General features: G+C 70.8%; 54 protein-coding genes (1 of these 54 only partly in view). 20 read left to right on the forward strand and 34 right to left on the reverse strand.

The genetic code is table 11. The features are described from left to right. Nucleotides 1–155: 155 nt before the first annotated feature. The 3 genes from AB0H62_RS47005 to AB0H62_RS47015 all read right to left on the reverse strand — a co-directional run bounded on the left by AB0H62_RS47005 (nt 156) and on the right by AB0H62_RS47015 (nt 3,082). Complete coding sequence (locus AB0H62_RS47005) at nt 156–608, reverse strand: YbjQ family protein (RefSeq protein WP_220238158.1); 453 nt, start codon at nt 606–608, stop codon at nt 156–158. Nucleotides 609–649: 41 nt separating this feature from the next. Next, on the reverse strand, nt 650–1,771 hold the full coding sequence (locus tag AB0H62_RS47010; protein WP_220238157.1) for an FAD-dependent monooxygenase: 1,122 nt from the start codon (nt 1,769–1,771) through the stop codon (nt 650–652). A 66-nt stretch (nt 1,772–1,837) separates the two neighbouring features. Further along, complete coding sequence (locus AB0H62_RS47015; RefSeq protein ID WP_360592606.1) at nt 1,838–3,082, reverse strand: aminotransferase class I/II-fold pyridoxal phosphate-dependent enzyme; 1,245 nt, start codon at nt 3,080–3,082, stop codon at nt 1,838–1,840. A gap of 71 nt (nt 3,083–3,153) precedes the next feature. Here AB0H62_RS47015 and AB0H62_RS47020 point away from each other — a divergent pair, with 71 nt between their 5' ends. The 4 genes from AB0H62_RS47020 (at nt 3,154) to AB0H62_RS47035 (ending at nt 7,239) form a co-directional block, all read left to right on the forward strand. Further along, complete coding sequence (locus AB0H62_RS47020) at nt 3,154–3,636, forward strand: hypothetical protein (protein ID WP_220238155.1); 483 nt, start codon at nt 3,154–3,156, stop codon at nt 3,634–3,636. Nucleotides 3,637–3,711: 75 nt separating this feature from the next. Next, a complete protein-coding gene (locus tag AB0H62_RS47025) occupies nt 3,712–5,214 on the forward strand; it encodes an AAA family ATPase (protein WP_360592607.1) in 1,503 nt (500 codons plus the stop codon). Between the two features lie 4 nt (nt 5,215–5,218). Further along, complete coding sequence (locus AB0H62_RS47030) at nt 5,219–6,064, forward strand: hypothetical protein (RefSeq protein ID WP_360592608.1); 846 nt, start codon at nt 5,219–5,221, stop codon at nt 6,062–6,064. 50 nt (nt 6,065–6,114) lie between these two features. After that, nucleotides 6,115–7,239, forward strand: coding sequence for a GDSL-type esterase/lipase family protein (locus tag AB0H62_RS47035; RefSeq protein WP_360592609.1), 1,125 nt, complete (start codon nt 6,115–6,117; stop codon nt 7,237–7,239). A gap of 72 nt (nt 7,240–7,311) precedes the next feature. On the opposite strand, the gene AB0H62_RS47040 is transcribed toward AB0H62_RS47035, so the two are convergent. The 15 genes from AB0H62_RS47040 to AB0H62_RS47110 all read right to left on the reverse strand — a co-directional run bounded on the left by AB0H62_RS47040 (nt 7,312) and on the right by AB0H62_RS47110 (nt 22,194). Continuing rightward, nucleotides 7,312–7,860: a hypothetical protein gene (locus AB0H62_RS47040; RefSeq protein WP_266118356.1), complete on the reverse strand. Its 549-nt coding sequence runs from the start codon at nt 7,858–7,860 to the stop codon at nt 7,312–7,314. A gap of 238 nt (nt 7,861–8,098) precedes the next feature. Next, on the reverse strand, nt 8,099–8,581 hold the full coding sequence (locus AB0H62_RS47045; protein ID WP_220238150.1) for a hypothetical protein: 483 nt from the start codon (nt 8,579–8,581) through the stop codon (nt 8,099–8,101). Next, nucleotides 8,578–9,066: a hypothetical protein gene (locus AB0H62_RS47050; protein WP_220238149.1), complete on the reverse strand. Its 489-nt coding sequence runs from the start codon at nt 9,064–9,066 to the stop codon at nt 8,578–8,580. Before AB0H62_RS47050 ends, AB0H62_RS47045 begins: the two co-directional genes overlap by 4 nt. Then, nucleotides 9,066–10,304: an MCE family protein gene (locus AB0H62_RS47055; RefSeq protein ID WP_220238148.1), complete on the reverse strand. Its 1,239-nt coding sequence runs from the start codon at nt 10,302–10,304 to the stop codon at nt 9,066–9,068. The genes AB0H62_RS47050 and AB0H62_RS47055 overlap by 1 nt, the downstream gene beginning before the upstream one ends. Continuing rightward, nucleotides 10,301–11,479, reverse strand: coding sequence for an MCE family protein (locus tag AB0H62_RS47060; protein ID WP_360592610.1), 1,179 nt, complete (start codon nt 11,477–11,479; stop codon nt 10,301–10,303). The genes AB0H62_RS47055 and AB0H62_RS47060 overlap by 4 nt, the downstream gene beginning before the upstream one ends. Beyond that, on the reverse strand, nt 11,476–12,672 hold the full coding sequence (locus AB0H62_RS47065) for an MCE family protein (protein WP_360592611.1): 1,197 nt from the start codon (nt 12,670–12,672) through the stop codon (nt 11,476–11,478). Before AB0H62_RS47065 ends, AB0H62_RS47060 begins: the two co-directional genes overlap by 4 nt. Before the next feature lie 34 nt (nt 12,673–12,706). Beyond that, the gene (locus tag AB0H62_RS47070) at nt 12,707–13,738 is read right to left on the reverse strand and encodes an MCE family protein (RefSeq protein ID WP_360592612.1); all 1,032 of its coding nucleotides are present in this window, start codon (nt 13,736–13,738) and stop codon (nt 12,707–12,709) included. Then, nucleotides 13,735–14,772 (reverse strand): MlaD family protein, encoded by a 1,038-nt coding sequence (locus AB0H62_RS47075; RefSeq protein ID WP_360592613.1) that lies wholly within the window; start codon nt 14,770–14,772, stop codon nt 13,735–13,737. The genes AB0H62_RS47070 and AB0H62_RS47075 overlap by 4 nt, the downstream gene beginning before the upstream one ends. Further along, nucleotides 14,769–16,154, reverse strand: a complete 1,386-nt coding sequence (locus tag AB0H62_RS47080; RefSeq protein WP_360592614.1) for an MCE family protein — start codon at nt 16,152–16,154, stop codon at nt 14,769–14,771. Before AB0H62_RS47080 ends, AB0H62_RS47075 begins: the two co-directional genes overlap by 4 nt. Continuing rightward, nucleotides 16,151–17,011 (reverse strand): ABC transporter permease, encoded by an 861-nt coding sequence (locus AB0H62_RS47085; protein ID WP_220238142.1) that lies wholly within the window; start codon nt 17,009–17,011, stop codon nt 16,151–16,153. The genes AB0H62_RS47080 and AB0H62_RS47085 overlap by 4 nt, the downstream gene beginning before the upstream one ends. 1 nt (nt 17,012) lies before the next feature. Next, nucleotides 17,013–17,807, reverse strand: a complete 795-nt coding sequence (locus AB0H62_RS47090) for an ABC transporter permease (RefSeq protein ID WP_360592615.1) — start codon at nt 17,805–17,807, stop codon at nt 17,013–17,015. 143 nt (nt 17,808–17,950) lie between these two features. Continuing rightward, nucleotides 17,951–18,709 (reverse strand): glucose 1-dehydrogenase, encoded by a 759-nt coding sequence (locus AB0H62_RS47095; RefSeq protein WP_360592616.1) that lies wholly within the window; start codon nt 18,707–18,709, stop codon nt 17,951–17,953. Beyond that, nucleotides 18,709–20,211: an aldehyde dehydrogenase family protein gene (locus tag AB0H62_RS47100; RefSeq protein ID WP_360592617.1), complete on the reverse strand. Its 1,503-nt coding sequence runs from the start codon at nt 20,209–20,211 to the stop codon at nt 18,709–18,711. The genes AB0H62_RS47095 and AB0H62_RS47100 overlap by 1 nt, the downstream gene beginning before the upstream one ends. 16 nt (nt 20,212–20,227) lie before the next feature. After that, entirely contained in the window at nt 20,228–21,109 is an 882-nt protein-coding gene (locus tag AB0H62_RS47105; RefSeq protein WP_220238138.1) for a 3-oxoacyl-ACP reductase, read from the reverse strand. Beyond that, the gene (locus tag AB0H62_RS47110; protein ID WP_220238137.1) at nt 21,106–22,194 is read right to left on the reverse strand and encodes a zinc-binding dehydrogenase; all 1,089 of its coding nucleotides are present in this window, start codon (nt 22,192–22,194) and stop codon (nt 21,106–21,108) included. Before AB0H62_RS47110 ends, AB0H62_RS47105 begins: the two co-directional genes overlap by 4 nt. 145 nt (nt 22,195–22,339) lie before the next feature. Here AB0H62_RS47110 and AB0H62_RS47115 point away from each other — a divergent pair, with 145 nt between their 5' ends. Both AB0H62_RS47115 and AB0H62_RS47120 read left to right on the forward strand, forming a co-directional pair. After that, nucleotides 22,340–23,521 carry an acyl-CoA dehydrogenase family protein gene (locus AB0H62_RS47115; protein ID WP_220238136.1) on the forward strand — a complete coding sequence of 394 codons (1,182 nt, stop codon included), beginning with the start codon at nt 22,340–22,342 and terminating at the stop codon, nt 23,519–23,521. A 10-nt stretch (nt 23,522–23,531) separates the two neighbouring features. Beyond that, complete coding sequence (locus AB0H62_RS47120) at nt 23,532–24,557, forward strand: acyl-CoA dehydrogenase family protein (protein ID WP_220238135.1); 1,026 nt, start codon at nt 23,532–23,534, stop codon at nt 24,555–24,557. Here AB0H62_RS47120 and AB0H62_RS47125 read toward each other — a convergent pair. Then, nucleotides 24,547–25,380, reverse strand: a complete 834-nt coding sequence (locus tag AB0H62_RS47125; protein ID WP_360592618.1) for a sigma-70 family RNA polymerase sigma factor — start codon at nt 25,378–25,380, stop codon at nt 24,547–24,549. The two genes, AB0H62_RS47120 and AB0H62_RS47125, sit on opposite strands and share 11 nt — an antisense overlap. A gap of 84 nt (nt 25,381–25,464) precedes the next feature. Here AB0H62_RS47125 and AB0H62_RS47130 point away from each other — a divergent pair, with 84 nt between their 5' ends. Beyond that, nucleotides 25,465–25,914: a carboxymuconolactone decarboxylase family protein gene (locus tag AB0H62_RS47130; RefSeq protein WP_220238133.1), complete on the forward strand. Its 450-nt coding sequence runs from the start codon at nt 25,465–25,467 to the stop codon at nt 25,912–25,914. Nucleotides 25,915–25,918: 4 nt separating this feature from the next. Here AB0H62_RS47130 and AB0H62_RS47135 read toward each other — a convergent pair whose 3' ends face one another. The 3 genes from AB0H62_RS47135 to AB0H62_RS47145 form a co-directional block, all read right to left on the reverse strand. Next, complete coding sequence (locus tag AB0H62_RS47135; protein WP_360592619.1) at nt 25,919–28,624, reverse strand: GNAT family N-acetyltransferase; 2,706 nt, start codon at nt 28,622–28,624, stop codon at nt 25,919–25,921. Nucleotides 28,625–28,626: 2 nt separating this feature from the next. Next, complete coding sequence (locus tag AB0H62_RS47140; protein WP_220238131.1) at nt 28,627–29,799, reverse strand: acetoin utilization protein AcuC; 1,173 nt, start codon at nt 29,797–29,799, stop codon at nt 28,627–28,629. A 76-nt stretch (nt 29,800–29,875) separates the two neighbouring features. Then, nucleotides 29,876–30,715 carry a sulfurtransferase gene (locus tag AB0H62_RS47145; RefSeq protein WP_360592620.1) on the reverse strand — a complete coding sequence of 280 codons (840 nt, stop codon included), beginning with the start codon at nt 30,713–30,715 and terminating at the stop codon, nt 29,876–29,878. Between the two features lie 110 nt (nt 30,716–30,825). Here AB0H62_RS47145 and AB0H62_RS47150 point away from each other — a divergent pair, with 110 nt between their 5' ends. The 3 genes from AB0H62_RS47150 (at nt 30,826) to galE (ending at nt 33,919) form a co-directional block, all read left to right on the forward strand. After that, nucleotides 30,826–31,548, forward strand: a complete 723-nt coding sequence (locus AB0H62_RS47150) for a metal-dependent transcriptional regulator (RefSeq protein WP_304504291.1) — start codon at nt 30,826–30,828, stop codon at nt 31,546–31,548. Beyond that, complete coding sequence (gene galK / locus AB0H62_RS47155) at nt 31,545–32,729, forward strand: galactokinase (RefSeq protein ID WP_360592621.1); 1,185 nt, start codon at nt 31,545–31,547, stop codon at nt 32,727–32,729. Before AB0H62_RS47150 ends, galK begins: the two co-directional genes overlap by 4 nt. 209 nt (nt 32,730–32,938) lie before the next feature. Next, nucleotides 32,939–33,919: a UDP-glucose 4-epimerase GalE gene (gene galE, locus AB0H62_RS47160; protein WP_220238127.1), complete on the forward strand. Its 981-nt coding sequence runs from the start codon at nt 32,939–32,941 to the stop codon at nt 33,917–33,919. A 69-nt stretch (nt 33,920–33,988) separates the two neighbouring features. Here the strand turns inward: galE and AB0H62_RS47165 are convergent, their stop codons facing one another. Beyond that, nucleotides 33,989–35,053, reverse strand: a complete 1,065-nt coding sequence (locus AB0H62_RS47165; protein ID WP_360592622.1) for a DUF4192 domain-containing protein — start codon at nt 35,051–35,053, stop codon at nt 33,989–33,991. 135 nt (nt 35,054–35,188) lie between these two features. Beyond that, on the reverse strand, nt 35,189–36,040 hold the full coding sequence (locus AB0H62_RS47170; protein WP_360592623.1) for a M23 family metallopeptidase: 852 nt from the start codon (nt 36,038–36,040) through the stop codon (nt 35,189–35,191). Nucleotides 36,041–36,363: 323 nt separating this feature from the next. Here AB0H62_RS47170 and AB0H62_RS47175 point away from each other — a divergent pair, with 323 nt between their 5' ends. The 6 genes from AB0H62_RS47175 (at nt 36,364) to AB0H62_RS47200 (ending at nt 42,012) form a co-directional block, all read left to right on the forward strand. Beyond that, nucleotides 36,364–36,684, forward strand: a complete 321-nt coding sequence (locus AB0H62_RS47175) for a type VII secretion target (RefSeq protein WP_360592624.1) — start codon at nt 36,364–36,366, stop codon at nt 36,682–36,684. Next, nucleotides 36,684–38,378, forward strand: a complete 1,695-nt coding sequence (locus AB0H62_RS47180; protein WP_360592625.1) for an alpha/beta hydrolase — start codon at nt 36,684–36,686, stop codon at nt 38,376–38,378. The genes AB0H62_RS47175 and AB0H62_RS47180 overlap by 1 nt, the downstream gene beginning before the upstream one ends. Nucleotides 38,379–38,404: 26 nt before the next feature. Then, the gene (locus AB0H62_RS47185; RefSeq protein ID WP_360592626.1) at nt 38,405–38,974 is read left to right on the forward strand and encodes an LppA family lipoprotein; all 570 of its coding nucleotides are present in this window, start codon (nt 38,405–38,407) and stop codon (nt 38,972–38,974) included. A 377-nt stretch (nt 38,975–39,351) separates the two neighbouring features. Further along, nucleotides 39,352–39,825 (forward strand): hypothetical protein, encoded by a 474-nt coding sequence (locus AB0H62_RS47190; protein WP_360592627.1) that lies wholly within the window; start codon nt 39,352–39,354, stop codon nt 39,823–39,825. Nucleotides 39,826–40,243: 418 nt separating this feature from the next. After that, nucleotides 40,244–41,374: a sensor histidine kinase gene (locus AB0H62_RS47195; RefSeq protein ID WP_360592628.1), complete on the forward strand. Its 1,131-nt coding sequence runs from the start codon at nt 40,244–40,246 to the stop codon at nt 41,372–41,374. Further along, complete coding sequence (locus AB0H62_RS47200; protein ID WP_220247489.1) at nt 41,371–42,012, forward strand: response regulator transcription factor; 642 nt, start codon at nt 41,371–41,373, stop codon at nt 42,010–42,012. The genes AB0H62_RS47195 and AB0H62_RS47200 overlap by 4 nt, the downstream gene beginning before the upstream one ends. Here the strand turns inward: AB0H62_RS47200 and AB0H62_RS47205 are convergent. Together AB0H62_RS47205 and AB0H62_RS47210 are read right to left on the reverse strand one after the other, a co-directional pair. Beyond that, nucleotides 42,009–42,146 (reverse strand): hypothetical protein, encoded by a 138-nt coding sequence (locus AB0H62_RS47205; RefSeq protein ID WP_220238123.1) that lies wholly within the window; start codon nt 42,144–42,146, stop codon nt 42,009–42,011. The two genes, AB0H62_RS47200 and AB0H62_RS47205, sit on opposite strands and share 4 nt — an antisense overlap. 158 nt (nt 42,147–42,304) lie before the next feature. Next, nucleotides 42,305–44,089 carry a Xaa-Pro dipeptidyl-peptidase gene (locus AB0H62_RS47210; RefSeq protein WP_360592629.1) on the reverse strand — a complete coding sequence of 595 codons (1,785 nt, stop codon included), beginning with the start codon at nt 44,087–44,089 and terminating at the stop codon, nt 42,305–42,307. An 86-nt stretch (nt 44,090–44,175) separates the two neighbouring features. On the opposite strand from AB0H62_RS47210, the gene AB0H62_RS47215 reads away from it, so the two are divergent. Continuing rightward, nucleotides 44,176–45,717: a DUF4139 domain-containing protein gene (locus tag AB0H62_RS47215; RefSeq protein WP_360592630.1), complete on the forward strand. Its 1,542-nt coding sequence runs from the start codon at nt 44,176–44,178 to the stop codon at nt 45,715–45,717. 20 nt (nt 45,718–45,737) lie between these two features. Here the strand turns inward: AB0H62_RS47215 and AB0H62_RS47220 are convergent, their stop codons facing one another. From AB0H62_RS47220 to AB0H62_RS47230, 3 genes are all read right to left on the reverse strand, one after another. Then, nucleotides 45,738–46,169 (reverse strand): CBS domain-containing protein, encoded by a 432-nt coding sequence (locus AB0H62_RS47220; RefSeq protein WP_220238120.1) that lies wholly within the window; start codon nt 46,167–46,169, stop codon nt 45,738–45,740. Between the two features lie 100 nt (nt 46,170–46,269). Continuing rightward, the gene (locus AB0H62_RS47225) at nt 46,270–46,716 is read right to left on the reverse strand and encodes a hypothetical protein (RefSeq protein ID WP_360592631.1); all 447 of its coding nucleotides are present in this window, start codon (nt 46,714–46,716) and stop codon (nt 46,270–46,272) included. Next, entirely contained in the window at nt 46,713–48,137 is a 1,425-nt protein-coding gene (locus tag AB0H62_RS47230; protein WP_360592632.1) for a PLP-dependent aminotransferase family protein, read from the reverse strand. Before AB0H62_RS47230 ends, AB0H62_RS47225 begins: the two co-directional genes overlap by 4 nt. Nucleotides 48,138–48,218: 81 nt before the next feature. On the opposite strand from AB0H62_RS47230, the gene AB0H62_RS47235 reads away from it, so the two are divergent. Beyond that, nucleotides 48,219–48,797, forward strand: coding sequence for a TIGR03086 family metal-binding protein (locus AB0H62_RS47235; RefSeq protein WP_220238117.1), 579 nt, complete (start codon nt 48,219–48,221; stop codon nt 48,795–48,797). Here the strand turns inward: AB0H62_RS47235 and AB0H62_RS47240 are convergent. Continuing rightward, a complete protein-coding gene (locus tag AB0H62_RS47240) occupies nt 48,790–49,779 on the reverse strand; it encodes a neutral zinc metallopeptidase (RefSeq protein ID WP_360592633.1) in 990 nt (329 codons plus the stop codon). The genes AB0H62_RS47235 and AB0H62_RS47240 overlap by 8 nt on opposite strands. 122 nt (nt 49,780–49,901) lie before the next feature. Here AB0H62_RS47240 and AB0H62_RS47245 point away from each other — a divergent pair, with 122 nt between their 5' ends. Further along, nucleotides 49,902–51,911 carry a prolyl oligopeptidase family serine peptidase gene (locus AB0H62_RS47245; RefSeq protein WP_266118355.1) on the forward strand — a complete coding sequence of 670 codons (2,010 nt, stop codon included), beginning with the start codon at nt 49,902–49,904 and terminating at the stop codon, nt 51,909–51,911. A gap of 32 nt (nt 51,912–51,943) precedes the next feature. Here AB0H62_RS47245 and AB0H62_RS47250 read toward each other — a convergent pair whose 3' ends face one another. Together AB0H62_RS47250 and AB0H62_RS47255 are read right to left on the reverse strand one after the other, a co-directional pair. Continuing rightward, nucleotides 51,944–52,069: a hypothetical protein gene (locus AB0H62_RS47250; RefSeq protein WP_255637678.1), complete on the reverse strand. Its 126-nt coding sequence runs from the start codon at nt 52,067–52,069 to the stop codon at nt 51,944–51,946. Further along, nucleotides 52,066–52,293, reverse strand: a complete 228-nt coding sequence (locus AB0H62_RS47255; protein ID WP_220238115.1) for a hypothetical protein — start codon at nt 52,291–52,293, stop codon at nt 52,066–52,068. Before AB0H62_RS47255 ends, AB0H62_RS47250 begins: the two co-directional genes overlap by 4 nt. Nucleotides 52,294–52,363: 70 nt before the next feature. On the opposite strand from AB0H62_RS47255, the gene AB0H62_RS47260 reads away from it, so the two are divergent. Continuing rightward, complete coding sequence (locus tag AB0H62_RS47260; protein ID WP_220238114.1) at nt 52,364–52,996, forward strand: TetR family transcriptional regulator C-terminal domain-containing protein; 633 nt, start codon at nt 52,364–52,366, stop codon at nt 52,994–52,996. On the opposite strand, the gene AB0H62_RS47265 is transcribed toward AB0H62_RS47260, so the two are convergent. Both AB0H62_RS47265 and AB0H62_RS47270 read right to left on the reverse strand, forming a co-directional pair. Continuing rightward, nucleotides 52,962–53,696, reverse strand: coding sequence for a ferritin-like domain-containing protein (locus AB0H62_RS47265; RefSeq protein ID WP_360592644.1), 735 nt, complete (start codon nt 53,694–53,696; stop codon nt 52,962–52,964). The two genes, AB0H62_RS47260 and AB0H62_RS47265, sit on opposite strands and share 35 nt — an antisense overlap. Before the next feature lie 123 nt (nt 53,697–53,819). After that, nucleotides 53,820–56,322, reverse strand: the 3' portion of a protein-coding gene (locus AB0H62_RS47270) for a vitamin B12-dependent ribonucleotide reductase (RefSeq protein ID WP_220238113.1). Its footprint extends 314 nt past the window's final position; only the last 2,503 of its 2,817 coding nucleotides appear in the window; its start codon lies off the right edge, out of view; it ends in the stop codon at nt 53,820–53,822.

Consider the following 56,322-nt stretch of genomic DNA (forward strand, 5'->3'; position numbering starts at 1 on the left):
GGACCGGGGCGCCGGAGTGGGCGTTCGGAGGGGGCGGGGGCCGATCGCACCGCACAATCCGGAAGCCGGCGCGATCTCGCTGGTGGGGCTTGGTCAGTGGTCGAGACCGTCGCGGTGCGTTGAAGCAACCAACGCCGCAGTGGGGTGCTCGGGGGTCAGCTCTGCGGGAAACCCTGCTGCTGCTGGTACTGGGGCTGGCCCTGCGGCTGCTGCGGAGCGTGCTGGGCCTGCTGCTGGCCGGGCTGCTGCGGCGCGCCGTCGGGCACCACGTACACGGCCGTGCCGTAGGCGGCGATCTCGCTGGCGGTCTGGGCGATCTCGTTGCAGTCGAAGCGCAGCGCGAGCACGGCGTTGGCCCCGTGCGCCATGGCTTCCTGCGAAAGGCGGCCCAGCGCCTCGTAGCGGGAGTCGGACAGCAGCTTCGACAGGCCCTTGAGCTCACCGCCCGCCATGGATTTGAAGCCGGCGCCGATGTTGGAGAACATGTTGCGGCTGCGCACAGTGAGGCCGAAAACCTCGCCGAACACGCGAACCACGCGGTAACCGGGCAGATCGTTCATCGTGGACAGCATGATCGGGAACTGCATGGGAGGTGCGGGTTGGGTCATGCGCCGGATCGTATCGACCGGCGGCGCCGCGCACTCGCGAATCAGCCTGTGATTCGCTCGTTCCAGTCGATGTGGTGGTGGTACAGCCACCCGCGTTCCTCGCCGACGTCCTGGCCCGCGCTGGCCGCCACGAGTTTCTCCACGCGGGTGCGCCGCAGCTTCTCGTAGGCGGCGAACGCGGAAGGCGCGTCCGGCAGGTCGCGCAGGCACAGCGCGAGCACCACGCTGTCCTCGAGCGCCATCGACGCGCCCTGCCCGGCGGCCGGCGAAGCCGCGTGGGCCGCGTCGCCGACGAGCACCATGGAGCCGGTGGACCAGACACGGGTGGTGGGCACGTCGTAGGAGTGGCCGCCGAAGACCTCGTCGCCGGTCGCGGCCACGATGCCGGCGCACGGCAGCGGGTCGCCGTCGAAGGCCGCGTGGGCGAACTCGCGCCAGCCGGCCGGCGCGACGGCGACGATCTCGTCGCGCGGGCGTTCGGTGTCGGGGATGCGGGCGAACCAGAAGGTGGCGCCGTCGGGCGCGGTGGTGAAGCCGAAGGCCGCGCGGCTGCCGCGGATCATGCGGTAGATGCCGGGTGCGGCAGGCAGGCCCTCGGCGCGGGTGTAGCCGTAGACCACGGTGAGACCGGTGAAGCGGGGGCGGTCGGCGTCCGGGTCGATGAGGGTGCGGGCCTCGGAGCGCACGCCGTCGGCGCCCACGAGCACGTCGCCGGTCGCGGTGGACCCGTCGGCGAACGTGGCGACCACGCCGGACGCACCGGTTTCGGCGGAGACTGGTTCAGCGGAGACGAGGCGGCGGCCGTGCTCCACGGTGATCCCGCGGCGGCCGGCTTCTTCCTGCAGCGCGCGGTAGAACGCGGCGCGGGTGAGCGTGCGCGGCCCGGCGAGCTCACCGGTGTCGAACTCGCGCGTGCCCAACGTCGTGCCGTCCGGCCCGACCAATTCGACGCCGAGCGTGGCGAACGACGCTTCGTTCACAGGGCCGTCGGCGTCGATCGCCTTCAGCGCGTCCATGCCGTTGTGCATCACCGTGAGGAACGCACCGGCGTCGGCTCCGCCGGAGGGATATGCCTCGAAGACCACGGGCTCGTGACCGGCGCGCTGCAGCGCCATCGCCGTGACCGTGCCCGCGACGCCACCGCCGGCGATGAGAACGCGCATCGAAATCCCCCTCGAGCCGTGTCCGTGCCACCGCCGACCGTACCGGCCGGCGGTGGCACGGGTGGCTCACGCGGTCTGGGCGACAGCGAGGCGCAAGCACACGACGAGCGCGCGCACGGCCTCTTCGACCTCTTCGAGCACCGGGAAGGTCGGCGCGATGCGGATCGTCGCGTCCTTCGGGTCGTCGCCGTACGGGTGCGTAGCCCCGGCCGGGGTCAGCGCGACGCCGGCCTCCTTGGCCAGGCGCACGATCTCCTTGGCGGTGCCCTCGGGCACGGTCAGCGAGATGAAGTACCCGCCGGTCGGCTTGGTCCAGGTGCCCAACCCCGAGTCACCGAGCTCCTCGGTGAGGATGCGGTCGACGGCCGCGAACTTCGGAGCGATGATCTCCGCGTGCTTGCGCATGTGGGCGCGCACGCCCTCGGCGTCCTTGAGGAACATCGCGTGGCGCAGCTGGTTGACCTTGTCCGGGCCGATCGTGCGCTTGGCGAGCACACCGGACCACCATGCGATGTTGGCCGGCGACGAGCCGAAGAACCCGACGCCGGCGCCGGCGAGCGTGATCTTCGAGGTGGAGCCGAACACGAACGCGCGGTCGGCGTTGCCGGCCTCGGCGCACAGCGCCAGGACGTCGGCGACCTCGACCTCGTTGTCCGTGAGGTGGTGCACGGCGTAGGCGTTGTCCCAGAAGATGCGGAAGTCCGGCGCGGCCGTGGGCATCGCGGCCAGGCGGCGGGCGACCTCGTCGGAGAAGGTGACGCCGGTCGGGTTCGAGTACTTGGGCACGCACCAGATGCCCTTGATGCCGGCGTCCTCGGCCACGAGGCGCTCGACCACGTCCATGTCCGGGCCGTCGTCGGTCATCGGGACCTGGATCAGCTCGATGCCGAAGCGCTCGGCGAGCGCGAAGTGGCGGTCGTAGCCGGGCACCGGGCACAGCATCGCGATGCGCGGCTCGTCGGCCCAGCGGCGCTCACCGCCCGGCAGGGTGCTCAGCAGCGCCTGCACCACGGTGTCGTGCATGAGCTCGAGGCTCGAGTTGCCGGCCGCGAGCAGCTGGTCGACAGGGACCTGCAGGGCGCCGGCGAAGATCCGGCGCAGCTCGGTCAGGCCCTTGAGGCCGCCGTAGTTGCGCGTGTCGGTGCCGTCTTCGGCCTTGTACTCGCCGTTGGGCAGCGTGAGCAGGTCCGCGGAGAGGTCGAGCTGCCGGGGGGACGGCTTGCCGCGGGTGATGTCCAGGGAGAGGCCGCGCTCGACGAGCGCCGCGTAGTCGCGACGGGCGGTGTCGACGTCGACGGGAGCAGTGGTCATGGGCTCAACGCTAAACCGCGCGTCGCTACCATTTCGGGTGACCCCCTGTCCAGGGTCTACCGTGGGGTCTCGTGCGTCTCGTGGTCCATGCCGATCAGCGTCAGTTCTCGTTGCGGGACAACACCGCCTGGGTCCCCGGCGACGGTGGGTGGTCCGACGAGGCGGTGAACTCGCACCGGATCGCGGTGGAGCCGTCGTCGCTCGCGGTCGCGACCGCGCGCTCCGACCTGGTCGAGGTGGACGTCGCCGTGCACCCCGGCCCGCCGGCTGTGCTCGCCGACGCCGAGCACGTGGTCGAGGCCGACCTCGCCGTGGCGGGCGGGAACGTGACGCTCGCCGGTCCGGCCGACTACCCGGGTCAGGAGCGCGTGCTGGAGCTCGCGCCCGGCCGCTACCGCGTGCGAGTGTCCTATGTGGAGAGTGGCCCGCCGGCCGTGACGTGGAACGAGCACGAGTACGGCGAGCACTTCCGCTACGTCGTGGACCTGTGGCCGGTTCACACCGCGGCGCCGGTCACCGTGGTGCGCCAGGGCGCCGCGGTCTGGGACGGCTGAACGGCCGTCCGGGACCCCTCCCGCCGCAGGGCTCTTACCGTCTTCGCAGAGCAACGCGGAAAGCGGGGAGAGGCAGTGCGGGACAGCCAGAAAGCCGAGATCGCCCAGATCTCCGAGGCCGTGGCGCGGTCGATGTTCACCCAGGCCGCGATGTACTGGGGCATCGACCGCGAGGTGCACGCGCGTCTGCCCGAGACGATCCGCCGTCACGCCGAGGGACTGCTGCCGCCGCTCGCGCGGGCCGCGGTCGCCGACGCGACGCCGGACCTGGCCGAGGCCCAGGCGTCGGTGGAGCTCGCGCTGCGGGACACGCTGCGCGCATCGGCGGCCGAAGCGGTGGAGACCACGTCGGCGCGGCTGCTCCCGGAGCTGGCCGAGCGCGCGGTGCAGGCAGCGACGCCCGACGTCGAGTCCATCCGCGCGAAGCTGGTGTCCGCAGCCACACCGGAGGTAGCCGAAGCCCTGCGCGAGCAGACCGCCCACACCGTGGGCGAAGCCGTGGCGCAGGCCACCGCCGAGCTGCGGACCACGCTCGCCGATCAGCTCCGGCGCACGGTGCTGCCGGACCTCGCCCGCGAGGCCATCGCGAAAGCCACGCCCGATCTCGGCGAGGCCCGCGAGCACCTGCTGCACGAAGCGACGGCCGCGCTGTCCGGCACGATCGAGAAGGCCGTGGCCGAGGTGGCGCGGCAGGCCAAACCCGACCTCGTCGAGCGCGTGTCGGCCGTGGCCCTTGCCCGCGTCCGCTCGGCCGTGCAGGCGGCGGCCGAGAAGGAGCTCGCCCGGTATTCGCCGACCGTGGTGTCGGTGGTGCTGCCCCAGGGCAAGCCGATCGAGCTGGCCGAGGACACCCACTCCGTGCTGCCGGAGGTGCTGGTCGCGCTGCACGCACGCTGCCACGTGCTGCTCGTCGGTCCCGCGGGCACCGGCAAGTCCATGCTGGCCAAGCACGCGGCGCAGGCGCTGGGCCTGCAGTTCCAGGCGCTTTCGCTGGGCCCGACCACCCCGATGAGCAAGGTGTTCGGCTATTACGACGCCAACGGCCACTACCACGACACACCGTTCCGCCGTGCGTTCGAGCACGGTGGCGTGATGCTGCTCGACGAGCTCGACAACGGCCACCCCGGCCTGCTGGCCGAGCTCAACCAGGCGCTCGCGCTGGGCGTGTGCGCCTTCGCCGACCGCATGGTCACCGCGCACGCCGACTTCCGGCTCGTGGCCACCGGCAACACCTACGGCACCGGCGGCGACCGCCAGTACGTCGGCCGCCAGACGCTCGATTCGGCCACGCTGGACCGGTTCGTGGTCCTCGACGTGCCCATCGACGAAGGGCTGGAGGAACGGATCGCGCTGCGGCACGCGCCTTCGCACCCGGACGAGGTGGAGGAGCTGGTGGCGTCGATCCGCGAGCTGCGCGCGACCGCGCTGGCCAAGAAGCTCCCGGTGATCCTCTCGCCGCGCGCCAGCATCGACGGCGCGAAGCTGCTGGAAGCCGGCGCCACCGTGGAACAGGTCATGCAGTGGCGCGTGATCCGTGGGCTGTCCGACGCCCACCGCGCGGCGCTCGGGCTGGACTGACGCCGTGCTGCCGAGCCACCTGCCCCCGATGCTGTCGTGGCACGAGTTCGTCGAGAGCGCGACCGCACCGCCCACGATCGACGCGCCGGGCAGCCGGGAGACCGGCACCGACTGGCCGGGCGCGACGTGGGAGGAGGCTCTGCGGCTGGCCGTCGACGGCTGGCCGGTCGCCCTGGAGGAAGCCGGCATCACCGTCGACGAGCTCCGTGCCGGCGCGGGCCTCGGCCACCAGGTGACCGAGCTGCAACCGTCGTGGGACGTCACCGGCAGCGAGGTCGACATCGGCGCCTACCTCTCCGGGGTGCCCGAGTGCATGGTCGACGCCGTCCCCCGCCAGACCTCCCGCCGCGGCAAGGTCGTCACCTTCCTCATCCCGGCCGCCTACTCCAACCGCATCGCCCACGACGTGATCATCAACCGCGGCCTGGCGCTGGTGACCCTGTGCGCGGCGATCATCGACGCGGGCCACAGTGTCGAGGTCTGGTCCGGTTTCACCGGAATGTTCACCATTGCCCGCGAGAAGCTGCGCACGCACGCGGTCGCCCGGGTGATCTCGGCCGGAGAACCTCTCGACGTCGGCCGCCTGATCTTCGGCGTCGCCCACCCCGCGATGCTGCGCCGCCTCTGGCTCGGCGTCTGGGACGCGCAACCGGCGGCGGTCGCGCAGACCGTCAACGACCACAACTTCGGCATCGCCTGCGACTGCCGGCCGGACGACCTGCCGGCCGAGGTGACGGATCCGTACGTGTTCCCGTACCTCACCGAGCAGGACCGCCAGTGGGACGACCTGCCGACGGCACTGGACTGGGCGAAAGGGCTGTTCGGGGAGCTGGGGTTGATCCAGCACTGAAAAACACCGTGCGCACCGCGGCCGCGGCGGTCAGACTGAGGCTCGTGCACATGATCGACTTGCCCGATGTCGTCCGCGGCGCCCTGGAACTCGAGCGCACCGAGCGTGGCCTCGTGCCGCACCGGTTGCCCGCGTGGGCCAGGGCACGCGGCGACGCGCAGCTGGCCATGGTGGAGGCGCAGCCCTCCGGGGTGCGGCTGGTGTTCCGGACCGCGGCGACCGTCTTGGAGCTGGACGCGGTGCGCACCAAGGTGTCCTACGTCGGCGCGGCAGCGCGGCCCGACGGGGTGTACGAGCTGTTCGTGGACGGCGCTCCCGCCGGCGCGGGGACGGTGGGCGGCGGGGACGAGCTCCTCGTCGACATGACGACCGGCGGCACCGAGGTGCGGCGCGGCGAGCCGGGCACGGTGCGGTTCGCCGGCCTGCCCGCGCGGACCAAGGACGTCGAGATCTGGTTGCCGCACAACGAGCTCACCACGCTCGTCGAGCTGCGGACGGATGCGCCGGCCAGCGCGGCGAACCCCGACGGCCGGCTGCGGTGGCTGCACCACGGCAGCTCGATCAGCCAGGGGTCGGGCGCGGCGAGCCCCACCACGACGTGGCCGGCGGTGGCCGCGAGGCACGCGGGCGTGGAGCTGACCAACCTGGGCTTCGGCGGCAGCGCGCTGCTGGATCCGTTCACCGCGCAGGTCATGCGCGACACCCCGGCCGACGTCGTGAGCGTGAAGCTCGGCATCAACGTCGTCAACGCCGACCTCATGCGGCTGCGCGCGTTCGGCCCCGCCGTGCACGGGTTCCTCGACACGATCCGCGCCGGCCACCCCACCACACCGCTGCTGGTCGTCTCACCGCTGCTGTGCCCGATCCACGAGGACACCCCCGGCCCCGGCGCCCCCGTCTTCGAGGCCGACGGCGTGGTCCGCTTCCGCGCGACCGGCGAACCCGGCCCGGGCAAGCTGACGCTGAAGGTCATCCGGGAAGAACTCGCGCGGGTCGTCGCGCAGCGCGGCGACGACCCGAACCTGCACCTGCTCGACGGCCTGGCCCTCTACGGCGAGCAGGACTTCGCGGAGCTGCCCCTGCCCGACGCCCTGCACCCGGACTCCGAGACCCACCGGCGCGTCGGCGAACGCTTCGCGCACCTGGTGTTCGGCTCAGGCGGCCCGTTCGCTTAGAGCGGGCCGGAGCGGGGACCCGCCTGGCTCGGCACGACGCACGCCGGGCCGAGCCAGGCCCCCGGTGAGCGATCAGTAGCCGGATACCCCGCCGGCCGTGCCCGTGCCGTTCGACGTGGTCGCCGGCGCGGCCCCGCCCGGGGTGACCACGAGCGCGTGCCAGGTGCCCAGCACGCCGTCACCCTTCGTCTGCCCGGGGGCGCTGTCCTGGGCGTAGGTATAGACCGGCTTCCCGTTGAAGGTCTCCTGCTGGATACCGTCGGAGCGGGTGAACGTGGCGAGCTGCCCGGGCAGGCTCACGCCGTTCGCGGGCTGCGCCGGGCCGGTGATCGGCGGCCAGAGCGACTTGCACCCACTGTCGGTGCACGCGGACATGCCGGGCTTGTCTTCGTCGAACGTGTAGAGCGTGAACCCCTTGGCGTTCGTGAGAACCGTCCCGAGTGAGGTGTTCGCCTCGCCCACGGTCGCGGGCGCGGCCGCCGAGGAGGCTGGCGCTTGAGCGCCGGCCGGCGGGGGCGCCGAGGCGGCCATGCTGCCGCTCCCGCACGCGGCCAGTCCGGCCATCGCCGCCGCCGCGGTGCCCGCGATCGCTAGAATCCTGAGGTTTTTCACGGTTTCCACCCTTCTCCTTCGCGACTCCCCCACCCGGAACCACGTAGCGCCCCGGTTCCCGGTTCGACCGGAACCCCTTGCAGCGGCACACATCACATCAAGTCGTCCACTGTGGACATACCAGGGGTGAATCGGGTCACTGCGGTGAACGAAGACGACTCGGCTTTCGTGTGACTGGTGCGGTGCACGGTCAGCCGGTCGGAACATTCCCGGCGAACGCGCCGAATTCGCCCGCGGACGAAGGGACTTACAGCGGGTCGAGGCCGGTGATCTTCCACGACCCGTCGACGCGGTGCGCGGTCACGGCCAGCTGCGCGACCGAAGACTGCGGCGCTCCCCCGCCGGGCAGGATCGTCTGCTGGTCCAGGAAAAGCAGCAGGGTCGCGTCGTCGCCGTGGAGGGTGCGGACGCCCGCCGAGCGGACGGCGGTGGTGCGGATCAGCTTGCCGTCGGTCGCGCGTTTGCTCGCGGTGGCGAACTGCGCGTGGTACTGGCCGACGGCCGGGCCGGTGAGCAGTTCGGCGGCGGCCCGCGAGGTACGGTCGAGGTTGGCGTAGTCGTAGGAGAACAACGCCTTCACGCCGGCACTCACCTGGTCGCGCACCTGGGTGGTGGTGGCCTGGTCCACCAACGCGTCGTCATCGCGGGGCTGCAGCGCCGAGGCCTGCACGGCGAACCACACGGCGCACGCGAGCGCCACCACGGTCACGGCGATCGACCAGCGCTTCACGAGCCCACCGCCTGGACGCCGCCGACCTTCCACGTGTCGCCGTCGCGCGCGAAGTCCACGGTCAGCCGCGCCTGTTTCGGCACGGCCGCGCCGCCACCGGTGCTCACGCGTACGTCGAGCACGGCGATGACCCGGGCCGTCCCCGCAGCCGGGTCGAGGTCGGTTACCGCGGCCTGCAGCAGCGACGCCGTGGAGACGGTCTTGGTGCTCGTCGCGCGGTCGAGCTGCAGCTGCCGGTCGCCGGCGAGGTTCGCCCCGTACTGCCCGGTGGTCGCGCCGATCCAGCGGTCCACGTCGGCGCCGCCGGTGTGGTAGTCGATCGTGTTGAGGGCGACCAGTTCCGTGCTCGCCGCGGCGAGCACGGCGTCGCGGTCGCGGCCACGCGCCAGGGCGTCGTCGTGCGCCGCGCGCCACCACGACCAGCCGAACCACGCGGCCGCCAGCACGGCCAGCACGGGCACGACCACGAGCAGCCGCGCCTTCATCACGACCCGCCCAGCAGCGCCCCGAGGCCGCCGGCCGGCGGCGTGAGCAGGCCGAGCAGACCCGGCAACTGGTTCGCGTCCGGAGTGGCCGACGGCGCCGATTCCTTCGGCGCGGCCGGGATCGCGGGCGGCTTCCCGGCATACGGCGCGTTCTGCGCACCGCGGACCTCGACCGGGCTGCCCGGCGGCTCGGCGCAGTAGGCATTCACGTTCACCGGCGCCTCGGTGGTGTCATTGGCCGGGCGCTGTTTCGTGCCCTCGTAGCCCTTGGTGCACGACGCCGGGTCGAAGAAGTTGAACACCACGCCCAGGTGCCCGGTGCCGTCCGGTGACGTCGACGGCGAGAACGCCGAGATCACCGGGTAGGCGACCAGCAGCTCCTCGATCGCGTCGGTGCGCGCGGACGTGATCTGGGCGGTGGTCAGGGAGTTCGCGAAGATCACGCCGAGATCGGTGCCCGAGGTGGCGAGCACGTCGCTGATCTGGCGGCTCAGCTGCGGCGCCTGGTCGATCACCGTGCGCAGGTCGGGATCCGACGACTTGAGCTGCGCCGCGATCGTCTTCAGCCCGCCCGCGAAGTCGGTGATGTTCTGCGCCTGGCGCTCCTGCGTGGCGAACACCGTGCGCGAGTTGGCCAGCAGCCCGCGCGTCTGCGGGATGTACTGCGCGGCCTTGGCGGTGAGCGAACCCGTGCTGTCCAACAGCTTCTGCAGCTGCGGGCCCGTGCCGGCGAACGCGTCGTAGGTCTCGTCGACCACGGTCTTGAGCGAGTCCGGGTGCACGCTCGCCACGAGATCGTCCAAATGCGACAGCACGGAGTCGGGCGACGCGGGCAGCGACGTGCGGTCCTGCGTGATCACCGAGCCGTCGTGCAGGTACGGACCCGTCTCGCGGTCGGGCAGCAGGTCCACGAACTGCTCCCCCACCGCCGAGCGGTTCGCCACCTGCGCGTGGAGGTCGTCGGGGATGTCCGGGCCGCCGGAGTCGAGGTCGAGGTGCACGTCGAGGCCGTGGCCGGTGAGCGTCATGGCCGACACGCGCCCGACCGTCACGCCGCGGTAGGCGACCTCGGAGTTGACGAAGATGCCGCCGGAATCGGCCAGCTGCAAGGTGACCTGGTAGCCACGGGAGCCGAAAAGCCGGTCGAGGCCCGCGTACTTGCCGCCCGCGTAGACCACCGACACCACGGCGATCACCACGAACGCGATGAGCTGGATCCGCGTCTTGCGCGAGGTCATCCGGCACCTCCCCCGAGCAGGCCGCCCAGGAGGCCGCCGAGCAGCCCGCCGGGTCCGGCCTGGTTCTTCGCCGGCGGCGCCGTGGTCGGCAAGGGCAGGGGCAGCTCCGGAGTGGCCGATCCTGGCTGCTGCGAGGTCAGCCCGGCGATCTGGATCGGCGGCTGCGAGGTGTTCGTGAAGTTCTGCAGCAGCTTGTCGAGATCGAGGTTCACGGTCGCGTCGACGTTGGCGTAGTCGCCCTTGATCGTGTTGCCCGCGTAGTCCGGGAACGGGTAGGTGAGCAGGATCTGCAACGCGTTGGGCAGGTCCTGACCCGCCTCGCCGAGCTTTTGCAACGTCGGCTGCAGCGCCTTGAGGTTCGCGACGAGCTGGTCGCGGCTGCGGTTCACCGTGTCGACCGCGACGCCCGAAAGCTTGTTGAGCGCGTTCAGCATCCCCACGAGCTGGTCGCGCTGGTCGGCCACGATCTTCAGGCCCGGCGCCAGGTTGTCCAGCGCGGTCTTGATGTTCTGCTGCTGTCCGGCGAGCGTGTGCGAGAGCTTGCCCAGCCCGTCGATCGCGCGCAGGATCTCGCCCTTGTGCGAGTCGAGCTGCGTCGCGAGATCGTCCACTCGCGACAGCAGCGCGCGCATCTCGGGTTCGTTGCCGGACAACGCGTCGTTGAGCTCGTGGCTGATGTCCTGCAGCTGGCCGAGGCCGCCGCCGTTGAGGAGCAAGGAAAGCGCGCCGAGCACTTCCTCGACCTCGGGGTTGCGGTTGGTGCGCCCGAGCGGGATCTGCGCGCCGTCGGCGAGGTGACCGGCGGGTTTTTCCGCGGTGGGCCGGCCCAGCTCCACGAACTTCTCCCCCAGCAGGCTCGACTGCCGCAGCTCGGCGCGCGCGTTGGCGGGCAGCTGCACGTCGCCGTTGACAGTCATGGCAACCAGCGCCGAGCGGGTGTCGGGTGTGAGGGTGATCTTGTCGACCCGGCCCACGGCCACGTCGTCCACCTTTACGCTCGCCTGTGGCACGAGGTCGAGCACGTCGGTGAACAGCGCCGTCACGTGGTACGGGTGGTCGCCGAGATCGGGCCCGCCTGGCAGCGGTGTGGAGTACAGGCCGTTGAACCCGCCGTCGCTGCAGCCGGCGAGCACGAGCACGCCGGCGAACACCCCGGCCAGGCGCCGCCGCTTCACTTGCCACCGCCGGAAAGCTGCGTCATCACGTCGACGAGCGGGAGCGGCAACGGGGGCAGCTGGCCGTTCTGCAGCGAGTTGAGCACCTGCGGCACGGTCGGCAGCTTGAGCGCGCCGTCGAGCACCGGCGCGAGCTGCTTGCAGATGTCGGTCAACGTGGTGGGCACGCCCTTCGGGGTGCCCGCGGCGAGGATGCGGCAGACGGTGAGGATCGGCGGGTTGGTGATCTCGTTGAGGTTGTCGCGCACGGCGATGGTGCCCGACGCGGCGTCGTAGGAGTTGATGAAGTTCGTGGCGCCGGTGGGCGCGATGTCGAGCACCTCGGCGAGGGCGGCGCGCTGGTCCACGAGCACACCCGTCAGCGACGCCAGTTTGTCCACATTGGACTCCAGGCCGGCCTTGTTGTCGGCCACGAACTGTTTCACGTCACCGAGCGAGGAGGCCAGGGAGTTCAGCGCGGCTCCGACGTCGGCCGAGTCGTCGGCGAGGAACCCGCTGACGTGGGCGACGCGTTCGTAGAACTCGTTGAGCTGGCCGTCGCTTTGGGCGAGGGCGTCCGTGAACGAGTTCAAGTTCTGGACGGTGGCGAACAGGTCGTCCTTGGAGTCGTCGAGCGTGCCCGCGAGGTCGGCGAGGCGGCCGACGGTGGAGTTGAGGTCGGAGCCGTTTCCCTTGAGGTTGGCGGCCGCGGTGTCGAGGACGTCGGAGAGGGCGCCGTTCTTGTTGGCACCGTTGGGGCCGAGCGCGGTGGAGAGTTTGTCGAGGCTCGCGTAGAGGTCGTCGAGTTCGACCGGCGTGGCGGTCTTGTCGCGGGCGAGGACGGCGCCGCTCGCGAGCGTCGGGCCGCTGTCGTAGGCCGGCGTCAGCTGCACGTAGCGGTCGCTGACGAGACTCGGAGCGACCACGACGGCGCCGACGTTCACGGGGATCGGCACGTCGTCGTTCACGCGCATGTCCACGCGCACGGCCTGCCCGTCCGGCGTCACGGCGGTGACCTCGCCGACGGGCACACCGAGCACTCGGACGGAAGAGCCCGCGTAGAGCCCGACGGTTTTGCCGAAGTACGCGGAGAGCGTGGTGCCGTTGGCAGTGCGGAATACGAGCCACAGTCCCGCCGTGAGCAGCAACGCGGCCACACAGGCGAAACCCAGCCACGTCACCAAGTTGCGCTGCGTCTTCGTTTCGATAGTCATGCCGCCTCCGCGGGAGAAAGCACGTCGGCGGTGGTCACCGGCCACCCACCCCCTGATTCGGCGCCGCGATGGGCGGGGTGCAACCCTCGGGGTTGATCGACAGCCCGCCCGCGGTGATCGTCGGCGGCAGCAGCCCGCACAGGTAGCCTTCGAACCAGCGGCCGTTACCCGTCGCGTTGGCACCGACGCGCGCGAACGGCGCCATCAGTGCCAGGCCGCGGTCGAGGTTGCCCTGGTTTCGCTGCAGCACATCGGTCACCTTCCCCAGCGCGTCGAGCGTCGGCTTCAGCTGCGCCCGGTTGTCGGCGACGAGCCCCGAGAGCTGCTGCGAGATCTGCTGCGTGCCCTTGAGCAGCGCGCTGATCTGGTCGCGGCGGTTCTGCAGCTCGGTCAGCAGCAGGTTGCCGTCGCTGATCACCTGCTGCAGCTGCGTGTTGCGGTCCGAGAGCGTCTTGGAGATCGTGCTCGTGCCGGCCAGCAGCGTGTGCAGATCGTCGTCGCGCGAGGACACCGTTTTCGACAGCGCGGACAAGCCCGAGAGCGTGTCCTTCAGGTACTGCGGGCTGTCCTTCAGCGAGTCCGACAACGCGGTGAAGCTGTCGGCGAGCTGCTTCGTGTCGATCTCACCGACGGTCGTCGACAGCTGGTCGAACGCGTCCTGCAGCTGGAACGGCGTGCGCGTGCGCTGCAGCGGGATCGTGTCGCCGGGGCTCTGCGTGCCGCCGCCCTTCGGGTCGAGCGCGAGGTACTTCTCCCCCAGCAGCGTCTTGATCTCGATCGACGCGGTGGAGGCGTCGCCCACGCGCACGCCCTTCACGCGGAACTTCACCAGCACCTGCTTGTGCGCGAGCTCCACCGACGTCACCTGGCCCACCTTCACGCCGGCGACCTCCACCTCGTTGTCCGGCGCGAGCCCGGCGGCTTCGCCGAAGTAGGCGGAGTACGTGGTGCCGTTGCCGAACATCGGGATGCTGTCGGAGAAGTAGGCCACGGCGGTCACGAGCAGGATCAGCACGAGCGTCACCCCGCCGACCGCCGCTTGGTTGCGTTCCTTGAGCCGCTTCACGGGCCACACCTCGGCGCGCGCTCGGTGGCGGGCAGCGGCACGATCGGCAGCGTCACGTCCAGCGACGAGATCCCGATCGTGCCTTCGATCCCGCAGAGGTAGTAGTTGAACCAGCTGCCGTAGCTCAGCGTGCGCGTGAACTTCTCCAGGTTGCCCGGCAGCACCTGCAGCAGGTGGTCGAGCAACTGGTCGGAGTCCGCGAGATTGTTCGACAGCGTGCCGAGCTGCTTGACGTCGTCCTTCACCGCCGGGCGCGCGTCGGCGAGCAGGCCCGACGTGGTCTCGGTCAGCTCGCCCAGCGCGCCCACGGCGTCGCCGATCGGCTTGCGCTGCTCGGCCAGGCCGCTCACGAGCCGCTGCGTCTGGTCGATGAGGTCACCCAGCTGCGGGCCGCGCGAGTTCACGGTGGTCAGGACCTGGTTGAGGTTGTCGATGACCTGCCCGATCACCTGGTCCTTGCCGGCGATCGACGTCGTGATCGACGCGGTGTGCGCCAGCAGGCTCGTGACCGTCCCGCCCTCGCCCTGGAACACCTGGATGATCTCGGCCGAGAGCTGGTTGACCTCCTTGGGGTCCAGCGCTTGGAACAGCGGCTTGAACCCGTTGAACAACACGGTGAGGTTCAGCGCGGGTTTGGTGCGCTCCGGCGGGATCGTTGCGCCGTCGGCAAGGGTGCCACCGCCGGTGACGTCGGTGCCGAGCGCGAGGTAGCGCTGGCCGACGAGGTTGCGGTACTTGATCGTCGCGGTCGTGAGCGCGGGCAGCTTGTACTGCGCGTCGACGGCGAAGCGCACGTCAGCGAAGTTCTGCTCGCCCTGCTGCACGTCGATCGAGTCGACCTGCCCCACCTTCACGCCGGAAATGCGGACGTCGTCGCCCGGCTGCAGGCCCGAGGCGTCCGTGAACTTCGCGGCGAACCCCGCCGTGGTGCCGAAGTTCGTGTTCGCGATGGTGGCGGCGAGGATGCCGGTGAGCAGCACCGTGACGGCGGCGAAGATCAGGATCTTCACCAGTGCGGGGACGAAGGACCTCACTTGAGCTCCACCTCCGCCCCGCGGTAGAGCGGCCCGACGAGCAGGCCGGCCCAGCCGGGCACCTGGTCCGGCGTCGTCCCCATGGCGGACGAGGCCAGCAGGTCGATCAGCTGCTCCTCGTCGGTCGAGCCGATGACGGAAGGCGCGCCGCCCGATTCACCACCACCGCCGGACTGGCCACGGCCGGCGACGGTGTTCGACGTGATCGCGCCTGAGGTGATCTCGCCGGGCAGCGACTCGGCGGGGCTGTGCGGCGGCGTGGGCTTCGTGGAGCCGTCCTTGACCGCGCCGTCGGGCGGGTACTGCGGCCAGTACCCGGGTTTCGGCACCTGCGGGTAACAGCGGGGGCCGCGCTTGTCGTCGTACTTGGGCTCGTCGACGCCCGGCAGGTACTTGCCGCGGCTCGCGGTGAACTCGATCGTCACGCGGCTCACCTCGGGGTGGGCCGTGCCCTTGCCGAACGCCAGCTCCGCTTCGGGTACGGACGCGGCGAGCTGCTTGAGCAGACAGGGGTACTCGGGCGCGTACTTCGCGAGCACGTCGAGCGTCGGCTGCACAGCCGTGGTGAGCCGGATCAGGTTGTCCTTGTTGACGTTCAGGAAGCTCGTGAGGTCGGCCGAAGCCGCCGAGACCGAGGCGTACACATCGGACAGTCCCTGGCGTTTCTCCACAATGGTCTGAGTCGTCGTGGTGAGGTCGGCCAACGCGTCGAGCAGATCGGGCGCGGCCATGTCGTAGGTGGCCGAAACGTCGGCCAGCCCCGTGATGTCGGCCTTGAGGTCGGGCAACGACGGGTTCAGCTGCCCGAGGTAGTCCGAGAGGTTCACGAGCGTCTGGCCGAGCTGCTTCCCGCGCCCGTCGAGCGCGGTCGACACGGCACTGAGTGTGCTCGAGAGCTTCTCCGGCTGCACGGCCTGCAGCAGCGGCATCACGTCGTCGAGTACCTGTTCCAGCTCGATCGCCGTGCTGCTGCGGTCCTGCGGGATCACGTCACCGGCTTCGATGTGCGCGGCGGACTTTTCGGGCAGTCGCAAGGCGACGTACCGCTCACCGAAGAGCGTCTTGGGCAGCAGCCGCGCCGAGACGTTGCTCGGGATCTCGTCGATCTTGTCCGGCTGCAACGCGAGCTCGAGCTCCGCGTGGTCGCCTTTCGCGGTGACCGAACGGATCTCGCCCACGAGCAGGCCGCGCACCTTCACGTCGCCGCCCGTGCGCAGCTGGCTGCCGACGTGGTCGGTCTCCAGCTTCACCAGCGTGACGGGCGTGAAGACCTTCTTGTAGATCGCGATCGTGGTCGTGAAGAACAGCGCCGCGACGACGAGGAAGACCAGCCCCAGCACCTGGTACCTGAGCCGCTTCAGCGTTTCGCGCCGCGTGCTCATCCCGAGATCCGCACGGTGGTGTTGGCGCCCCAGATCGCGAGGCTGAGGAAGAAGTCGAGCACCGAGATCAGCACGATCGACGTGCGCACCGCGCGGCCCACCGCCACGCCGACGCCGGCCGGCCCGCCGTCGGCCGTGTAGCCGTAATAGCAATGGGAGAGGATCACGATCACGCTGAACACGATCACCTTGGCGAAGGACCACAACACGTCTTCAGGGGGCAAGAACAGCGTGAAGTAGTGGTCGTAGGTGCCGGCCGACTGGCCGTAGAGCCAGATGGTGATCTGCCGCGACGCGAGGTAGGACGAAAGCAGGCCGATCGCGTACAGCGGGATCACCGCGGTCACCCCGGCGAGCACGCGCGTGGTCACGAGGTAGGGCATGCTCGGCACGGCCATCACCTCGAGCGCGTCGATCTCCTCGGAGATCCGCATCGCGCCGAGCTGTGCGGTGAAGCCGCAGCCGACCGTCGCCGACAGCGCGAGCCCGGCCGACAGCGGCGCGACCTCGCGGGTGTTGAAGTACGCGGAGATGAACCCGGTGAGCGCGGCGGTGCCGAGCTGGTTGAGCGCGGAGTAGCCCTGCAGGCCCACGATGAGCCCGGTGAACAGCGTCATGCCGATCATCACGCCGAGCGTCCCGCCGATCACCGCGAGCCCGCCCGTGCCGAAGCAGACTTCGGTGAGCAGCCGCCGGGTCTCGTGGCCGTAGCGGCGGATCGTGCGCGGCGACCAGGCGAGCGCGCGGCCGTAGAACGACAGCTGGCGCCCGAGGCCTTCCAGGCTCGCGCCCGGGCGCGCGATGATCTCGAGCGTCCGGTCGGACAGCGCGGGGGCCTCGATCGGTTCGGCGGTCACGTCACAGCGCCTTCGGCGGCACGATCTTGAGGTAGATCGCGGTGAGCACGACGTTGATGAGGAACAGCAGCAGGAACGTGATCACCACGGCCTGGTTCACCGCGTCGCCCACGCCCTTGGGCCCGCCCGCGGGGTTCAGACCACGGAAGGCCGCGACCACGCCGGCGACGAAGCCGTAGAGGAACGCCTTGATCTCGCTGATCCACAGGTCCGGCACCTGGGCCAGCGCGTTGAAGCTGGCCAGGTACGCGCCCGGCGTGCCGCCCTGCAGCACGACGTTGAAGAAGTAGCCGCCGAGCACCCCGACCACGCTGACCAGGCCGTTGAGCAGCACCGACACCACGATCGCGGCCAGCACGCGCGGCACGACGATGCGCTGGATCGGGTTGACGCCGAGCACTTCCATCGCGTCGATCTCTTCACGGATCTTGCGCGCGCCTATATCGGCACAGACCGCGCTTCCTCCTGCGCCGGCCACGAGCAGCGCCGTGATCAGCGGGGCGGCCTGCTGCACGATGGCGAGCGCGCTCGCGGCCCCTGTGAACGACTGCGCGCCGATCTGCGTGGTCAGCGACCCCAGCTGGAGCGCGATCACGGCCCCGAACGGGATGGCGACCAGCGCCGTCGGCAGGATCGTGACACTCGCGAAGAACCAGCACTGCTGGATCCATTCGCGGAACTGGAACGGACGCCGGAAGATCGCCCGCAGCACCTCCCAGGACAGCGTGGCGAGCCGGCCGACCTGGGTCAGCGCCGCGGTGCCCGGGAGGGTGATCGAGCCGCTGTCGCTCACCACACCTCCCAGTAGTCACCCCCGAGTCTTGTCCATACCTCCCGCCCGAGTTCCGTTAGCGGTGTTCACTACTCGCTCTCAGTCGTGTGGATCACTCCATCCATGCCCCCACCGCCGCCCTCAACGGAGGAGCTTCGCTCCGCTGGTCAGACTTTTAACGCATGAGTCGCCGTAGCTCCCCCATCCGCTACGAACTCGCTCCCGGTGCAGTACGAACTCTCGTCGCTCGCCAGGAACACCAGCAGCGGCGCGATCTCGTCGGCCCGCCCGATCCGGCCGAGCGCTACTTTCTTGCCGACCCACGACACGTCCACGTCGGTGCCGGCGGCCTCGGAAACCATCTGTGTGTCGATCATGCCGGGATGGACGGAGTTCACCCGGATGCCACGCTTGCCCAGCTCCAGCGCGGCGACCTTGGTCATCCCGCGGATCGCGAACTTGCTCGCGGTGTAGGCGACGAGGAACGGCATCCCGGCAAGTCCCTCCACAGAGGACACGTTGACGATGGAGCCGCCACCGGCCCCGGTCATCGGTTCAACGACCGACCGCATCCCGAGAAACGCCCCGATCTGGTTCACGCGCACCACGCGTTCGTAGTCGGCCAGCGTGGTGCTCTGCAGTTCGGCGAAATGCAGCACGCCGGCGTTGTTCACGAGCACCGTCGGCGGCCCGAACTCGGTGACGGTCCGCTCGACCGCGGCCGTCCAGCCGTCCTCGTCGCCCACGTCGAGGTGCTGGAACACGGCCGCGTCGCCGAGGTCGGCGGCGAGCTGCTTGCCTTCGGCGTCGAGCACGTCGGCGATCACCACCCGCGCGCCCTCGGCCACGAACGCGCGTGCGGCCGCCGCGCCCTGGCCCCGCGCCGCGCCGGTCACGAGGGCGACGCGGCCGTCGAGCCGGCCCACTACATCAGCTCCTCGCCGAGCGGCATGAGCACCGTCTTGAGCTCGGTGTAGGCCTCGAAAGCCGACAGCCCGCCCTCGCGGCCGAGGCCCGACTGCTTGAACCCGCCGAAGGGCAGGTGCGGCTCGACCTGGAAGCCGTTGACGCCGATCGTGCCCGCACGCAGCCGCCGGGCCACGCGGAACGCGCGGGCGGAGTCGGCGGTGAAGAGACCGGCGCCGAGGCCGTACTCGGTGTCGTTGGCGAGCGCGATCGCTTCTTCTTCGGAGCTGAAGGGGACGACGGCGAGTACGGGCCCGAAGATCTCTTCCTGCGCGATGGTGGCGTGGTTGTCCACGTCGGCGAAGATCGTCGGGGCCACGAAGTTCCCGTTGGCGTAGTCGCCCTCGAGCCGTTCGCCGCCGGTGACGAGCCGGCCCTCGGCCTTGCCCTTCTCGATGTAGCCGAGCACGCGCTCGAGCTGGCGGCCGTTCACGAGCGGGCACGAGATCACCGTCGGGTCGAACGGGTCGCCGTACGTCACGGCCGCCGCCATGCCCTGCGCGGCGGCGAGGAACTCGTCGTAGACGTCGCGGTGGACCAGCGCGCGGGTGTTGGCCACGCACGCCTGGCCCGACAGGCCCATGGTGACCGCGCCCATCGTGGTCATCGCCGCGAGGCCGACGTTGGGCGCATCGGGGAACACGATGGCCGGGCTCTTGCCGCCGAGCTCCAGCGACACGCGCTTGAGCGTGCCCGCCGACGCCTCGACGATGCGTTTGCCCACGGCGCGGCTGCCGGTGAAGCTGACCTTGTCCACGTCCGGGTGCGTGATGAGCCGCTCGCCCGTCGGGTCGCCGGGGCCGGTCACCAGGTTGAGCACGCCCGTGGGCAACCCCGCCTCGGCGAGCAGCTCGACCATGCGGATCACGGCGAACGACGCGTACTCCGAAGCCTTCAGCACCACCGTGCAGCCCGCGCCGAGCGCCGGCGCGACCTTCTGCGCGAAGAGCAGGAACGGGGCGTTCCACGGCAGGATCGCCCCGACCACGCCGATCGGCTCACGGAAGGTCAGGGCCAGGTGGTCGCCGCCCTGGTAGGGCGGGAGCGTCTGGCCGCCCGCCTTGTCGACCCAGCCGGCGTGGTGGGTGAACACGTCGGCCGCGGCGGCCACCGACGTCGCGTAAATGGCGCCGAAGGACAGCGGCACGCTGTTGTCCAGGGCCTGCAGCGCGCGCAGCTCGTCGGCGTGGGCGCGCAGCAGCTCGGCGTACTTCAGCAAAACGGCGATGCGGGTGCTCGCGCGCGAGGTTCCCCAGGTCGCGAACGCCGCGCGCGCGGCGGCCACGGCGTCGTCGACGTCGGCGGCCCCGGCCACGGCGAACTCGCCGATCTCCTCGCTGGTGGCGGGGTGCAGGTGGGTCCAGGTCGCGCCGTCACGCGCGGGTGTCCACTCGCCGCCGATGAACAGCTGCCCGGCCTTGAGCCCGGCTTCGTCGCGGTGGGGTAACACGGTGAGCGTCATGAGGTCTCCCGGGAGGTCAGGGCAGGGTGAGGAGCTCAGTGGCGGCGAACATCCGCTCCGGGTCGCGGCCGGCGAAATGGGCGCCGACCGTCTCCGCCAGCTCGGTGGGGGTCCACGTGCCGTGCGCGGTGTCGAAGCGCTGCTCGACCGAAGGCGGACGCAGCAGCGCGACCATGCCGCCGTGGACGACGAAAACCTGGCCGTTGACGTGGTCGGCCGCGGGCGAGGCGAGGAAGGCCACGAACGGGGCGACGTGCTCGACCGACAGCGGATCGAGGCCGTTTTCGGGCGCCTCGCCGAAGACGTCCGCCGTCATCGCCGTGCGGGCGCGGGGGCAGATCGTGTTGGCGCGCACGCCGTACTTCGCGAGCCCATGCGCGGCGGACACCGTGAGCGCGGCGATGCCGGCCTTGGCGGCGGAGTAGTTGGGCTGGCCGGGCGAGCCGACGAGGAAGGCTTCGGACGCGGTGTTCACCAGCCGTCCGTAGACCGGTTTTCCGTCCACTTTGGAGCGTTCGCGCCAGTGTCTCGCGGCGGCGCGGGAGAGCAGGAAGTGGCCGCGCAGATGGACGGCGATGACCTGGTCCCACTCGGCGTCGGTCATCGAGAACAGCATGCGGTCGCGCAGGACACCGGCGTTGTTGACCACGATGTCGAGACCGCCGAAGTGGTCGACGGCGGCGGTGAGCAGTTCCTGCGCGGTGGCGGTTTCGGAGACGTCGCCCGCCACCGCAAGGGCTTTGCCGCCGCCCGCTTCGATCTCTTCGACGACTTCGCCGGCTTCGGTGACGTCGTTGACCACCACCGCCGCGCCTTCGCGCGCGAGGGCGAGCGCCTCCGCGCGGCCGAGGCCGGCGGCGGCTCCGGTGACGATCGCGACCTTGCCGTCGAGGCTCACGCCAGCGTCACCACCTGGCGGATCACGTCGGTGCTGCCTTCGCGCAGGAGGCCGAGGCCGTCGTTGATGTCGGCGAAGGTGAGGCGGCGCGAGATCATGCCGTCGAGGTCGAGCAGCCCGGCGCGCCAGAACCGCAGCATGGTCGCGGTGTCGCGATGGACGTGTGACGAACCGTAGAACGAGCCGAGGATCTTCTTGTCGTGCAAGAAAAGCTCCTGCGCGCTGAACGACACCATCGCGTCTCCGCGCCCGGCGCCGACGACCACGACCGCACCACCGCGGCGTGCGGCGTCCCAGCCGGCACGGATCGTGGCGGGCGCCCCGACCACGTCGAAGGCGTAGTCAAAGCCCTCGCCACCGGTCAGCTCACCCTTGAGCTGGTCGAGGTGCTCCGGCGTCACGGCGTGGGTGGCCCCGAAGCGTTGCGCGACGGAATGCTTGCCCTCCACCGGATCCACGGCGACGATCGTGGCCGCGCCGGCGATGCGCGCGCCCTGGATCACGGAGATCCCGACGCCGCCACAGCCGAAGACCACGACCGTGGAGCCCGGCTCCACCTGCGCGGTGTTGAGCACGGAACCGACGCCGGTGAGCACACCGCACGCGATCAGCGCGGCCGTCTCGAACGGCACGTCGGCGTCGACTTTGATCGCGCCGGACGAGGGAACCACGACCTCGTCGGCGAACGTGCCGAGCCCCGCGTAGCCGAACAGCGGCGTGTCGCCGAGGCGGAACCGCGGCGTCGTGAACGCGGCGATCGCGTGCACGGCGCACAGGTTCGGCTGCCCCCGCAGGCAGTTGGCGCACGCGCCGCACGGCGGGACGAACGAGACGGTGACGTGGTCGCCCGGCACGAGATGCGTGACCGCGGAGCCGACTTCGAGGACTTCGCCCGAACCCTCGTGGCCGACGACGCCGGGTGTGAGGGCGGGCAGCGTGCCGTCCATCGCGGAGAGGTCGCTGTGGCAGATGCCCGACGCCCGCACCCGGATCCGGACCTCGTCCGGGCCCGGATCGACGGTGGTGACGTCGTCCCGCAGCTCCAGCTTGTCGTCGCCGATCGCGTTCAATACGGCTGCTCTCACCGCGAGCCTCCTCGTCGAAGCCTGCCAGAATGAGCCCAGACTAGAATCTGTTCTCGTTTCAGGCAAGGCTCGTGACGCCTTCCTTATTGCTGGTCCGACTGCTACAAATAGAACAAGTTCTATACAACCGGTGGCGAGGTGAGCGGTGCGGATCGACCACACGGACGCCCAGCGTGAGCTGGCGGCGGAGCTCCGAGAGTACTTCGCCGAGCTGATGACGCCGGCCCGCCGGGAGAGCCTCGCCGCGAGTGGCGGCGAGTACGGCGATGGCGCGGCGTACAAGGAGATCGTGCGCCGGCTGGGCAAGGACGGATGGCTCGCGCTGGGCTGGCCGCGCGAGTACGGCGGGCAGGCGCGCTCGATGCTCGACCAGCTCGTGTTCACCGACGAGGCGGCGGCCGCGGGTGTGCCCGTGCCCTTCCTGACGGTGAACACGATCGGGCCCACCATCATGCGCTACGGCACCGAAGACCAGAAGGCGTTCTACCTGCCGCGCATCGCCGCCGGCGACCTGCACTTCTCCATCGGCTACTCCGAACCGGGCGCGGGCACGGACCTCGCTTCGCTGCGCACGCGCGCGGTGCGCGACGGCGACGAGTACGTGATCACCGGCCAGAAGATGTGGACCAGCCTCATCGAGTACGCCGATTACGTGTGGCTCGCCGCGCGCACCGACCCGGACGCGCCGAAGCACAAGGGCCTGTCGATGCTCGTCGTGCCGACGTCGGCACCCGGGTTCTCCTGGACGAAGGTCCACACCGTCGCGGGTCCCGGCACCAGCGCCACCTACTACGACGACGTGCGCGTGCCCGTGAGCGCGCGTGTCGCCGACGAGAACGCGGGCTGGCCCCTGATCACCAACCAGCTCAACCACGAGCGCGTCGCGCTGACCTCGGCCGCGCCGATGCGCACGGCACTGCACGACGTGATCGAGTGGGCGCGCACCGCCGTCACCCCCGAAGGCGCGCCGCTGCTCGACGCCGAGTGGGTGCGGCTGAACCTCGCCCGCGTGCACACCCGCGCGGAGTACCTGAAGCTGCGCAACTGGCAGATCGCGTGGGCGGCGGCGCAACGCGAGCTCGGGCCGGCCGAAGCGTCGGCGACGAAGGTGTTCGGCACGGAGTCCGCGATCGAGGCCTACCGGCTGCTGATGGAAGTGCTCGGCGGGGCGGCCGTCGTCCGCGAAGGGTCGCCGGGCGCGGTGCTGGCCGGCCGCATCGAACGGCTGCACCGCTCCGCCCTCATCCTCACCTTCGGCGGCGGCACGAACGAGGTGCAGCGCGACATCGTCGCCGCGGCCGCGCTCGGCCAGCCCGTGACGCGTTAGGAGCATCGCCGTGGACTTCTCCCCCACCGAGGCGCAGCAGGACCTCGCCGCACTGACTCGCCGCATCCTCGCCGACCATGTGACGCCGGAAACGCTGGGGCCGCACGGGTCCGGCGGCTTCGATGCTCCGCTGTGGACGCGGCTCGCGCAGTCGGGCGTGCTCGACGCGGCACTGCCCGCCGCGGTCGGCGGCGGCGGGTTCGGTTTGCTGGAGCAGTGCTCGGTGCTGATCGAGATCGGCCGGGCCGTGGCGCCGCTGCCCTACCGCGCTTCCGTGGTGCAGTCGGCCTCGGTGCTCGCGGAGCTGGGCCGGCCGGAGCTGGCGGAGCGCTGGCTGGTGCCGGTGTCGCGCGGTTCCGCCGTGCTGGCGGTCGCGTCCGGCGGCTTCACCGAGACCGGCGGACGGCTCACCGGTACGCAGACCGCGGTGCCGTTCGCGGCGTTCGCCGACGCGCTGCTGGTCGAAACCCCGCGCGGTGTTTTCCTGGTCGAACGCGACGCCCCCGGCGTCTCCGTCGCGGCGCAGCAGACGATCGACCACGCCGACGCGGGCCTGGTCCAGCTCGTCGACGCGCCCGGCACGGCCCTGGGCGAGGTCGGTCAAGCGTTGCGACAGCGCGGCGCGGTGGGGTTGTGCGCGCAGCAGCTGGGCGTCGTCGAGCGCGCCCTGGAGCTGACGGCCGCCCACACGCGTGAGCGCGAGCAGTTCGGCCACGTGCTCGGCGGATTCCAGGCCGTGCGCCAGCGTCTCGCCGACGCCTACCTGGACGTCGAAGCCGTGCGGCTCACGCTGTGGCAGGCCGCGTGGCGCCTGTCTGAAGGCCTGCCCGCCGACGCCGAGATCGCCACGGCGAAGTACTGGGCCGCCGAAGCCGGCCACCGCGTCGCCCATACCGCGGTGCACCTGCACGGCGGTGTCGGCATTGACGTCGAGCACCCCCTGCACCGCTACTTCGCGGCGGCCAAACGCCTCGAGTTCACCGGCGGCGGCGCCACGGCGCAACTGCTCACTCTGGGCGGTCTGCTCACTCGGTGAGCTTCGCCGGATCGGTGACGACGGTGAGCTCCGTGATCCGCCCCGCGACGATCGTGAACGCGAGCAGCGCCACCACCGTGCCGTCCTCGTCGAGGGACACGACGCCGGGGCGCCCGGACACGAGCACGTCCCGGCCCGCGGCGGCCAGGCCACCGGACAACCGCGCGCCGCTCGCGACCTTGGTGGCGCCGAGCACCACGACCACACCGTCCGGGGTCTCGGCCGTCAACCGCACGTCGGGGTCGAGCACCTGCAGCAGCCCCGCGAAGTCACCGTCGCGAGCCGCCGCCAGGAAGGCCCGGACCACGCCCCGCTGCTCCCGTCCGACGGCGGCAGGCCGCTCGGAGTCCCGCACCTTCCGGCGGGCGCGGCTGGCGAGCATCTTCGCCGCGGCGGTGGACTTGCCGAGGATCTGGCCGATCTCCTCGAACGGCACCGCGAACAGGTCGTGCAGCACGAACGCCAGCCGCTCGCCGGGACCGAGCGCGTCGAGCACCACCAGCAGCGCGAACCCGACCGAGTCGGCGAGCGCGACGTCGTCCTCGGGCCCGTCGAGGGGCACCACGCCGTCGGGCAGCCGGTCGTCGCCCGGTGCCTGCGGCCGGGTCTGCCGCGCGCGCAGCACGTCGAGGCTGAGGCGGCCGACGACCGTGGTGAGCCAGCCGCCGAGGTTGTCGATGGCCGCCGGGTCCTGGCGGGACAGACGCAGCCACGCGTCCTGCACGACGTCGTCGGCGTCGGCGTGCGACCCGAGCACGCGGTAGGCGACGGCGCGCAGCCGTTCGCGCTGGGATTCGAACGCTTCCGCGATCGGGTCGGTCATGGTCGTTACCTTCCTCGCCACTGCTCCGTCATGGGGGATGACGAGCCCGAAGGGGCACAGGTAACCGATGGAGGAGCACCAGAGATGACAGCACCGACGAAGCGCGCGGCGAACACCGACGTGATGACCGCGATCCAGCACCTGACCCGCGCGATCCACGCCGGCGGCGTCGACCCGGGCCTGCTGGGGCTGGTCCACCTGCGCGCGAGCCAGATCAACGGCTGCAGCCCCTGCGTGTACGCCGGGGTCGAAGCGGCGAAGAAGCACGGGGAGACCGACGAACGGCTGCACAACGTGGCCGCCTGGCGCGACACGCCCTTCTTCACCGACGCGGAAGCGGCGGCGCTCGCGCTGACCGAGTCGGCCACCCGCCTGCAGGACGGCGCGGCGGGCGTCACCCCCGAGATCCGGGACGCCGTGGCCGCCCACTTCACCGAGGAGCAGCTGTCGGCGCTCACGCTGGAGATCGCGCTGACCAACTTCTTCAACCGCATCAACCGGATCAACGGGGAGCAGGCCGGCAAGACCTGGTGAGCCGTCAGTCCGACGGCGTGATGTGGCGCAACCGCCGCGGCCCGGTGTCCGGCCGGGTCGGCGGCGGGCCCAGCACCATGCGCGCGTTGGCCACGAAGGCGCCGTCGGGCGAGGCGAGGATCGGGTCGAGAGCCAGGGACCGGACTTCCGGGTTGTCCTCCGCCAGCGCGGCGACGCGCAGCACCATGTCCTGCAGCGCCGCGAGGTCGGCGGGTTCGTCGCCGCGGTAGCCGGTGAGCAGGGGCGACGTGCGGGGCTCGCGGATGAGCGTGGCGGCGTCGACGTCGGTGACCGGCACCGCGCGGTAGGCACGATCGCCGAGCAGCGTGCTGACCAGGCCCGAGAGCCCGAACGACACGAGCGTGCCGAACGACGGGTCGTCCTGCAGCCCGATCACGCACGAGATTCCTTTGGCCGCCATGCGTTGCACGTAGAGCTCGTTGTCGCCGGAGACCTCGCACAGGTCGCGGTAGGCCACGCGCACGGAGTCCTCCGAAGTGAGGTCCAGGCGCACGCCCGCGAGGTCGGGCCGGCCGCGCAGCCGCTCGTCCACGGCCTTGAGCGTGACCGGGTAGCTCAGCTCCGCGGCGGCCTCGACGGCAGCGTCCACATCGGACACCACGCGGAACGGGACCACATCGACGCCGTAGCAGCCGAGCAGCCGCACCACGTCGTCGTCGGACAGCATCATGGAATGGCCGTCGGCTTCGGCGAGCAGCTCGCGCACGATCGACTGCGCCTGCTCGACGTGCAGCCCACCCGGGCGCACCAGCGTCCCCTGTGGACGCTGCCGCCACGCCGAATACCGCACCACGCGGGACAACGCGGTCACCGCGCGTTCCGGGCTCGGGTACGACGGGATCGAACCCCGCGTGGGTACACCGTCTTCGCTCAGCACGGCCAATTCGTCGGGCACACCCTCGACCGCGAGGAACGTGGAGACGACCGGCTTCGTGCGCTCGTGCTCCAGCACGGCTTCCTTCAGCGCCCGCGCGTACGCGGTGCCAGGAATGTTGATCGGCGGGGCGAACACGGCGATGAGCGCGTCGGTCTCGGGCGAGTCGAGGGCTTCGCGCACGGCGGCGGCGAACGCGTCGGGCCCGGCCTGCGGGCCGATGTCCACGGGGTCGAACGCGAGGTGCAGCCCCTGCGCCCGCGCGGTGTCCGCCGCGAGCAGCCCGATCGCGCTCGAGTTGCCGACGATGGCGATCCGCGGCCCGGCCGGCAGCGGCTGGTGGGCGAACACGAGCGCGGTGTCGAACAGCTGCGCGAGCGACTCCACGCGCACCACGCCGGCCTGTTCGAACAGCGCCTGCACGCTCGCCTCGTCGACCTCGGCCGACGTGGCGGCCAGCTGGGGACGCACGGCGTGGCGGCCCGACTTCACCGCGACGATCGGCTTGTTCCGCGCGAGTCGCCGCGCCAGGCGGGCGAACTTGCGCGGGTTGCCGAAGGACTCGAGGTAGAGCAGCACGAGGTCGGTCTCGGGGTCGGTTTCCCAGTACTGCAACAGATCGTTGCCCGAGACGTCGGCGCGGTTGCCGGCGGAGACGAACGTGGACAGGCCCAGGCCGCGCGAACCGGCGTCGGCCAGGATCGCCGTGCCCAGCGCACCGGACTGGCAGAAGAAGCCCGTGTGCCCGCGGCGCGGCAGCTGCGGTGCGAGGGTGGCGTTGAGCCGCACGCCGGGCGCGGTGTTGAGCACGCCGAGCGCGTTCGGGCCGACCACGCGCATGCCGTGCGCGCGGGCCTCGCCGACGAGCCGCAGCTCGGCGTGCAGGCCGAGCGGGCCGGACTCGGCAAACCCGCCGGAGACGATCACCAGCGTCTTCACGCCCTTGGCGAGACACGCGTCGAGCACGGACTCGACGAGCTCGGCGGGCACGGCGACCAGTGCGAGGTCAACGGGGTCCGGGATGTCGAGCACCGACGCGTACGCGCGCACGCCGCGCACCGAGCGGTGCTCGGGGTTGACCGGGAAGACCGTGCCCGTGAAGTCGGCAGCGAGCAGGTTGCGGAAGGCGACGTGGCCGACCTTCGTGTGGTCGGCCGAAGCGCCGATCACCGCGACCGAGCGCGGGTGCAGCAGGTTGTGCACGCTGCGCGCCTCGGCCGCCTGCTCGCGCGAGCGCGCGACTGCGAGCGACTCCTCCGTCGGGTCGATGCTGAACTCCAGGTGCAGCACACCTTCCTCGATGGCGCGGCTGACCTGGTAGCCGGCGTCGCGGAACACGCGAACCATGGGCGCGTTCTCGGCGAGGACCTCGGCGACGAACCGGCGCAGCCCGCTCTCCGACGCGGCGGCGGCCAGGTGCTCCAGCAGGATCGAGCCGAGCCCGCGGCCCTGGTGCTTGTCGTCGACGACGAACGCGACCTCGGCCGAGGGACCGCCGTCGAGCCGTTCGTAGCGCCCGACGGCCACGATGTCGCCGCCGAGCAGCGCCACGAACGCGACCCGGTCGTGGTGGTCCACAGTGGAGAACCGCTGCAAGTCGCGCGGGGGGATCCGCGGGTAGGCGCCGAAGTAGCGCAGGTAGCGCGTGCGCTCGGAAAGCCTGCTGTGGAAGGCGACGAGGCCGTCGGCGTCCGTGGGCACCACGGGCCGCAGGTGCACGGTGCCGCCGTCGGACAGGACGACGTCGGCCTCCCAGTCGCGGGGGTAGTCGTACGGGTCGCGCAGGCCGTTTCCGGGTGCCGGGTCTTCGGACATGGTCAGTCCCTGGGATCGTCCGGGTCGAGGCCGTGCAGCGGGAACACCGCGCGGCGGGTGTCGCGGATCGCGAGGTCGACCGGGTCGTCGGCGGCGTCGCCCCACGGCTTGAACGCCGTGTCCTTTTCATCGGTCATCGCGTGCGGGATCTCGGCGGTCGGCGCGGCCTTGGTGATCGAGGAGACCCAGCCGGGCGGCAGCCCCGTGTCGGGCGCGACGTCGCGGTCGAGCACCGTGGCGATCAGGTGCGTCCACGAGCGCGGGACCACGCGGATCAGCTGGTAGCCGCCCCCGCCGACGGCGAGCCAGCGCCCGCCGCTGTAGGTCTCGGCGAGGTCGCGCATCGTCGAGTAGATGGTGCGGTGCCCGTCGACCGACAGCGAAAGGTCGGCCAGCGGGTCTTCCTCGTGCGAGTCGACGCCGCACTGCGTCACGAGGATCTGCGGTTCGAACTCGGCCAGCAGCGAGGGGACGACCGCGTTGAACGCCCGCAGCCAGCCCGGGTCCTTGGTGTGCGGCGGCAGCGGGATGTTGACCGAAGTGCCGGCGGCCTTGCCATTGCCGATCTCGGCGGCGTAGCCGGTGCCGGGCCAGAGCGTGAACGGATGCTGGTGCAGCGAAACGGTGAGCACGCGCGGGTCGTCGTAGAAGGCGGTCTGGACCCCGTCGCCGTGGTGCACGTCGGTGTCGAGGTAAGCGATGCGGTCGAAACCGTGGTCGAGCAGCCAGGAAATGGCGATGGCGCAGTCGTTGTAGACGCAGAAGCCCGACGCGTAGTCGCGCATCGCGTGGTGCAGCCCGCCCGCGATGTTGACCGCGCGCTTCACCTCCCCCTCGGCGATCTTGCGCGCCGCGAGCAGCGTCGAGCCGACCACCAGCGCCGACGCGTCGTGCATCCCGCTGAACACCGGGTTGTCCGCCGTGCCCAGCCCGTGCCCGACGTCCCACCCGACGAGCGGCGCCTCCCGCACGGCCGCGAGGTACTCGGGCGCGTGGATGCGCAGCAGCTCCTCATCACCCGCCGCGGTGGGCACGAGCAGCTCGACGTCGTTCAGCACACCGAGCTCCGTGGCCAGCCGGATCGTGAGCTCCAGGCGGACGGGGTTGAACGGATGCTCCCCGCCCAGGTCGTACCCCAGCAGTGCGGCATCCCAGACGACAGCAGGCGAGGACATGTACCGCACTGTACTGGCCCCGGCGTGCCCGAGCCGGGTTCAGCTTCGGTGCCTGCGGTGGTTCGGGCGCGGTCGTTCAGCCGCGCTCGGGGCCGGTCGCGGCGGGGCGTTCGGGGTCGCGCGACCAGTGCGACCAGGAGCCGGCGTACAGCGCCGCCGGCTCGGGGTGGCCCGCGACTTCCAGCGCGAGCACGACCGACGAAGCGGTGACGCCGGAGCCGCAGTAGGCGCCGACGGGGGTGCCTTCTTCGAGCCCCAGGCCCGCGAAGCGCGCGGCGAGGTCGGCGGGCGTGCGCCAGCGGCCGTCTTCACCGACGTGCTCGGCCGACGGCGCGCTGATCGCCCTGGGGATGTGGCCGGCGCGCGGGTCGACCGGCTCGGTCTCGCCCGTGTAGCGCGCGTGCGCACGGGCGTCGAACAGCACTCCGGCGCGGGCGCGGGCGGCGGCTTCGTCGGCGGTGAGCACCGGCATGCCGCCCGGGCGCACCTCGAAGTCGCCGGGTTCGGGGGTGGGGGCGTCGGTGGTCGTTTCGCGGCCTTCGGCGAGCCACGCTGCGTAACCGCCGTCGAGCACCGCCACGTCGGTGTGGCCGGCCCAGCGCAGCAACCACCAGGCCCGCGCGGCGACGGAGCCGTCGGCGTCGTCGTACACGATCACCGGGCGCCCGGCGCTCACGCCGGCTTCGCGCAGCTCACGCTGCAGATCGGCGGGGTCGGGCAGGGGGTGGCGGCCGCCGTCGCCGGGCGGGGCGGCCAGCGCGGTGTCGAGGTCGACGAACACCGCCCCGGGCACGTGGCCCTCGCGGTAGGACTCGGCGGCGGGCGGCCCGGCCAGGCGCCAGCGGACGTCCAGCACCACGGGGCGCCGCGCTTCGGGCAGGGCGGCGAGCTCGGCGGGGGTGATCAGCGGTCCCATGCGCCCCATCCTGCAGGTCCGGGCGCCGCACACGCACCCGGGCCGGACTTTTCAGCCCGCCCGGCTTGTTATGTCGGCGCGTGCCGTCGCTGTCGGGGCCAACGACTACGATGAGCTACGCGGACGAAGGGGACAGCGTGAACGATCTCATCGACACCACCGAGATGTACTTGCGTACCATCTACGAGCTTGAAGAAGAGGGTGTCGTCCCGCTGCGGGCACGGATCGCCGAACGCCTGCAGCAGAGCGGGCCGACCGTGAGCCAGACCGTGGCCAGGATGGAACGCGACGGGCTGGTGGTCGTGGCCGACGACCGGCACCTGCAGCTGACCGACCACGGTCGTGAGCTGGCCATCGCCGTGATGCGCAAGCACCGTCTCGCCGAGCGCCTCCTCGTCGACGTCATCGGGCTCGAGTGGGAACACGTGCACACCGAGGCGTGCCGCTGGGAACACGTGATGAGCGAGGCCGTCGAGCGCAAGCTGGTCAAGCTGCTCGACCACCCGACCACCTCGCCCTACGGCAACCCGATCCCGGGCCTCGACAAGCTGGGCGACGGCGACCCCGCGCCGCCCGCCGAGTCCGACCTCGTGCGCCTCGACGAGTTCGCCCGCACCGGCGGCGGCGACGTCGTGGTGCGGCGCATCGCCGAGCACGTGCAGCTCGACGAGTCGCTGCTCACCGAGCTCAAGTCCGTCGGCATCGTGCCCGGCGGCCGCGTCACGGTCGGCAAGGCCAACGGCGGCACCGTGACCATCGAGGTCACCGGCAGCGACTCCTCGGCACAGGTGTCCACCTCGGCGCTGCACGCCGTGCTGGCACAGGCCAGGTGAGCGCCGCCGAAGACGCCGCAGGCGCGTTCCACCGGATCCACGGCCGCGCCCCGGCCGGGGTCTGGTCCGCTCCCGGCCGGGTGAACCTGATCGGTGAGCACACCGACTACAACGACGGCTTCGTGCTGCCCTTCGCCCTCCCCCACCGCCTCGCCGTGGCGGCCACGCCGCGTGACGACAGCAAGCTCAACGTCGCCACCCTCGGCGACGACGGCCAGTTCCAGTACTCCGATCTCCTCGACATCGCTTCCCTCGAACCGGGTTCGGTGGAGGGCTGGGCCGCCTATCCCGCGGGCGTCGCCTGGGTGCTGCGCGACCACGGCCACGCCGCGGGCGCCGACCTGGTCATCGCCGGCGACGTCCCCTCCGGCGCCGGCCTGTCCTCCTCCCACGCCCTCGAGTGCGCCGTCACGCTCGCGCTGCTCGGCCTCGCCGGCGTCGAACTCGACGCCGAGCTGCCCGGCACCCCGACCCGCCCGGAGATCGCCCGCTGGGTGCAGCGTTCCGAAAACGACTTCGTCGGCGCCCCCACCGGCCTGCTGGACCAGACGGCGTCCTTGTGCTGCCAGGACTCCTGCGTGCTGTTCCTCGACGTCCGCTCCGGCGAGATGGAACAGGTGCCCTTCCCGCTCGCCGAGGCCGGCGTCCGCGTGCTGATCATGGACACGCGCACCAAGCACTCCCACGCCGAAGGCGGCTACGGCGAACGCCGCCGCGGCACCGAGCGCGCCGCCGAGCTGCTGGGCGTGAAGGCCCTGCGCGACGTCACCCTCGAAGGCCTGGACGCAGCGCTGGCCCAGCTGCCGGACGACCTCGCGCCGCTCGTGCGCCACGTGGTCACCGAGAACCAGCGCGTGCTCGACGTCGTGGCCCTACTGCGCGAGGGCCGCCTCACCGACATCGGCCCGCACCTGGACGCCTCCCACGCCAGCATGCGCGACGACTACCGCATCTCCACCTCCGAACTCGACCTCGCCGTGGACTCCGCCCGCTCAGCCGGCGCCCTGGGTGCCCGCATGACCGGCGGCGGCTTCGGCGGCTCGGCCATCGCGCTGGTCCGCGAGGCCGACCTGGAGCACGTCCGCACTGCGGTCGAGCAGGCCTTCGAGGCCGCCGGGCTCCGCCGCCCCCGCACGTTCACCGCGGTCCCTTCCCGCGGCGCGGGCCGCGACGCCGTCTGACGCGGTCTCGGCTTCTGCTGCGTATCGGCTTCGGCTGCTTTGGCTTCGGCACTGCCCTCGGGACTCCGGTCTCGGGGGCAGCGCCGTGTCCGGAGCCCGCGCGTCCGCCGGCGGGCCGGACCGGCCGCGGCAACCCCGGGCGGCCGGGCGCGGCGCGGTGAGGGAAGACTGTGGCGCACAGTCACCGCCCACACCGGAAAGGCCACACCGTGACGGACCCGCAGAGCCCCCTGAAACTGATCGTCACGGGTGGCGCCGGCTACGTGGGCAGCGTGTGCGCCGCGCGGCTCATCGAGGCCGGTCACCAGGTCACGGTCGTGGACGACCTGTCCACCGGGCACGCCGACGCCGTGCACCCCGACGCGCGCTTCATCGAGGGCGACGCCGCCGCCGTCGCCGCCGACATCCTCGCCGAGGGCTTCGACGGCGTGCTGCACTTCGCCGCGAAGTCGCTCGTCGGCGAGTCGATGACGGACCCGGCGAAGTACTGGGAAGGCAACGTCGTCACCTCCCTGCGCCTGCTGGAGGCCATGAAGGCCCACGGCACGCCGCGCCTGGTGTTCTCCTCCACCGCGGCCACCTACGGCGAGCCCGAGTCGTCGCCGATCCCGGAGACCGCGCCGACGCAGCCCACCAACACCTACGGCGCTTCCAAGCTAGCGATCGACCACGCCATCACGAGCTTCGCCCGCGCCCACGGGATCGCCGCGGTGAGCCTGCGCTACTTCAACGTCGCCGGCGCCTACCACGCCTTCGGCGAGCGCCACACCACCGAAACCCACCTCATCCCCCTCGTGCTCCAGGTCGCCACCGGCGACCGCGCCCACATCTCCATCTACGGCGACGACTACCCGACGGCCGACCACACGGCCGTCCGCGACTACATCCACGTCGTCGACCTCGCCGACGCCCACCAGCTCGCCCTCCGCCACGCGACGCCCGGCGAACACCGCATCTACAACCTCGGCAGCGGCACCGGCTTCTCCGTGCTGGAGGTCGTCGAGTCCTGCCGCCGCGTGACCGGCCACCCGATCCCCGCCGAGATCGCCCCGCGCCGCGCGGGCGACCCGTCGGTCCTCGTGGCCTCCAGCGAAAAGGCCGGCCGCGAACTCGGCTGGAAACCCGACCGCACCGACCTCGACGGCATCGTCTCCGACGCCTGGGCGTTCACGCAGTCGCGCCGCTCCTGACCGACCTCCTTCCGGCGGGTCCGGGCTCTTGGCGAGCCTGGGCCCGCCGGACGCGTTTTCCGTGCTGCTTCACCACGTTCCGGCATCCGGGTCCAGGCCGAGTTCCGGTAGCGACAAGCCCAGGTCCACGGCATCCGGCAGCGAAGCCAACCCGGCGAGTCTCGACGGGTCCGTGCCGAGGTTCCAGGCCGCGTGGAGGAGCTGCGCGAGGACGTGCTCGGGGCAGGCGTCCAGGGCGTTGGTCAGGGCCATGCCCGCGAGGGCGCCTTCGCTGCGCATGAGGGCGGCGTACGCGACTAGGGCGGCGGCGTCCGCGCGGTGGGGCGCGGGCAGTTCACGCACGAGCTCCAGCCACAGGCTCATCGCGGCCACGGCGATGGGCGACTCCGGCGGCACCGCCGTGGCGAGGCAGGCGTCGCGGACCTTCGGGACGCGCAGGGCGTGGGCGAGGCGCACCGCTTGGTCGTCGGACGGCGGACCTTCGGCCCGGCGGTGGCGGAAGAACGCCGCGCGTACCTCGGCGGCCGCCGCGAGCAGGTCGTCGGGATCCCACGGTGGGGCCGCGCGGGAGAGCAGGGCGCGGCGCCGCACCAGAGCCGAAGGAGAACGTGGCTCCAGCAAGGCCAAGACGTCGTCGCGGCGGGGGAAGGAGACGAAGCCGGCGTTGGTGATCGTCGCGGCCACCACGGTGTCGCGAGGATCCGGCAGCAGGCCGCCGCAGGTCGGTTCGCGGTAGCACGCCCACGGTGCCCCGGCCGCGATCTCCGGTGTCCACAATGGATGCATCACGGGCAGCTCGTACTCCTTGAGCGCGCGGCTCAGTTCCCCGGCGAACTCGGCGTGGGGCAGCTCGCCGTCGGGACCGGCCCGGCCGCCGACGATCACCACGGTGACGCCTGTGTGGTCGTCCACGCGGAAGCGTGGCGCGAGCGCATCCGCTTGCTCCGCAAGGAGATCGCCGGGTGGCAGGTCCGCGCGCAGGATCAGGCCGATCCGCGTGCCGGGCGGGCGATGCCCGAGCAGCACCACGGAGTCGGCGGGCTTGAAGCCGAGCAAGTACGGGAGCGCCGCGATGAGCTGCGCCGGGTCGGTGAGCAGAGCCCGGGCCGTGCCGGGTGGGGTCGAGGTGGTCACGCACTCCACTGTGCGGCGGAAAACGGGCGTGGGGAGACATCAGCGGAAATCTGTGGACAACTGCGGCAGTTGTGGAAAACCCGGCCCAGCCGCGCGGGCTGGACCGGGTTCGTGTCGGTGCCGTGTGCTAGGCGCTCAGCCGCAGTGCTCGAACGGGCTCGTGTAGTTGTCCGCACCCACCGAACCGCCCCACTTCACGCAGGTGGCGCCCGCGGTCTTCTTCACCGGCCCCGCGTAGTAGGTGAAGTTGCCGGAGTCGGTCGTGCGCGCCTGGCCCTGCACCTCCAGGAACGCCGACGTCGGGCTCGCGGTACCCAGCGAAACGGACTTCAGCGTCGTCACGCAGTTGGCCTTCGTCGAAGCGTTGTACAGCAGGTACGCGGTGCCGGACGAGCCCAGCCCCTGCTGGTCGATCACCGAGAACCCGGAGCCGCACACCTCCGTGGCCGAATAGGGGTTGCCGCCGCAGTTGTTCTTGCTCGTGAAGTCCTTCTTGCCGTAGTAGACGGCCGCGACGCCGTTCAGCACGGCCTTCTGCGTCACGCCGTTGAGGTTCTCCTCGAAGTGCAGGTGCGGTCCCGTCACACCGCCCGTCGCGCCCGCCTTGCCGATTTCGGCGCCCCCGCTCACCTTCTGGCCCACGGACACCTCCTGCGCGGACAAGTGCGCGTAGCGGGTCCGCCAGCCGCCGCCGTGGTCGAGTTCGATCCAGCGGCCGTAGCTGGTGCTGCCCTCGTTCTCGACGCGCGTGACGGTGCCGGCCACCGACGCGACCACGGGCATGCCCGTGATGCCGGTCTTCTGGAAGTCGACGGAGTTGGCGGGGCTGTGCCCGCTGAACGTCGCGGCCGTCACGGTGACCCCGCACTTGAACGGCACCTGGAAGTTCGGCGCGGCGGACGCGGGCGCCTGGGCGGCGAACGTGAGACCGAGCGCGGGCAACACCGCGGCAGCGGCGAACACGGCGAGCCGTCGCAACCTGGACATGGTGCGTACCTCCTGTTTGGCGTGGATGACGGGAACCAGGAAAGCGACGCGAAGTACATTTTACGTACATGCCGGGCAAACCACCTGGTAGCAACGGGTGTCCCGACGGCGAACGGCCTCGACCGACCCTGTTTTCGACGCCGGCCCCTACGGCGGAAAACCATTCCGTGAAACGGGGACCCAAGATCGGCCCCGGCGGGCTTGAGTAGATCTACGCATCCGTCACCTGTGGCGTTGAACCCCGCGTGATCACTGCCGTACGGTGACCGTGCGGTGACACGACGCCATCGGCGACAGGGTTTGGTGGCAGGGGAGGCGGGGCGATGGAGTCGGGAGGCTTCACGGCGCTGCCGGACGCGCTCAGTGCGGCGGGCCGGGCGGCCGGGGAGAAGGTGGATGGCCTACGTGGCGCTGACTGCGCTGAGCCGGCCGGACGAGTGGCTGCGACGGTGCCTGGGGGCAAGGCTGCGGCCGCGGCAGGGCGGTGCCGGGAGGCGTTGGCGGCCACATTCACCGAGTGGTGCGATGAAGCACGGCGGCTTGCCGAGCACCTGGGCACCGCGGCTGACCGCTACCATCAGGGCGATCATGCACTGGCTGGGGTGTTCCCGCAGGCCGCGCCGGGGATGAGAGGGCCGCGCTGATGGTGTCGCTCGCCGATGTCCGGGCCTGGAGCCCCGCCGCATTGGAGGACATTTTCTCGCTGCTGCAGACTTGTACCCAGATCCTGATCAATGACGGGGACGACTTCGCCAAGACCCTCCCCGTCGAGGGATGGAGCGGCGATGCCGCTGACAACGCGGCCGCCCAGCACCGCGCCCTGACACGCGGGCTGGATACCATCGCCGCGGGAGCCGCCGCCCTCGGCAAAACGATCGCGCAAGCCGCCGATGCCATCACTGGTGTCCAGAGCGCCCTCACCAATGCGGAGGATTTGGCCCACAAGTACGGCTACCAGATCACCGACGCTGGTGCTGTCGCCGACACCTTCGCCGGACAGCAAGTGCCCCCGGACCTAAACCCCGAGGACCGAGCACGCACCCACACCCAGCTGGTGGACGACGTCGCGCAGATCCTGCGCACCGCCGATGACATCGACACGGATCTGGCCTCGGTGCTGGACCGGGCAGCGGCAGGCCAGTTCGGTACCGGCGACGAATCCACTGTCGCCGCCGCTGCCGCAGACGGAGTCAAAGATCCCGGGCTCACCCTGCCCGAACCCTCACCCAATGCGACCCCGGCCGAGAACCCGGCCTGGTGGGCCACTCTCTCGACCGCGAGGCGGGCGATCCTGCTTCGTGATCACCCTGACTGGCTCGGCAACCGCGACGGGTTGCTCGCCGCTGTCCGCTCCCAGGCCAACATGGCCCGATTGCCGGCCGAACGCGCTGCCCTGGAGCAACAACGCACCGCCGCGCAGGCCATGATCGAACAAGCGAAAGCGGTCTATGACCCGTCGGGTGGAATCATGAAGGCAGCCCTGGGCCAACTGCAGCAAGCCAACGACAAACTCGCGTCACTGGATGCGATCGCGACAACGATGGGCCAGGGGGGTCGCCAACTTCTTCTGCTGGACACGAGCCATCAACGCGTCGAAGCCGCGATCGCGGTCGGCGACGTAGATAAGGCCAACAACGTCGCGGTCTTCACTCCGGGCTTCACCACGACAGTCGACGGCTCCCTGGGCAAGTACGACCAGAACATGAACGACCTCAAGGGAATGGCCAACGACATCACCGACCGCCACGGAGGCGGCCCCACCGCGACAGTCACCTGGATCGGATATCAAGCTCCGCAGCGGGACGGTGTCGCGGATCCCAGACAGTCGGTGGCCAGCCCCGAACTCGCCAAGGCCGGGGGAGACAGCCTCGCGAAGTTCTACAACGGAATCGGCGCCGGTCACGACGCATCGAATACGCCACTGCACCTCACCGCTCTCGGACACAGTTACGGCTCGACCACCACCGGGTTCGCTCTCGGACACGACACCCCTGTCGACGACGCCATGCTGTTCGGCTCCCCTGGACAGGGTTCCGACCATCTCAACGTTCCGCAGGGCCACTTGTTCAACGAACACGACGCAGGTGACGACCTGGTGCCGAACATCCACGGGACACTCGGACCGAGCCCCTATTACAGCCCGGACGCGATGTCGCAGTACCACCAGATGTCCACCGACGCCAGCGCTACAGAGCTCGGCCAGCTCAACGCCACCAGCGGCCACAGTGGATACCTCGACGGCAAATCCACCAGTCTCTACAACATGGCTGCTATCACCACCGGACACCCCGACCTTGCGCAATACAAGGGCACTGTCATCGCTGGAGCTCCCCGATGAGGCGTCACCGCGGCGCGCGGTGGACTATGAACCTGCTGATCGTCCTTGCCGTAGGCAGCGCTGCCGCATGCGGCGCGACCGACGACTCTTCAGGAGGAAACGTGAACGCGGATACCGCGAAGACGTTCGCGGCTCTGATGCAACGACCGAACATCGAAGATGCGACGCAGCAATACCTCGCCATCGATACCGAGCTTCGCCAATCGCTGTCGCGCGAGATCGCATCCTTGAAAACCTGGACCAACGGCAGCGAAGGTTCACGGGCCTCCTGCGCCGGTGACTACCCCGGAATCGACGCCGACGGCGTCACCGGCAGTCTGGCAAGTCACATCGTCGCGGGAAACCTGCCCGAAAGCGACTATGAGAAGGCTTTGACCGTGATTGGAACCGTGGCGCAGAAGTACGGGTTCACACCGCAACCTCAGCGCTTGCACGACAGTCCCGGATCTCACGACGCGATCTTCCACAACACACACGCCGACGGCGAGATCTCCTTCGGCAGCGCACAGAACACCAGCCTCCGCATCAACCTCGGTTGCCACCTCACCGCTGCGGCCAAGAAACGCGGAATCCCTGCGCCAGCGCCAACCGACTAAGCATCCCCAGTGCCGTAGCCGACCCCTGCTCATCAAGAGCTGCCTCGCGGCGAGCGTCTCGGTTGAACCCGGCCGCCGCACTGTCATCGGGGCAGCCGGCGCGGCGTCCGGGAGACCAGCCTGATGAATAGGTGTAGACCTGTAACCCTCGGCGCTCCCTGATCGACTGTCGAGCATGGCCCGTGACGAGCAGGTCAACCAAGCGTTCATGCTGTGGCTGGCCGAGAACAACGCGAACCGACCCAACCCTGACGAGATCTTGAACTTGGGTGCCGTTGACCCGGGTGGTGTTGCAATTACGTCGGACGAGCTAGAGGCGGGCACGGAGTACCTGGAAGCGGTTGGGCTGATCAAGGGACAAGAGCTGGAACCGGCCGATGCCGCTGCGTGTGAGCATCACTCCGGACGGCCTGCGCTGTGTCCGCGAGTTCAACGGAGACGTGTCCGCATTGAACGCCAGTCAGCGGCCCTCGTACACCGACCAGTCGGTGAATGTGAGCGCTGGGCGCAACGCTCAGGTTGTTGGGCACAGCCAGAACGTCAATCAGGCGCAGAACGCCAGCGCGGTCAACGTCGAAGGCCTGGTAGAAGCGGCCGCGGGTGCCCGGGCGCTCTTGCCGAGCCTCGCCGGTGTCGATGGTGTGGATCATCGTGAGGTTGAGGCGGTGGCCGCCGAGATCGAGATCGAAGGAAAGGCGACCGTACCTGATCAAGCGAAGCTGCGTCGGCTGGGAACTCGGCTGAAGGACCTCCTTGGCCCGGCGGCAGCTGGGCTGGCTCTGGCCAAGTTCACCGTCGCAGTCATTACCGCCGCGCTGCCTGAGTTGTCGCGCTCCCCAGGACCGACCTGAGGAGCGCGCCGCCGCCGGCCTTCGGGAACCATCACTCGGGCGTCTCGAGTCCATGGCGCCCCCATCCGCGAGCGTCCGCGTCGATGAACCGGATGATCACCACTGGCAACACCTCGACGGGAGGAGTGTCCACGTCAGGTCCGGTGCGAGCCGTCGCAACCTGGACATGGTGCGTACCTCCTGTTTGCCGTGGATGACGGGAACCAGGAAAGCGACGCGAAGTACATTTTGCGTACATGCCGGGCAAACCACCTGGTAGCAACGGGTGTCCCGACGGCGAACGGCCTCGACCGACCCTGTTTTCGACGCCGGCCCCGACAGCGGAAAACCATTCCGTGAAACGCATTCACACCACTGCGCCTGCCCACCACGCGAGGCGTCCTCCCGTACATTCTCCCTACAAGCACCGGGGAGGGACATGACCACCACGACCACCGGGAACCGCCGGCGGCTCGGCGCGCCCGACTGGGTGCGCTGGGGATTCGTGGTGTTCCCGTTGATCATCTCGATCCCGTACCTCACGGGGTGGTGGGCGTGGGTTCTGTTCGGCGTGACGCTGGTGGCGTCGGCGCCGTTGCTGCCCGCGACGCCGGAGTCGAGGCCGGCGTGGGTGTTGCCGGCGGCGATGCCGGTGGTGGTCGCGGCGGCGGGCGCGCTGTGGGTGCTCGAGCCGAACAGCTGGATGTCGGTGGCGATGTTCAGCACGACGTTCTACACGCTGCGGACGTTCGGCCGCGCGCTGACCGCGGTGGTGCTGGTGTCGAGTGCCGGCGCGATCGTCGCGTGGGCCGTGGTGCACCAGCTCGAATGGCTGAACGCGCTCGCGCTGTTCGCCATCCTCATCGTGATGGTGCTGCTCGCCGCGAGCCGGCGCGACCGTGCGGCGCGGCTGGAGCAGACAGAGCTCGCGCTGGCCCGCGCACAAACCGCCACCGAGGAGCACGCGCGCGCCGCAGCGCTGGCCGAACGCACGCGCATCGCCCGCGAGGTCCACGACGTCCTCGCCCACTCCCTGGCCGGCCTGGCGCTCAACCTGCAGGGCGCCCGGCTGATGCTCGTGCGCGACGGCGCCAGCCCCGAAGCCGTCGCCCAGATCGAACGCGCCCAGAAGCTGGCCTCGGACGGGCTGTCCGAGGCGCGCAAGGCCGTCGCGGCGCTGCGGGAAGACGCGGTGCCCGCGCAACGTGCCGTGGCCGACCTGCTCGCGGGCTACCGCCTGGACACGGGGGCGCGCGCCGACCTGGTCGTGGACGGCGAGCCGCGGGACCTCGACGCCGGCGTGACCACCGCGCTCGTCCGCGCCGTGCAGGAGGCGCTGTCGAACACGCGCAAACACGCGCCGGGAGCCGACGTGGACGTCAAGCTCGCCTTCGCGGAGTCACACGTCGAGCTGACGGTGCTCGATCGCCAGGGTCGCCGTCCGCCGGACGCGCCCGCGGCGGGATACGGTTTGCGCGGTATGGCCGAGCGGGTCGCGCTGCTCGAAGGAAAGCTGGACAGCGGGCCGGGAGAGGACGGATGGCGGATTCACCTGACGGTACCGGCGTGAACCTGCGCGTGGTGCTGGCCGACGACCAGGCCGTGGTGCGCGAGGGCCTCGTGACGTTGCTGGGGTTGCTGCCCGGCGTCGAGGTGGTCGGCGCGGCCGCCGACGGCGACGCCGCGCTGGAGCTCGTCGCCGAGCACCACCCGGACGTGCTGCTGGTCGACCTGCGCATGCCCCGCCGCGACGGCGTCTCCACCACCGAGGCCGTCCGCGAGCGCTACCCCGCCACGGAGGTCGTCGTCCTCACCACCTACACCGACGACGAGTCCCTGCTCGGCGCCCTGCGCGCCGGCGCCCGCGGCTTCCTCACGAAGGACGCCGACGCCGAGGCCATCGCGCGTGCGCTGCGCTCCGCCGCGGCCGGGCAGTCCACAGTGGACGGCGAGCTGCAACGCCGCCTCGTCGACGCCGCCACGCGCCGGGCCCCCGTGCGCGCGGCCGAGGTCGAGGGTCTGACGGCGCGCGAGATCGAGGTGCTGCGCCTCATCGCGGCGGGCCTGTCGAACACGGAAATCGCGCGGGAGCTCGTGGTCAGCGAGGCCACGGTCAAAACGCACGTGAACCACCTGTTCTCCAAGGCCGGCTTGCGGGACCGTGCGCAGGCGGTCGCGTTCGCGTACCGGGCGGGGATCGCGGACTAGCGCCGTACAGCCTCGACGTACGGCCGCAGCGCGGCGGCGAAAGCCGCGTCCGGGACGGAGTCGGGGACGACGGTGTCGCCGACGACGCCGCCCTCCTCGAAGGCGAAGCGCTGACGGACTCCAAGACCGTCCACCAGCACACCCCCGCCCTCCTCGGGGGGCGTCCCCAGTCCCAGTTTACCGAGGTGAGGGGCCAAAATCGGCCGAGCGGAGAAACTGTGGACAACTGAGGCAAGGCGGGGTCGGGGTGTGGACAAGTCAGCCGGGACCACCACGTCACCACGAAGGTCGCTCAGAAGCCCAGCGCCGGCTTCCCACCCGTGACCGGCAGGGTCAGCGACGTGCGCGTGAGGTCCAGCGACAGCCCGGCTCCCGGACGCGGCCGCAGGGTGTAGTCGTGGTCGCTGGAGGCCACGAGGAACTCCAGGCGGTGCCCGGCCGCCAGCACGTAGTCCTTCGGCATCAGGGAAACCCCGATGCGGTACGAAGTCCCGGGCACGATCGGCGAAGTCACCGAAGGCGAAACACGGTTCTGCGGGTCGGTCCAGCCGCGCGTGATCACGAAGGACTTGCCGTCCGGGGCGCGGTCCAGCAGCGCCACCGTGACGTTGGCGGCGGGCCGGTCGAACGACAGTTGCAGGTCGGCCCGCGCGGTGCCCGAGAGGCGCAGCGGCGACTTCACCGCGGGAGTCCCGTACAGAAGGCGATTGCCCGATGATGCCGCGTCGGCGAGTTGCTGCACGGTCTTCGAGGCGTCGTCGGCCAAGACCTCCACCGTGGGACGGCCGGGCACGGCGACGGCGGAAAGTGTGCCCTTCGCGCGGCCGCCCGGCCACGGGTGGACCTGCACGTCACGAGTGCCGGGCGCGGGCCAGTCGGCCTCGTCGACCCAGGACTTGTCCTCGCGCTGGATCGTGGCCTTCGGTTCGCGCTCGATGCCGTTGTCGACCCCGTAGAGGTAGTGCGAGAGCCACTTGTTCAAAGTCACGAGCCACACGTCGCGGCGAAGCGACAGAGGGTCCGCGTGGCCCGACTGGTGCAGCCAGATCTTGTGCTCCACCCCGTGCGCCTTCAAGGCTTCGTACCACGAAGCGACTTGGTCGGTCTTCACGTTCCAGTCGTTCAGCCCGTGCACGGCGAGCACGGACGCGTGCACCAGCTCGGCGTCGTTGCGGTAGTTCCGCACGTCCCAGAACGGCCCGTAGTCCCCGGTCACCCGGTCCTGGTCGGCGGTGAGCCCGTCGATCACCGGACGGCAGATCTGCCGGTCGGCGCGCGTGTAGACGTACTCGGCCAGCACGTCGGCGTCCTCGCCCTGGAAGCCGCCGGCGGCGACGACCGCGCCGTCGTTGCGGTAGTACTCGTACCAGTTCGAGATCGCGGCGATCGGCACGATCGTCTCGAGACCGAGAACACCGGTGCTCGCGACGGCGTTGGGCAGGGTTCCGTTGTAGGACACGCCCATCATGCCCGTGTGCCCGGTGCTCCAGCCCGCGGTCACGGGCGCGCCGGCCTCGTCGCGGGCCGGGGCGCGGCCGTTGAGCCAGTCGACCACCGACCGCGCGCCGACGGTCTCGTTCACGTCGCCGGTCGTCGGGCAGCCCGTGGACAGCCCCGTGCCCAGGGATTCCCCGTACACCACGGCGAAGCCGCGCGCGGTGAAGTAGTCCTGGTAGCTCCAGCGGATCGGCGGCGCCGCGTGCGGGCCGACGCCGGTGGCGGCAACCCGAGAGGAATCCGGCACCGACAGCTCCACGTCCACGTTGTGGTTCGCGACGTCGTTGCCCCCCGCGAAATACGGGCTCGCCTCGTAGACCACCGGCACCTTCATCCCGGCGTCCGTCGCGCGTGGTCGCACCACCTGCGCGTGGACGAGGTCGTCCTGCCCGTCGTGGTCGCTGTCCACCGGTGCGGTGACCCAGACGTCCTCGCGCACCACGTCGGCCGGGTCGAACACCGGCTGCGCCTGCCCGTCGGAGAACACCGGCGCGGGTGGCGGATCCGCCTGCGCCACCCCCGTTCCGAGCGGAAGCACGAGCACCGCAGCGAGCACGGACGCGATCCGAGCAGCTCCCACCAGAACCCCCAAGCCGGACGAAGCGGGCGATCACCCCCGACACTTCCGGCAACCGCGGCCGCCGTCAACCGACTAACGTCGGGGTCATGGATGCTCCGATCGTCGCCGTGACCGTCTACCCGCAGCACGCGCGGATCACCCGCCGCGGCCGAGCGAACCTGGCCGAGGGCGCCCGCGTGCGGATCACCGGCCTGCCGCTGGCGCTCGACGCGGAATCGGTGCGCGTCACGGGAACCGGCGCCGCGCTGATCACCGGCGTCGACGTCGGTTACGAGCAGCACGCGGGCCCCGCCGACCCCGCGCTCAACGCGCTCGTCGAGCAACGCCGCACGAACCAAGCCGCGATCGACGCCGTCGCCGACGACGAAGCAGCCGAAGCGGCGAAGGTCGAGCTGCTCACGGGCGCGGCGAAACGCAGCGGGGCGAGCTTCGCGAAGGCACTGGCGTCGGGCGTCGCGGGCCCGACGCGCGTCGAGGAGGTCACCGAGGCGCTCGGCGGCCAGCTCGCCGCCGCACTGCGCACGCGCCGGGCACTCACCGAACGCCTTGAGCGGATGCGCGAAAACCTCGCGGCTTTGGAACGCCGGATCGCGAACCACAGCGCACAGTCCGAACAGGACAGTGCCGGCGTCACCGTAGACCTCGAACCGCAGGAAGACACCGGAGAGATCGAAGTCGAACTGTCCTATGTGGTCCCCGGCGCCAGCTGGGAGCCGGGTTACGACGTGCGCGTGCGCGACACCGACGTCACCGTGACCTCCTTCGGCCTGGTCAGCCAGCACACCGGCGAAGACTGGCCGGAGTGCGAGCTCGCCCTGTCGACCGCGCGCCCCGCGAGCACCGTCGTGGTGCCGGAGCTCGACCCGTGGTTCCTCGACCGCGTGCAGCCGGCCCCGCCGGCCCGGCCGATGGCCGCGTTCGCCGCGGCCGCGCCCGGCAGCGCCGCCGTGCGGGACAAGGCCGTATCGTTGCGCCGCATGGCCCCGGTGTTCGCCGAGGCGGAGCAGGGCACCACCGCGGTCACCTACCGGCCGTCGCACCCGGTCGCGATCCCGTCGGGCTCGCAGGGGCACCGGACCACGCTGGCACAGCTCGATCTGACGGCCGAGCTCGGCTACGTGACCGCGCCCGTGCAGGCGACGGAGGCATACCTGCGCGCGACCGTGGTGAACACCGGCGAGCACACGCTGCGCGCCGGGCGCGCGTCCGTCTTCCACGACACCGAGTTCGTCGGCACCACCCGGCTCGATCTGTGGGCTCCGGGCGAAGAGCTCGAGCTCGCCCTCGGCGTGGACGACCGCATCCGCGTGGAACGCGACCTCGTGCGACGCACGGCGAGCAAGGCCACGCTGTCGGGCCAGCGCCGCCGCGAAGCGGAGTACCGCACCACGGTGACCAACCACAGCCCGCGCGAAGCAGTGGTCACCGTGCTCGACCAGGCACCCGTCTCCCGCGACGAAGCCATCACGGTGCGGGACGTACGCGCGACGCCGGACCCGGTGGAGACCACCGACCTCGGCGAGTTCACGTGGCGGCTCACGCTCGCGCCCGGTGCGACCGGGACGGTCACGCTCGCCTACCGCGTGGACGTCGCCAAGGGGGTGGAGCTCAGCGGCTGGCGGGAATGACCCCGCCTGCCCTGAGAGACTCAGCCCTGCGCGATGTAGGCCTCGAGCTGCTCCTGGCTCTTCTCGAGCTGCTCGATCCGGGACTTCACCACGTCGCCGATGCTGATGATGCCGGCCAGGCGGCCGTCTTCGAGCACGGGCACGTGCCGGATGCGGCGTTCGGTCATCAGCACGCTCAGCTCGTCGACCGAGTCGTCGGGCCCGGCGCTGGCCACCATCTTCGTCATGATGTCCGCGACGGGACCGTCGAGGACCATGGGACCGTGATCGTTGAGCCGACGCACCACATCGCGTTCGGACACGATCCCCGCTATGGCGCCTTCAGGTGTCACCACCACCATGGCACCGACGTTGTGGCGGGCGAGCCCGGCGAGCAGTTCGGTCACCGTGGTCCCCGGAGCCACCGTGGCGACAGCAGCGCCTTTGGACCGGAGCAGATCCGCGATCCGCATGGTGTTCCCCTCTCCTCGTCGAGTTGGGTCACACCAGGTTAGGGCCCGGGTGCCGAGTGCGAAAGTCCGGCGAGCCGCGTTCACCCGTGGTATGGAGTGCTCACACCAACCGTTCTGCCAGGCCTTCCAGCGCGGCGCGAATGCCGGCGGCGTAGTCGTCCTCGCCCAGCGCGTCGAGCTTTTCCCGGGCCGACGCGAGATGCCGGCGCGCGGCGTCGAGGTCACCGAGCTTGCGGTAGTCCTCGCCGAGGTTGAGGTGCAGCGAAGGGTAGAAGCCGCGTACGGCGAGCGTCGAGTGGTACTGCTGCGCGCGTTCGTCGGTGAGGGAGTCCGCGGCGGAGAGGGCACGAAGGTCCCACTCGAGCTCTTCGGCCGGCTCGTCGCAGACGTCGGCGAGGTGGTGGGCCAGCGCGCAGCGGTGCAGCGGGTCGCCGTCCTCGCCGATCTCCTGCCACAGCGCGAGGAAGGTCTCGCGCGCGCCCGCGCGGTCGCCCGCGATGTGCTTGCGCAGGCCCGCGTCGATCGCCACCATCACGTCGTCGGTCATCGCACTCCCTCGTCGAACACCCGGCGCAGCCGGGCCAGTCCCGGTTCGATGGCCTCGGCCGCGATCGCACCGTAGCCGAACAGCAATCCGTGGCAGGTCCGGGTCATCGAGAAGTCGCCGAGGGACAACAGGCGTACGCCGGCGTCGCGCGCGTTGCGGGCCACCAGGCGCAGATCGCGGTCGGCCGAAGCGCCGAGGTGCAGTCCGGCCGCCGCGGGTACGGGGTCGAGCACATCGCCGAATTCGCTGCGCAGACCGTCGACGAGGATGTCGTGGCGTTCGCGGTAGATCTTGCGCATCCGCCGGATGTGGCGCGCGAAGCCGCCTTCGTCGATGAAGTCGGCCAGCACGGCCTGTTCGAGCGCGGGCGTGTGCCAGTCGGCGAGGTACTTCGCCTTGGCGAGCGCGCCCACGAGCGACGGCGGCGCGGCCAGGAACCCCACCCGCAACGCCGGCGAGAGCACCTTCGACATCGACCCGACGTACACCACGCGGCCGCGGGAATCCAGGCTGTGCAACGGTTCCAGCGGCCGTCCGGTGTAGCGGAACTCGCTGTCGTAGTCGTCCTCGATGATCACCGCGCCCGTGCGCTCGGCCCAGTCGAGCAGTTCCTGCCGCCGCGCCAACGACATCGCGACGCCGAGCGGGCACTGGTGCGAGGGCGTCACGTACACAACCCGCGTGCCGGCCGGGATCGCCTCGACGACAATCCCCTCGCCGTCCACCGGCACGCCCGCGACGCGCATGCCCAGAGTGCCGAGCAGCAGCCGCGGCGGCGGGTACCCGGGATCCTCCACGGCCACGAGGTCACCGGCCTTCAGCAGGACCCGCGCGACGAGGTCCACGGTCTGCTGGACTCCCGTCGTGACAACGATGTCCTCCGGGCGCACGCGGACGTTGCGCGACACCCCGAGGTGGCGCGCGAGCCCCTCGCGCAGCCGCGGATCGCCCTGCGGTGCGCCGTACATGAGCAGATCGGCCTGCGACGCGCGCAGCCGCTGCGTCATCAGGCGACGCCAGGTGTCGAACGGGAACAGCCGCACATCGGGCACGCCGGAGCGGAAGTCGTACTCCGCCACGGGCCCGAACGAGCGCGGCGGGCGAGGCACCGCCGCCCACTCCGGACGCGGGCGCACGGCCTCCTCGGGCTGCTCGGCCGCCGGCTCGGCGGGCCACGGCGCCGCACCCGACCGGACGAACGTGCCCGCGCCGGGGCGGGCGTTGAGGAACCCCTCGGAGGCGAGGCGTTCGTAGGCCGCGCTGACGGTGGTGCGCGAGACGGTGAGCCGCTGGGCCAGCTCGCGCGTGGGCGGCAGCGCGTCACCGTCGCGGATCCGGCCATCGAGCACGGCCTCCCGGATCTGACGGTAGATCTCGTCGCGGTGGCCTCGGCGGCCGGTCAGGTCGATGTGCAGGTCCACCTCGCCAGCCTAGATTGGTCCACCGGAGTTCGGCTGTTTTTGGACCTTCAGCTGGTCCGCTGAGGCGGTTAGCGTCCGGGTATGACCACGTTCGAACTCGACCGCCAGTCTCTGCTCGTCCTCGACAAAATCGTGGCCGGAGCCACCGAGAAGGACCTTTCCCGCCCCACCCCCTGCGAAGGCTGGACGCTGGCCGACCTGCTGCGCCACCAGGTCAGTGAAAACCACGCCTTCGCCGAAGCCCTGCGCCGCGGCGAAGCGGCCGACTGGGATGCCGGGCGCCTCGGCGAAGACGCGTACACCTCCTACGCCGCGTCGGTCGACGACTTCCTCGCCGCATACGGCGAGGAGGGCGCCCTGCGCCGCCAGGTGAAGATCCACGAGATCGGCCCGTTCGCCGCCGAGATCGCCGCGGCCATGCACCTCGTCGACACGGTCGTGCATGGCTGGGACCTCGCGAAGACCTTCGGCGTGGCGTACGAGCCCGCGCCGGAAGCGGTGACGGCCGCCCTCGGCTTCGCCGCCATGGTGCCCACCGACCCGGCCGAACGCGCGGTGAGCGGCGCGTTCGGCGCGCTGGTCGAGGTGCCCGAGGGCGCCGATGAACTCGACCGGCTGATCGGGCTGCTGGGACGCGACCCGGGCTGGAAGCTCAGCTGACCTTGTCGGCCGGCGCCGACCACGTGTTGCACGCGGCCGTGTTCTGGGCCGTGAAGCCGGCCTTCGCCCAGGACAGCTGGTGAGCGCGGCTGCCGTGGTCGTCGCTGTCGTCGGCGCGGCCGTAGTCGGCGACAGCCGCGTTGGCCGTGGCGCGGCTGATCGAGCCGCGCCCCTCCGCGGCGGCGATGAACAGCGCGCCGAAGCAGTTGGCCTGCAGCTCGATGCGCCGCACCAGCGCCAGGTCCGCGGGGCTGTCCTGGTCCGGTGAGCTCATGCGGTCGGCCGCCGCGGTCAGAATGCCGCTTTCGCTCTGCACGTGGTGGCCGTACTCGTGCGCGATGGTCGCGAGGTGGCGCGAGCGGTTCAGCCCGGCGTCCGAGAGCATCCAGTCGGTGGGGGCGTAGATCGTGGTGTCGCCGCCGCAGTAGTAGGCCACGGCCTGGTCCTTCGACGGCGCCGCCCCGCACGCGCTCACCTTCGGCAGCGTCACGGAGACGGCGACCTTCACGCTCGGCTCATCCGCGCGGTCGAGCGCCGGGCGCCACGCCTGCTCCAGGCAGCCGGTGAGCGCTTCGTAGAACGCCGACAGCTGGGGCCCGGTGTCCCCCAGCTGCGGCAGCTCGCACGACACCGCGCCGAGCTTCACGCCGTTCGCCAGGATGGGGTTGGTTTCCAGCTCGGGCACCGCGCGGGGGTCGGCGCGGGCTCCGTCGCCTGGCGACGCGTCGGAGCGGTGCACGGAGATCGGCACGGCGATCGCGTGGCCGGACAGCTCATTCGGGACCACGGCCATGACCCCGGCCGTGGCGACCAGGATGACGAGCGCGATAGCTCCGCCGACGACCCCGCCGTTACGGCGGCGCGGCGGACCGTACGAAACCGGTGCCCACGGATTCACGGCGGGTGGCCGGGCCGCCATCGGCGGCGGTGGCGGCGGCCCGGCCGGCTCCCTCGGCGGCACCCCGCCCGCGTTTTCGCTCAAGTGCGCTCGCTCCCCCTGTCACCTGCGCGCTCCAGCATACGGAGCACCCGGCCGGGCGGGATCACGAAACGGGAACGCCGGACGGGTGGCCGGAACCCCCGCCCGGCGGAGAGACTGGGGCCATGAGTGTCGAAGATCCGTACCTGTGGCTGGAAGACGTGACCGGCGACGAGGCATTGGACTGGGTCCGCACGCGCAACGCCGAGACGCTGGACGTGCTCACGTCCGGCGAACGCTTCGCCGCGCTGCGGGACGAGGTCCGCGAAGTGCTCGACGCCGGCGGGCGCATCCCCTACGTGACCCGCCGCGGGCCCAACCTCTACAACTTCTGGCAGGACGCCGAGCACCCGCGCGGGCTGTGGCGGCGCACCACCCTCGAGGAGTACCGCAAGCCCGAACCCGACTGGGAGCTGCTGCTCGACGTCGACGCGCTGGCCGAGGCCGAGGACGAGAACTGGGTGTGGAAGGGCGCCGCGGTGCTGCGGCCCGGCCACCGGCTCGGGCTCGTGCAGCTCTCGCGCGGCGGCGCCGACGCGACGGTGGTGCGCGAGTTCGACCTGGACGCGCACGAGTTCGTCGAAGGCGGCTACTTCCTGGCCGAGGCGAAGAACCGTGTCGGCTGGATCGACGAGGACCGCGTGTACGTGGGCACCGACTTCGGCCCGGACACGCTCACCACGTCCGGCTACCCGCGGCTGACGAAGGAATGGCGCCGCGGCACGCCGGTCGAATCGGCGGAGCTGGTGTTCGAGGGCAAGCCCGACGACGTCGCGGTGGTCGCGTTCCACGACCCGACTCCAGCGTTCGAGCGCGACTTCGTGCACCGCTCGATCGACTTCTACCGCACCGAGGTGTTCCTGCGGACGCCGTCCGGGCTGGAGAAGCTCGACCTGCCCGACGACGTGGAGCTGTCGGTGGAGCGCGAGTGGCTGTACGTGCAGCCGCGCACGCCGTGGACCGTCGGCGGCACCGAGCACCCCGCCGGCGCGCTGCTCGTGATCGGGTTCGACGCGTTCCTGGCGGGCGAGCGGGACTTCACCGCGCTGTTCACGCCGGACGCGCACACCTCGCTCGAGTACTACACGTTCACCCGCAACCACGTGCTGCTCGCGAAGCTGCGTGACGTGAAGACGGAGCTGGTCGCGCTCACGCCCGGCCCCGACGGTTGGACGGAGGCGCCGCTGGGCGGGGCGCCGGAGTTCGGCAGCGCGGACATCGTGGGCACCGACCCGGACGAGAGCGACGAGTACCTCGTGGACTCGTCGAGCTACCTGCAGCCGTCGACCCTGAGCCGGGGTGAGGTCGGCGGCGAGGTCGAGGTGCTCAAGCAGGCGCCGGGGTTCTTCGACGCGGCCGGGATCGAGGTCGCGCAGTACTTCGCGACGTCGGAGGACGGCACGAAGATCCCGTACTTCGTGGTGCGCCCGCCCGGCGCGCAGGACGGCCCGACGCTGCTCAACGGCTACGGCGGTTTCGAGGTTTCGCTGACGCCCGCGTACAGCGGCGTGATCGGCCGCGGCTGGGTCGCGCGCGGCGGCACGTACGTGGTCGCGAACATCCGCGGCGGCGGCGAGTACGGGCCGGAGTGGCACGCGCAGGCCGTGAAGGAAAACCGGCACAAGGTGTACGAGGACTTCTCCGCAGTCGCGCGCGACCTCGTCACCCGCGGCATCACCACGGCCGCACGGCTCGGCATCCTCGGCGGCAGCAACGGTGGGCTGCTGATGGGCGTGATGCTCACCCGGTACCCGGAGCTGTTCGGCGCCGTGGTGAGCCAGGTGCCGCTGCTCGACATGAAGCGCTACCACCTGCTGCTGGCGGGCGCGTCGTGGATGGCCGAGTGGGGCGACCCGGACGTGCCCGAGGAGTGGGAGTACATCGCGAAGTACTCGCCGTACCACAACGTCCACAAGGGACGGACGTACCCGCCGACCCTGTTCGCCACGTCCACAAGGGACGACCGCGTGCACCCGGGCCACGCCCGCAAGATGATGGCGCGGATGCAGGAGCAGGGCCACGACGTGCGCTACTACGAGAACATCGAAGGCGGCCACGGCGGCGCGGCGGACAACGCGCAGCTGGCGTTCAAGTGGGCGCTGGTGTTCGAGTTCCTCTGGTCGCGGCTGTCCTGACGTGGTGGGGGCGCCGTGACCGGCGCCCCCATTCACCTCCCCGCCTTGCGCCAGATCGCGACGGCGCCGATCACCAGCACCACCACCGCGCCGAGGCCGGTCAGGCCCTTGACCAGCAGGTCCAGCAGCAGATGGTGCAGCAGCTCGTCGCCGTTCACCGGTCGTCGAACCGGTTGAGCGCTTCCCTCACCACGCGGCTCCCACGCCGGGCCCCTCGCTCATCCAGCACGCGCGCGGCGAACCGCGCCGCCGCCGTCACGTGGTGGCCCTTGCCCCTGCGCCGCAGCGTGACCACCACCGCGAACAACACCAGGGCGAGCACCACCAGCCCGGCCGCGATCAGGCCGAACCGGATCAGCAGCACGTTGAGCACCGTCTCCATCGTCTCCCACCTCGTTTCTATCACATCTGTGACATAAACATTGGTATCACAGGTGTGATAGAAAGGTCCAGTGCCCAAGGTCATCGACGGAGAACAACGCCGCGCGGACATCGCGGACGCCGTGCTGCGCCTGGCCGCGCGCGACGGCTTGCCGGCCGTGTCGCTGCGCTCGGTGGCCGCGGAGTCCGGCCTGAACATCGGCTCCGTCCGCCACTACTTCGACGGCCAGCGCGACCTCATGCGCTTCGCCATGCGCTCGACGATCGACCGCGTCACCGCCCGCCTGGAGCGCCGCCGCGTCTCGTTGCGGCCCCTTTCGGAGCTGACACCCGACGAGGCGGCCTCACAACTGACCGACTTCCTGGCCGAACTGCTCCCCCTCGACGCCCCCCGCCGTGCCGAAGCCACGGTGCTGGTGGAGTTCCTGGTCGCGGCCCGCGTGGACACCGACCTGACCGCCTTGGCCCACGAGGCTCTGCGAGGCACGCTGGCTTTGGCCCGCCGCATCATCGAGGCCATGCGCTTGCCGGCTTCCGCGGCCGACCTGGAAGCCGAGCGCTTGGCCGCTCTGCTGGACGGCCTCACGTTCCGCTCGGCCCTCCAACCGGACGCGACCACGCCCCAGGTCTGCCGCGACGTCCTGCGAGCGCACCTCGCTTCGCTGGGGGTCAGAGCAGACCCCGCGGCCGCGCCCGACGCGTGAACGGCCTCGTCGCGACCAGACACGTCCGTCCACCGTCGACTTCCACGACCACCTGCTCGAACCGCCCCAGCACCCCCGCCGCGAACGCGAGCCGCGTGACACCGAGCGCCCTCAACGCCCGCCCATGATCCACGACGACGGCTGCCAACGCACCCAGCAATAGGATCCGCCACCCTCCGGCGACGAGTTTTCCCTTTGCCCCGGGGAAAGCCCCTCTGAGCTGATCACAGTGGAACGGCACATGCCGCTCCTCATCCGCCAAAATCCTCGCCGCGACTTCCCTCGTGAGCGGATCGCCGGTGCCATCCCTCAGCGCCCGGTAGTAGCTCAGCGCCACGACTTCGGCGATCAACAGCACCATCAACTCCAGCCTGAGCCCGAGCGCCCGCCTGAGCCAGACGAACACGGTGTCCGACCAGTGGTTGTGGATCGTCGCACTCCCCGCGGCCTTGAGCAGTTCCGCCAGCAGCCGCGCGTGGTTCTGCTCCTCGGCCACGAACAACTCGACGGCGGGCCGAAACCGCGGGTCCGCCTTGGCGATCAGGTTGGCCCCGTCCCCCGACTCCCCCACCTGGAACCGCTGCACGCTCCGCACCACCACGGGGTCCAGCCGCGCCCCACGCCCCCACTCCGGCTCCGGCCGCACTCGCCGCCGCTGTGCTTCTTCCCTGAACTCCCTGAGCCACTCCACGCGCCCGATGCTGTCGCACCGATGTGACCCCCAGCGGGAGGACGTGTGGAGATCCTGTGCGGAAATCCGGTCGCCGGCAAAGCAAAGCGGGGAGCCGGAAACCCGGCTCCCCGCTTCACCACTTCACGACAATCAGCTACAACCCGACGTAGCTCCACACCCTTCACAGGCATAACACGACCCCGCAGGCCGCATCTTCGTGCCGCACGTCATGCACAACGGCGCGTCCGCGGCTTTGCCGAGGTGGAGTTCCATCAGTTCGGCCGTGGAGTGCGCGTCCGGGGCCGCCGGGGTGGGCGGGGCGGCCGGGGTGGTCGCGGAGGCCGGGGAGGAGTCGACGCTGGTGCGCAGGGCTTCGAGGTCCATGCCGCCGTAGTTGGATTCCACTTCGGCCGAGCGTTCGTCGGCGGTGAAGATGCCGAGTTGCGAGCGCTTCTCGTACGGCAGGTAGTCGAGGGCCAGGCGGCGGAAGAGGTAGTCCATCACGCTGGTGGCGATGCGGATGTCCGGGTCGTCCGTCATGCCGGCCGGTTCGAAGCGCAGGTTGGAGAACTTCGAGACGTAGAACTCCAGCGGGATGCCGTGCTGCAGGCCCACGGAGATCGACATCGAGAAGGCGTCCATCACGCCCGCCAGCGTCGAACCCTGCTTGCCGAGCTTGACGAAGATCTCGCCGAGGCCGTCGTCCGGGTAGGAGCCCGCGTGGAGGTAGCCCTCGGCGCCGCCGACGGTGAACGACACCGTCTGGCTCGGGCGCTTCTTCGGCAGGCGGCGGCGCACCGGGCGGTACTCCACGACCTTCTCCGGCTCCGGCTCGGCTTCCTTCTTCTTCGCCGTGGACAGCGGCTGGCCGACCTTGCAGTTGTCGCGGTAGATCGCCAGCGCCTTGAGGCCCAGCTTCCAGCCCTGGAAGTAGATCTCCTCGACCTCTTCGACGGTCGCCGTCTCCGGCATGTTCACCGTCTTCGAGATCGCGCCCGACAGGAACGGCTGCACCGCGGCCATCATCCGCACGTGGCCCATCGGCGCGATGGAGCGCTCGCCCACCGCGCAGTCGAAGACCTCGTAGTGCTCGGGACGCAGGCCCGGCGCGTCGACGACGTGGCCGTGCTGCGCCACGTACTCGACGATCGCCTCCACCTGCTCGTCCTGGTAGCCCAGCACCCGCAGCGCGCGCGGCACGGTCTGGTTCACGATCTGCATCGACCCGCCGCCGACGAGCTTCTTGAACTTCACCAGCGAGAAGTCCGGCTCGATGCCCGTGGTGTCGCAGTCCATCATGAAGCCGATGGTGCCGGTGGGCGCGAGCACCGAGGCCTGCGCGTTGCGCCAGCCGTGGCGCGTGCCGAGCTCGACGCCGCGCTGCCACTCCTCGGTGGCCAGCGCGCGGACGGCCGCGTCGTTGGAGTGGTAGGTGCGGACCAGCTCGTTGGCCGCGGCGTGCTTGCGCATCACGCGCTGGTGCGCCTCGGCGTTGCGCGCATAACCCTCGTACGCGCCGACGACCTTGGCCATCTCCGCCGAGCGGCGGTACGACACACCGGTCATGAGCGACGTGATCGCGCCGGCGAGCGCGCGGCCGCCTTCGGAGTCGTACGCGTGGCCCAGCGCCATCAGCAGCGCGCCGAGGTTGGCGTACCCGATGCCCAGCTGGCGGAACTTGCGCGTGGTGTCGGCGATCGGCTCGGTCGGGAAGTCGGCGAAGCAGATGGAGATGTCCATCGCCGTGATCACGAACTCCACGGCCTTCGCGAACAGCGGCGCGTCGAACGTGCCGTCGTCGGCCACGAACTTCAGCAGGTTCAGCGACGCGAGGTTGCAGCTGGAGTTGTCGAGGTGCATGTACTCGCTGCACGGGTTCGACGCGCTGATGCGGCCGGACTCCGGGCAGGTGTGCCAGTCGTTGATCGTGCCGTCGTACTGCACGCCCGGGTCGGCGCACTCCCACGCGGCCTGCGCCATGGTGCGGAACAGCTTCTTCGCGTCGGTGCGCTCGATGACCTCGCCGGTGAGGCGGGCGCGCAGCCCGAACTCCGTGCCGTTCTCCACGGCCTGCATGAACTCGTCGGACACGCGCACGGAGTTGTTGGCGTTCTGGTACTGCACCGACGCGATGTCCGCGCCGGAGAGGTCCATGTCGAACCCGGCGTCGCGGAGGACCTTGATCTTCTCCTCTTCGCGCGCCTTGGTCTGGATGAACTCCTCGATGTCGGGGTGGTCGACGTCGAGCACGACCATCTTCGCCGCGCGCCGCGTGGCGCCGCCGGACTTGATGGTGCCCGCGGACGCGTCGGCGCCGCGCATGAACGAAACCGGGCCGGACGCGGTGCCGCCGGAGGTGAGCAGCTCCTTCGAGGAGCGGATGCGGGAGAGGTTGAGGCCCGCGCCGGAGCCGCCCTTGAAGATCAGGCCCTCCTCGCGGTACCAGTTCAGGATCGACTCCATCGTGTCGTCGACCGACAGGATGAAGCACGCCGAGACCTGCTGCTTCGAGGACGTGCCGACGTTGAACCAGACGGGCGAGTTGAAGCTGAAGACCTGGTGCAGCAGCATCCAGGTGAGCTCGTGCTCGAAGATCTCCAGGTCGCCTGCACCGGCGAAGTAGCCGTAGTCCGCGGCGGCCTTCACGTACGTC

The sequence above is a fragment of the Amycolatopsis sp. NPDC050768 genome, assembly GCF_040654155.1.
Taxonomy (GTDB): Bacteria; Actinomycetota; Actinomycetes; order Mycobacteriales; family Pseudonocardiaceae; genus Amycolatopsis.

What these genes read in the sequence shown, in the direction of transcription:
- AB0H62_RS47005 (WP_220238158.1), bottom strand. Translation starts at nt 608, where the DNA reads ATGACCCAACCCGCACCTCCCATGCAGTTCCCGATCATGCTGTCCACG.
- AB0H62_RS47010 (WP_220238157.1), bottom strand. Translation starts at nt 1,771, where the DNA reads ATGCGCGTTCTCATCGCCGGCGGTGGCGTCGCGGGCACGGTCACGGCG.
- AB0H62_RS47015 (WP_360592606.1), bottom strand. Translation starts at nt 3,082, where the DNA reads ATGACCACTGCTCCCGTCGACGTCGACACCGCCCGTCGCGACTACGCG.
- AB0H62_RS47035 (WP_360592609.1), top strand. Translation starts at nt 6,115, where the DNA reads ATGATCGACTTGCCCGATGTCGTCCGCGGCGCCCTGGAACTCGAGCGC.
- AB0H62_RS47050 (WP_220238149.1), bottom strand. Translation starts at nt 9,066, where the DNA reads ATGAAGGCGCGGCTGCTCGTGGTCGTGCCCGTGCTGGCCGTGCTGGCG.
- AB0H62_RS47055 (WP_220238148.1), bottom strand. Translation starts at nt 10,304, where the DNA reads ATGACCTCGCGCAAGACGCGGATCCAGCTCATCGCGTTCGTGGTGATC.
- AB0H62_RS47065 (WP_360592611.1), bottom strand. Translation starts at nt 12,672, where the DNA reads ATGACTATCGAAACGAAGACGCAGCGCAACTTGGTGACGTGGCTGGGT.
- AB0H62_RS47080 (WP_360592614.1), bottom strand. Translation starts at nt 16,154, where the DNA reads ATGAGCACGCGGCGCGAAACGCTGAAGCGGCTCAGGTACCAGGTGCTG.
- AB0H62_RS47100 (WP_360592617.1), bottom strand. Translation starts at nt 20,211, where the DNA reads ATGACGCTCACCGTGTTACCCCACCGCGACGAAGCCGGGCTCAAGGCC.
- AB0H62_RS47125 (WP_360592618.1), bottom strand. Translation starts at nt 25,380, where the DNA reads ATGACCGACCCGATCGCGGAAGCGTTCGAATCCCAGCGCGAACGGCTG.
- AB0H62_RS47130 (WP_220238133.1), top strand. Translation starts at nt 25,465, where the DNA reads ATGACAGCACCGACGAAGCGCGCGGCGAACACCGACGTGATGACCGCG.
- AB0H62_RS47135 (WP_360592619.1), bottom strand. Translation starts at nt 28,624, where the DNA reads ATGTCCGAAGACCCGGCACCCGGAAACGGCCTGCGCGACCCGTACGAC.
- AB0H62_RS47140 (WP_220238131.1), bottom strand. Translation starts at nt 29,799, where the DNA reads ATGTCCTCGCCTGCTGTCGTCTGGGATGCCGCACTGCTGGGGTACGAC.
- AB0H62_RS47145 (WP_360592620.1), bottom strand. Translation starts at nt 30,715, where the DNA reads ATGGGACCGCTGATCACCCCCGCCGAGCTCGCCGCCCTGCCCGAAGCG.
- AB0H62_RS47150 (WP_304504291.1), top strand. Translation starts at nt 30,826, where the DNA reads ATGAGCTACGCGGACGAAGGGGACAGCGTGAACGATCTCATCGACACC.
- AB0H62_RS47170 (WP_360592623.1), bottom strand. Translation starts at nt 36,040, where the DNA reads ATGTCCAGGTTGCGACGGCTCGCCGTGTTCGCCGCTGCCGCGGTGTTG.
- AB0H62_RS47175 (WP_360592624.1), top strand. Translation starts at nt 36,364, where the DNA reads ATGGAGTCGGGAGGCTTCACGGCGCTGCCGGACGCGCTCAGTGCGGCG.
- AB0H62_RS47180 (WP_360592625.1), top strand. Translation starts at nt 36,684, where the DNA reads ATGGTGTCGCTCGCCGATGTCCGGGCCTGGAGCCCCGCCGCATTGGAG.
- AB0H62_RS47185 (WP_360592626.1), top strand. Translation starts at nt 38,405, where the DNA reads ATGAACCTGCTGATCGTCCTTGCCGTAGGCAGCGCTGCCGCATGCGGC.
- AB0H62_RS47190 (WP_360592627.1), top strand. Translation starts at nt 39,352, where the DNA reads ATGCCGCTGCGTGTGAGCATCACTCCGGACGGCCTGCGCTGTGTCCGC.
- AB0H62_RS47195 (WP_360592628.1), top strand. Translation starts at nt 40,244, where the DNA reads ATGACCACCACGACCACCGGGAACCGCCGGCGGCTCGGCGCGCCCGAC.
- AB0H62_RS47215 (WP_360592630.1), top strand. Translation starts at nt 44,176, where the DNA reads ATGGATGCTCCGATCGTCGCCGTGACCGTCTACCCGCAGCACGCGCGG.
- AB0H62_RS47220 (WP_220238120.1), bottom strand. Translation starts at nt 46,169, where the DNA reads ATGCGGATCGCGGATCTGCTCCGGTCCAAAGGCGCTGCTGTCGCCACG.
- AB0H62_RS47225 (WP_360592631.1), bottom strand. Translation starts at nt 46,716, where the DNA reads ATGACCGACGACGTGATGGTGGCGATCGACGCGGGCCTGCGCAAGCAC.
- AB0H62_RS47235 (WP_220238117.1), top strand. Translation starts at nt 48,219, where the DNA reads ATGACCACGTTCGAACTCGACCGCCAGTCTCTGCTCGTCCTCGACAAA.
- AB0H62_RS47245 (WP_266118355.1), top strand. Translation starts at nt 49,902, where the DNA reads ATGAGTGTCGAAGATCCGTACCTGTGGCTGGAAGACGTGACCGGCGAC.
- AB0H62_RS47255 (WP_220238115.1), bottom strand. Translation starts at nt 52,293, where the DNA reads ATGGAGACGGTGCTCAACGTGCTGCTGATCCGGTTCGGCCTGATCGCG.